The sequence below is a fragment of the Commensalibacter oyaizuii genome, assembly GCF_029953265.1.
Classification (GTDB): Bacteria; Pseudomonadota; Alphaproteobacteria; order Acetobacterales; family Acetobacteraceae; genus Commensalibacter; species Commensalibacter oyaizuii.
In genome coordinates this window covers 519,044-576,714 of record NZ_JASBAO010000001.1, presented here as the reverse complement: position 1 = coordinate 576,714, position 57,671 = coordinate 519,044, and the positions used below count along the sequence as shown (strand labels likewise).

The following is a 57,671-nucleotide window of genomic DNA, read 5'->3' as shown; positions in this document are numbered from 1 at the left end:
CGTTAATAATGTTATATCGGCATCAATTGGTGCAGCAAGCGAAGACAAAGGTTTAATTTGCCCACAAGCCCAAGGTGGGGAAGCATTATTGGGTGGGGACATCAGTATTCTGGCGCCACCAGATCTATTATCACTGATGCAGCATTTTTTAGGTAGACAGATTTTATCTCAACCTCAATTTACACCACTACCTACCCTGCAATCAGAACCTGACTTGAATGAAATCAAAGGGATGGAATCTGCAAAACGTGCGTTAGAGATCGCTGCGGCGGGGGGACATTCAATGTTAATGATTGGACCGCCTGGGGCTGGTAAATCCATGTTGGCGGCGCGCCTACCCAGTTTGTTACCTAATTTGACGTCTCAGCAATCTTTAGAAGTTACCCGTATTTATAGTTCGGCAGGTTTATTGTTAAATTCTGCCCCTGTTATAAGACCCCCTTTTCGCAGTCCGCATCATTCTGCTAGTCAGGTTGCGTTAACAGGTGGTGGGGCTAAGGTCAAACCTGGTGAAATTAGTTTGGCGCATCAAGGCGTATTATTTTTAGATGAGTTACCAGAATTTTCCAGACATGCGTTAGAAGCATTAAGGCAACCTCTTGAAACAGGGGATATTTCGATTGCTAGGGCCACCTCGCACGTGACCTACCCTGCCCGTTTTCAATTTATTGCGGCGATGAATCCGTGTCGTTGTGGGTATATGGGGGATACAGAACGTGAATGTCATCGTGTTCCAAAGTGTAAAGAAGAATACACACGCAAGATTTCTGGCCCTTTGTTAGATCGAATTGATTTAATTACAACAATTGAACAAATCAGTCCCAAAGAGATGGTTTCTATGGCAACTGGCGAAAGCAGCGAGAGTGTGGCGGAACGGGTTCAATTAGCACGTGAACGTCAGTTAACCAGACAAAATATGTTAAATAATGAGATTAGCAGCCACCATATCACTTTATCCACCGAAGTTGCAGACATGGTTGAAAAAGCATCGACTCAATTACGACTATCTGCACGAGGCATGACCCGATTATTACGTGTGGCCAGAACGATTGCTGATTTAGGACATAAAGAAGATATTGATATCATAAGCATTGCCGAAGCTTTAAATTTTCGACAACGCTAATAATTTATTTTAAACAAAACATATTGAAAATGCTTGTTCCAAGTCCTTAATCAAGTCTTCACTATTTTCAAGACCAATATGAAAACGACACGCTGGCCCAGTTAAAATCTTATTGGGGAAACTGCGCCTTATTTCGCTATCAGTAGGTAGAACTAAACTCTCATATCCTCCCCATGATGCACCAATAGAGAATAAGGACAGATTTTCAATCATATTAACAACTTGTTCAGGAGTAACATAATTTTTAAACACAACACCAAAAATACTGCTAGCCCCAAAAAAATCTCGCTTCCACAAATCATGTCCATAACAGCTGGGTAATGCGGGATGTAATACACGTTCTGTTTGGGGCTGTTGTGCAAACCATTGTGCGATCTTTAAACCAGATATCGATTGTTGTTCTAGACGTGCGCTAAGGGTTCTTAACCCTCTTAATGTCAGCCAACAAGCATCTGGTCCTGGAACCTCACCCAATGCAATGATTGTATTTCTTAGAATTTTCCAATCAGTTTCATTATTGACAGTAATTGCCCCTAAGACAAGGTCTGAATGGCCATTGGCGTATTTTGTCAATGCTTGGACAGATACATCAACACCATGATCAAAAGGTTTGAAAATTCCAATTCCCCATGTATTGTCTAAAATTAATTTTGCCTTGTATTCATGTGCCAACTCTGCCAAAGCACCAATATCTTGAATTTCGAATGTATGGCTGCCAGGACTCTCTGTAAAAATTACTTTTGTATTAGATTTTAAATAATTTCTAACCTGTTCGGTTGAAATATCGGCAGGATAATAGGAAACCTCTACCCCAAAGCGTTTCATAACAGTTTCAGCAAAACGTCGAGTGGGACCGTAAATACTATCAATAATTAGACAATGATCCCCAGCTGAAAGATAGGCTAACAAAGGAATAGTACATGCTGATAATCCTGAGGAAACAACATGACTGTGCATTCCCCCTTCAATTAATGCCATGACTTGTTCTAAATCATGTTGGTTTGGTGATCCCATAGCACCATATAATGTTACGTGATCATAAGTATATTGTCCAGCATCACGCATGGCTGACATAGAAGGATATACAACCGTAGAACCACGATGTAGAGGATTATTGACAAAGCTTCCATCAAGTGGCAACGGTTTTGCATGACGGGCGGCAGTAACCAACAAGGTTGATAATGCTTTCCATCCACGGGAAACTGCATGTTCTTGGGCAGATGATGTTGCCATGTGATATATCCTTATCGTTTTTAAATAATATTGCGGTCAGTATATCTGATTTCACCAGTCTTTATAGTTTTGATATAAATAATAAAAAAATTAAACAAGCACCTTTTTTCTCTCACTAAATCAATATATCTATAATGATCTAGGAGAAAGAAAATGGATAGACGCATCATCTTATATATTTTGCTTGCAGCAATTACGTATGGTTGTTGGTTAATTTTACGCCCTCTTTTTTCTTCTATTTTATGGGCTGGTATTATCAGTTTTGCCACATGGCCAATGTATGTTTTTTTACGCAAATACGTGGGAAAAGTTTTTGCCTCGTTGCTAATGACTATTTTTTGTTCATTATGCGTGGTCATGCCAATCATTATTTTAACTTCTGCCATTATTGATGATGCCCCTAAAGTTCTGAAAATGATTTCATCTGCGACAGCATCTATTAATTTTGTATCTCCACCTAATTGGGTTCAACATGTCCCTGTTATTAACAAATATTTAATTAAAACTTGGGAACAAGGGGCTGAACATCTGCTTAGTATCGGTGATAGTTTAAGACCATATCTATACGATATAACCCGAGCTTCTTTGTCCATGTTCTTGCAAACTGTTGGTGGATTTTTACAATTCGTTTTTGCTTTATTTATATCGTTTTTCTTTTGGTTAAGTGGTGATTATTTAGGAGAGGTTTTACTGGCAGTTGTTTATAAAGTTGCAGGTCCATCTTCAAAGAAATTGGTCGAGATGACGAATAAAACAATTTTGGGAACAGTTTATGGAATAATAGGAACTGCTTTGCTACAAGGAATATTAACGGGATGTGGTCTAGCGTTATTTTCCATACCCGAGCCAGTTTTGTTAGGTGGGATTGCTGCGTTTTTATCTTTATTCCCTATTGGTGCCCCTGTAGTATGGATTCCCGCGGTGATTTGGTTAATCGTAAATCATCATATTTTATCTGGTATTTTATTATTATTATATGGGATAGTTTTTATTTCTGGTGTCGAGCATATTATCAGGCCTATGTTTGTTTCATCAGGAAATAAGTTGCCGTACTTGTTGAGTGTCTTAGGGATCTTGGGTGGGGTATTGGCTTTTGGAGGGTTAGGCATTTTCCTTGGTCCCGTTTTATTAGGGTTAGGATATAGTTTGACAATGGAATTTTCCACTGCCAATGAGGTATCAAAATAAAATTAAACCTTGCTGTAAGGAATAGCTAATTGTTAATCTATACTATTTATTAGACAATTGATAGTAAACAGAATACATATTTAATGTTCTTATATTTTCTTGTTCTTTTAAACAGGTTTATAGTTTTGTCCCAGTCCAATTCTGATCTTTTAAATCCAAATCAACCTGACTTTAATCATTTCAAAGTAATCAGTTGGAATTTATTAAGAAAAGTAGGTGCAACACCTTACGATGTTGCCTATTTGGTAAATACACATCAACCTGATCTGTTATTAATGCAAGAGGCAACAGAGGAGATGAACATCATCCCCCAATTACTTGGTGGATACTATAGTCGTTTTCCTTTACCAGGCCGTATTCATGGGGTTGCGTGTTGGAGCCCCTATCCTTTTAATGCTCCACCCTCAACTTGTGTTTTGCCAAAAGGGGCGTTAATTCGACGGGTGGCCCAATTAATAGATTATGGAAAATTTTGGATTGCTAATGTCCATTTGTCGCATGGTCAGATTTTAAATCGCCGTCAATTACAAGTAATTTCAGATTTTTTGCCTGATCATGCTGCTGTTTTGGGGGATTATAATTTGGTTGGTCCCGTTTTATTATCAGGTTTTGAAGATGTTGGACCACGGGAACCAACTCATAAAATGATTAATTTATTTCCCATTCGATTGGATCGATGCCTGGTTCGTGGAATGGAATGTATTGATAAACAAGTTCTTTCTCGCTCATCTTCTGATCATTGTCCTATTATGGTAACCTTGCGTCCTCATGATTTATAAGTAAGGTAGTAATAGGCGTGTTGTTGAATCTCTGAATTTTTTAAACACTGATCGATGATGAAGGTCATCCAAAGTTAGTAATGTATGACGATGTGTACATATAAAGTCATCCAAATCTTCAGCAAATTCTTTATGATAAATTTCCATATTAACTTCGAAATTTAATCGTAAACTACGCATATCAACATTTGAACTTCCTACAAACGACCACATACGGTCAATGACCATCAATTTCGAATGATTAAATGGCGGTTTTGCCAACCATATGTTGCACCCATATTGTAAAGGTAGAATATTATTAATGTTTCTGGCCCAATCAACCAAACGTTGGTTACTTTTCTGAGGAATAATAATTTCAACGTTTACCCCCCTTACAGCAGCCAAACATAATAATGATAAAAAACGATCGTCAGGTAAAAAGTAAGGGGTCATGATTCTGATCGAGTTTCTAGCCAAACTGATCGCTTGCATCATCGTATATTTGATTTTTTCCATATCTGAATCAGGACCTGCTGTGATAATACGACAGATCATGTTGCCTTCAACGGTTGTTTTAGGAAAAAATTTTTTCTTATTTAAATCTTCAGTTGTGATGAAAAACCAGTCTTGTAAGAAAGCTTCAGTTAATTCGTGAACAATTGCCCCTTTTATCTGAAAATGTGTATCTGAAACAGGATGTTTGGGATTCGTAGAGAGCTTATTTTCATTAGCTATATTTAACCCGCCAATAAATCCCACCTTACCGTCAACAATCAGTATTTTTTTATGGGTGCGAAGATTAATAAAGGGCATTTTCCAAGGCCAAAAGGAATGCATAAATCGATCAATTAACACGCCGTTTTTTTTTAAATATTTTGCTATGGGACAATAAAAATATCCACTTCCTATTCCATCAACTAATACCCTTACGGTTGCCCCTCTTTGTTGCGCTGCTATCAACGCATCGGCAAATTCCCTGCCTGTTTCATCACTTTTTAAAATATATGTTGAGAGAAAAACGCAAACTTGAGCAGAATTTATAGCAGCCAGCATTGCGGGATATGCTTGATCCCCATTATAAAAAGTATCGACTTTGTTGCCAATTAATAATGGTCTTTGGGTGAACCCTTCTACAACTTTTGCTAGCGGATAAAAATGACCTTTAATATAGTATTTGGTCATATTATCGATTGAATGGTTATGCCAAGGTTGTGTGCTAACTAGTTTTTGGGCACGTCTAACAACACGGTTTACTCCAAACATTGTATAGAGGATAAAGCCTGTTATAGGCATAATCCAGGTAAAGCCAATCCACCCAATGGCTGATCTCGTATCTCTAACATGACGAAGAACATGAATTGTAACAACGATTAATAATACAAAACGTAAAACTGCTAAAAACCAGTCTTGTTCGAAATCTGTTAAGAAAAGATACGTATAGAACGCACTCATGAGGAAAACTTTCTATATGGAATATAAATTTAGTTACAATTATGATATATTTAATAGAATAGAAACAATATCTAATAAATCATAGAATATTTACATGATAAAAAATAATAAAAAAACAGGGCATGTTGCCTATATCAGGGGAAAATTAGCAGAAGAAATTGCTGAAATTTATTTAATCAAAAAAAACTGGCAAATTTTACAACGCCGTTTTCGTTGCCCATTAGGGGAAATTGATTTAATTGCTCGTAAAAACGACTGGTTATTATTTATCGAAGTTAAATCAAGAAAAAGTATGAAAGACGCACTGTTGGCACTAAGCGCCAAACAGCAAAGAAGGCTTGCAAATGCTGCATCTTACTATTTAGATTTTTTTATGGAAAGTAATTTCAATAATATTCGATTTGATCTTATTGCAATTGATGAACTAGAACAAATCGAACATATCAAAAATATAACTACGCTTTAAAATTAGCTGCGATGGCGACGTTTGGTTGATTTTTTATGTGCTGAAACGTTGTAAACTGCACTTTTGACAGAGACTTTACTTTTTGCTTTATGATTATATGAAACATTTCTTACCAGCTTAGAAGATTTTCTTTTAGAAGCTTTGTAAGACACGGTTCTAACATTTGAACGGGCTGAAGAAACATGTTTGACTCTGTGATAAACAACTGGTTTAGCAGTTAAAGATTCAAAAGTAAGTTTGGCAGCTTCATTTTCTGTAACTATATGTTGGGCTTTGCCAGAAGAAGGTGTTAAAGAAATAAGTGCAACGGCACCAAAAAGGACACAAACTGTTTTTTTGAGATGTCTAACCATTTTATTCTCTCTGAACGATAACTGCTTACAACTGAATATTTCAGCCAAGGTATCGTATAAACGTTCTCTTGAACATATCATACAAGGGAAAAAAATTAATAAATTTAAATTTTTCCCGTTGTGTTGTTTAAAAGTTACAAATTATTTGCAAGCAATATTATTTTTTTTCATTAATTCTGCTAATTCACCAGAGGCAAACATCTCTCTAACGATGTCACAACCACCAACAAGTTCACCTTTAACGTAAAGTTGGGGGAATGTAGGCCAGTTAGAAAATTCTTTTAACCCCTGACGCAAACCATCATCTTCCAAAATATTTACATCTTTAAAAGAAACACCAAGGTCAGAGAGAATGTGCACAACCTTAGCTGAAAATCCGCAACTTGGGAAATCAGCAGTGCCTTTCATGAATAAAACAACAGGATTGGAATTGATTTCTTGTTTTATAGTTTCAAAAGCTGGGTTACTCATTTTTTAAATCCTATACTATTATAATTAGGGGGTCGAAGGGGCAGAAGTCTGTAAGGCAAGCGCATGAAGATCTTGTTGAAGATAATCCCCAAGAGCTTTGTATATAAGTTGATGTTGTTGAACTTTGCTTAGCCCAATAAATTCTTTTGCGGATACTTTGCAATAAAAATGTCTGCCATCGTTTTTTAACGCACCAACATCAATATCAGCATCTGGAAATGCCTCTTTTAGTCGGTTTTCAATTTCTGATACGTTCATGATTATACTTTCATTAGATTTTCAAAGAAGCTTTTAGAAGCTGCCTTCATTCTAGCAATCGTAATGGTTGCACCAGAAGGCATGACAAGTGCATCACCTCCTGTACATCCAATTTCTCTAGCTGGGATTTTGTGTGTTTTGGCTGCTTTTATTAGTGCATCTTTGTCAGAGGTCATTATAACATATCGAGCTTGATCTTCACCAAACCAATAGGCTTCGGGACGAATACCACTTTGTGGGACATCTAATGTACATCCTACATTGCCAGACATCGCCATTTCAGCGATGGCAACTAATAATCCACCATCAGAAATATCATGACATGCTTGAACCAGACCGTCACGAATTGCTTGACGGACAAAGTCACCATTGTGACGTTCAGCTTGCAAATCAATAGCTGGGGGATGACCAGTTTCCTTGCCTAATATCTCCCTTAACCAAAGGCTTTGCCCCAATTCCCCTTTGGTTGTACCAATAACAACCAAATCAAAATCAGGCAATAATGCATGTCCAACGGCTTTGGAAATATCGTCTATAACCCCTAACCCGCCAATGGCAGGTGTTGGTAATACTGAAACATTCTCGCCCTCGGCGTTGCGGGTTTCATTATACAAAGAAACGTTACCACTGACGACGGGGAAATTCAGAGCATTACAGGCATCCTTCATTCCATCAATGGCTGAAACGATTTGTCCCATAACCTCTGGTTTTTCGGGATTGCCAAAATTCAAATTGTCCGTAACTGCTAGGGGTTTTGCACCTGTTGCTGTAATATTGCGCCATGCCTCAGCCACCGCTTGAGCTCCCCCCTGATATGCATCAGCAGCACAATAACGAGGGGTACAGTCTGTTGTTAAAGCCAATCCAAGTTGGGTGCCATCAACACGAATCAATGCAGCATCAGCTTGACCTGGGCGATACATCGTCTGTCCACCAATGGTGCTGTCATATTGATCCCAAATCCAAGAGCGAGAGGCAAGATCAGCACATCCCAGTAACTTGATAAGAGATTGTTCAATGCTGATATCAATATCTAACTGTCCCAAAGGTTGAGGTTTGGGATAAGGTGCAGTGGGACGATGGTACAAAGGGGCTTCATCTGCCAATGGTTTTAAAGGAATATCTGCTTCAGTAATTCCATTATGTTTAATAACGATATTACCCGTATCAGTGAGGTGACCGATAATTGCGAAATCCAATTCCCATTTGTTAAAGATTTCTTTGGCCAATTCAGTACGATCTGGACGTAAAACCATTAACATTCGTTCTTGGCTTTCTGACAACATCATTTCATAAGCCGTCATCTGTGTTTCACGTTGTGGGACGTGGTCCAGATTCAACTCAATACCAACGCCACCCTTGCCTGCCATTTCAACGGCAGAGGACGTTAAACCAGCCGCCCCCATATCCTGAATGGCAATAATGGCATCTGTCGCCATCAGCTCTAAACACGCTTCGATTAACAGTTTTTCAACAAATGGATCACCAACTTGTACTGTTGGTCTTTTGGAGGCCGCGTCTTCATCAAACTCTGCAGATGCCATCGTTGCGCCGTGAATACCATCACGACCCGTTTTTGAACCAACGTAAATAACAGGATTGCCGACCCCTGCTGCTGCGGACAAGAAAATACGATCCTGTCTTGCAATCCCCACAGTCATAGCATTAACCAAGGGATTGCCATTGTAACTTTCGTGAAAGTTTACTTCACCGCCAACAGTCGGAACACCGACGCAATTTCCGTATCCACCAATACCTTTTACAACACCGTCTACAATATGACGGGTGGCAGGATGACTTGGACTACCAAAACGAAGGGCATTTAAGTTGGCAACAGGTCGCGCACCCATTGTAAAAACGTCGCGTAAAATGCCCCCAACCCCTGTTGCTGCACCTTGATAAGGTTCAATAAAAGAAGGATGGTTGTGACTTTCCATTTTAAAGATAGCAGCCAGACCTTGTCCAATATCAACTACGCCTGCATTTTCACCTGGGCCATGAATAACCCATGGTGCTGTGGTTGGCAGATTGCGCAACCATGCGCGTGACGATTTATAAGAACAATGTTCAGACCACATAACAGAGAATATACCCAATTCTGTAAGGCTTGGTGTACGTCCCATGATAGTTAAAACTTTGGAATATTCATCTTTGGAAAGTCCAAATTCTTTCCCTAGTTCCTCATTTACCGTAAGCTGTTTTGCTTTACTCATCGAGTTAGTGTCTCCATTATTCCTTGGAAAAGAGGTTTTCCATCCTCACTACCCATTAAGGGATCAACCATATCTTCTGGATGGGGCATCATACCGCAGATACGCCCGGTTTCATTAATAATACCCGCTATGGCATTAATGCTTCCGTTGGGATTGGATTGGGTATCTACTGGGTTAATTTCACCTTGGGGGGAACTGTAACGAAAGACAACCTGCCCTTCGCTTTCAATACGTTTTAGGCTCTCGGCATCACAAAAATAATTGCCATCCCCGTGCGCGGTTGCTGTTTTAAAGACATCGCCTTGTTTCCACCCACAGGTAAAAGCAGTATCGTTTCTTTCAATTCGCAAGTGGCAATCTCTGGATAAAAACCTTAAGCTGGCGTTAGGCAACAAGGCTCCTGGTAATAATCCAGCCTCGGTTAAAATTTGAAATCCATTACAGACCCCAAGGATATATCCACCTTTTTGAGCAAAATGTTTGATTTCATTCATAATGGGTGAATGGGCAGCCATTGCACCACATCGTAAATAATCCCCATAACTAAACCCACCAGGCAGGACAACCATATCTAATTGAGGCAATGTCGTTTCGCGGTGCCAAATAACTGTCGGTGTTACCCCAGTTACCCGTTCAAAGGCGATAACCATATCTCGTTCGCGGTTGGTACCTGGAAAAACAACGATACCTATTTTCATTATTTTTTCTCACCTTTTGCAGAAGGTTGGCATGGATATGCATCATGTAGTGCTGTAAAAACAGCCCCACCTGCATTTTGAGAAAGCTTAGCAGGATTATTTGACATCCATGTAACAACTTTCTCTCTCATTTCCGCACCTTTGACAGAGGGTGCAATACAAAATCCGGCGGGTGCATTGGCGTCACCTTGATTTTTTGCGAACATCTTGGAATATGCAACAGAGTCCGCAATCCCACTGATATAAGCGTCACATGTTTTTAATGATTTAGGATTTTTACATAATTGCAAAAAGTTACTGGCTGGTAATGGGGTAATTCTTTGTGCAGATGCGTGCTGGGATAAAGAAAACGCTGCAACGGCAAAGCCAGACAACATACAAATTATCTTTTTATTCATGCCATTACCTCAATTTCGAAATCTTCAATAACGCCGTTTGCTAGTAACTGTTTTGCCATTTCGGCAGCTCTTGCTTTGGCTTGATCTGGTGATGTTTCTTGAACTTCCAAGTCAATAACACGACCAACACGAACCCCTTGGACTTCTTGGAAAGAAAGATTATGTAAAGCGTGATTAATTGCTTTGCCTTGGGGATCTAAAACCCCTTGCTTTAACATAATGATTAAACGAACTTTCATTTAGATATTCTCCGCGTCTTTGCCTTTTACGACTTCAAGATGAGTTTCAGGTATAATTTTTAAACGGCGTGCAACCTCTTGGTATGCTTCCTCCACTTTGCCCAGATCCCGGCGGAAGCGATCTTTATCCAGCTTCTCGCCACTTTCGATATCCCAAAAACGACAATTATCAGGAGAGATTTCATCAGCCAACACGATGTGGGATTCGTCGTCTTTCCAATATCGGCCAAATTCCAGTTTAAAGTCGATCAGTTTAATACCTACCCCTAATAATAATCCACTGAGAAAATCGTTAATACGCAACGTGTATCCAACAATTTCGTCCATTTCTTGAATAGTTGCCCAATTAAAGGCTGTAATGTAATCTTCCAATACTAGTGGATCATTTAAATCATCATTTTTTAAATAATATTCCACCAAAGGACGGGGTAATCGCATCCCCTCTTGCAATCCTAGGCGTTTAACGATACTGCCTGCGGCAACATTGCGTACCACAACTTCTAATGGAATAATTTCAACGGATTTGACCAATTGTTCACGCATATTTAGACGGCGAATAAAATGTGTTGGAATACCAATATCGCCAATTTGGGTCATTAAATATTCGCTGATACGATTATTTAAAACACCTTTGCCTGTAATAGTGCCTTTTTTAGCACCATTTCCTGCGGTTGCATCATCTTTAAAATATTGAACAATAGTTCCAGGTTCGGGACCCTCATAGAGGATCTTTGCCTTACCTTCATAAATTTGTCGACGGCGGGTCATACACGTCCTTTATTGTCGTAAATGGTTGAGTATTAACCATCAATTATAGATGTATTATAAATAATGGTTAATAACCTGTTATATAATATTGACAGAAATAGCCTGATTTACAAGCTATTGCATCAGAAAATTACGGGTTAGATTTTGGTCCGACTTCACCAAAAACATTTTGATAAATATAATCCAGATTTCGGACATGCATGCTGCCATCCATGGCGTTATCTAATACAGATGCATCAATATGCCCCATAATTTCTGGATCTTTTTCCAAGTTTTCTCTGAAGCTTTTTCCCTCTGGTTTACCTAATTTTGTCCATGTTTCCATTGCTGAACGTTGTACAATTCTATAAGCAGCCTCTCTGGACAATCCTGCACGGGCCAATGCCAATAAAACTTCACCAGAATGAACCACGCCACCTAAACTTTCCAAATTTGCCTGCATACGGTCAGGATATACGACCAGTTTTTCCATAACGCTGGCTAATCTGTTCAAAGCAAAATCAAGGGTAATAGTACCATCAGGGCAAATCATTCGTTCAACAGAAGAATGGCTAATATCTCTTTCATGCCAAAGGGCGACATTTTCAAGGGCTGGCACAACGTGGGAGCGAACAATACGGGCCAAACCTGTTAAATTTTCGGTCAATACAGGATTACGTTTGTGAGGCATCGCCGAAGACCCTTTTTGATCAGGGTGAAAATATTCTTCTGCTTCGCGGACCTCAGAACGTTGTAAATGTCTAATTTCAATGGCTAGTCGTTCGATAGAGCTGGCGATCACCCCCAAGGTTGCAAAGAAAGCTGCATGGCGATCACGGGGAATAACCTGAGTAGAAACAGGCTCCGCACTTAATCCTAATTTCTCAGCAACATATGCTTCTATTCTTGGGTCTATGTGAGCATAAGTTCCAACTGCACCTGAAATGGCACATGTAGCAATCTCTGCGCGGGCTTGTAATAAACGATTCTTGTTACGGTTAAATTCAGCATAATACCCAGCAAGCTTTAATCCAAAGGTCACTGGCTCTGCATGAATGGCGTGGCTGCGACCAATAGTCATGGTATATTTGTGTTCAAAGGCTTGTTTTTTAATCGCAGCTAAAACTTTGTCGATATCTTCTAATAAAATATCCGCAGCTTGAGTTAATTGAACAGCAAGGCAGGTATCTAACACGTCAGAAGATGTCATTCCTAAATGTACAAAACGGCTATCTTCACCGATGTTTTCCGCAAGCCAGGTTAAAAAAGCAATAACATCATGTCTGACTTTGGCTTCGATAGCATCAATCTTTTCAACATCGGAAGCACCAAATTTAGCCATGGCTTTATCCCCATTCTCGCGAATGGTTTTAGCTGCCTCTTTAGGAATAAAATCGTACTTGGCCATAGCTTCACAAGCCAAAGCTTCAATTTCAAACCAAATACGATAACGATTTTCTGGCGCCCAAATGGCAGTCATTACTGGGCGACTATAACGTGGTATCATCCCCCTCGTTCCTTTCTTTTCGATAGCTTAAAAAAAGGTTATATCATAGATTTTAACTTTTTCGTCTAGCCTTTATTATAAAAATACCAAAGTAAGTTTATTAAGTTAGGTATTTTAATCATTTCCAGATGGTTATAAGCTATTTACAAATATTATTTTAGGGAATGGTTTCATAAAATCGCTTCATTTTGTTGTGATACGTAAAAAAGCAAAAGGTTTTAATTCTATTTAAAATTTCAAAATACAATAATTGATTATCAGTATAGGTACAGGGCTGTTATATTATAGTTTCAAGCCTACCAAGATTATTTTCAGGATTAATTTTAAAAATGTATGCTAGATCTTTTTTCAGCTTTACTACGATTTTAACAACATTGGCAATTTCAACAGTTGGATGCAGTCAAAGTAATCCTGTACGATCTCAACCCGTTATTCAACATACCGATGTTTCCTCAGGATCAGGGGATGAAATCAATCAAAATGATTCTGATAATGTTGGATTAAGTGCAAATGCTTCTGTACAAGACAAAGTGAATTTGTATTTACAGCTTTTACGACCCAGTGGCGGAACGGCTGCAATTTATGCACAATTTTTAACTGAAAATCCTGATTGGCCCAACCGCTCTGTTTTTTTAAAACGCATGCAAGATGCATTAATCTTAGAGACGGATAAGAAAGTTATTACCAATATTTGTCAAACTCAACCTTTAACGTCAGCAGCTGCATTATCTTTTTGCGCCCAGCAAGATAAACAAGATTCCAACTTGGTGCAAAAGGCACGTAATGCTTGGATTAATACTGTCAGCAAACCTGCTGATGAACAAGAATTATTGAAAAGTTTTAGTGAATTTTTTACAAATGCTGATCAGTGGGAACGATTTAATCGGTTAGAGGCTTATGGTTTATTATCTGCTGCGTCTAGACAAGTTCAATACCTAACGGCTGCAGAACAACGACTTGCTTTGGCAATATTAGCGTTTCGTAAGAATGTTGCTTCTGCCGAAGATCAGTTATCAGGCTTGGATAAAAAGCAGTTAAAAGACCCTGGATTAGTGTATGCAAGATTGCGTTGGTTACGATTACAAAATCGCAATGATGAAGCGTTTAAATTATGGCAAACGACCGGTTTCCAAATAGAACGCAATTCAACACAAAAGCGTTTTTGGGTTGAAAGAGATCATTTAATTCGTTCGTTTTTAACAAATGGAGATAACAAATCTGCTTATGCTTTGGCAGCGACAAACGCTTGTAATACAAATATATGCGAATACGATTCTGCTTTTTTAGCAGGGTGGATAAATTTAAGAAAATTAAACAAACCTTCAGAAGCGATTGGTCATTTTCAGACTTTGACCCATGCCAGTTCTGTATTAACAACAAGTCGAGGGTACTATTGGTTAGGACGGGCGTACCAGGCTTTGAATAAACATTCCTATGCACAGCAGGCTTGGGAACAGGCTGCACAATTACCAACGACTTTTTATGGGCAACTGGCTATTGCTGAATTGCAAGGAATAAACAAGCAAAGTGTTATTTTAAATCCAAGTCTATTATCAGCTGCTATTCAACAATATTTGGCAAATGTCCAAGAACCTGTTTGGTCAAATTCTCAAATAAAGTTGTTTAAAGATAAAGAATTAGTTCAAGCCGCCCAGATATTGGTTCAACAAAGTGATTACAATCATGCTCGTCCTTTTTTACTGGCAGTAAATAAAAATGACAACGACAATACAACACAGGCCATCAATGCCCAAGTGTCAAATGAATTGGGGTTGCCAGATGATGCTGTTGCCATTGCCAGAAATGCAGGCAGCAAAGGAATCATTTTGTTAAAAAATGGTTGGCCTCGCCCTTATACACCCCCTGCTTCAAATCTACCTAAAGGACTAGCTCTTGGCATTATGCGTCAAGAGAGCAGTTTTAATCCGTTAATTGTTAGCCCGTCTAGAGCCTATGGATTAATGCAATTACTACCTTCCACTGCTAGAGAAGTTGCAGTGCAAATTGGATTACCAGCCAAGATGGGTAATCCTGGTAATTTGGTTGTGCCACAAAATAATATGAAATTAGGTACGGCCTATCTAGAAAAATTAATGGGTCGATTTAATAATACCATACCCTATGCCGTGGCAGGTTATAATGGTGGTCCCAATCGTGTTAAACAGTGGATTATTAATAATGACCCCACAGCCAACGCTGCAAGTCAAGATGAAATAATTGATTGGATTGAACAGATTCCTTACTCTGAAACCAGAAATTATGTTCAACGTGTTATTGAAAACACTGTTATATATCAAACAGATATTTATTAACAAATGTCATTGGATTGAATAAAAGAGAATGTTTAAAAAGGACAGTCTGTATGAATATTGATATCCTTAAAAATACTTTGCAATCCCTATGTTTAGAATTTTCAAAATTATGTAATGACCGTAAACTTAAGCTGGTTACTGCCGAAAGCTGTACCGCTGGATTGATCAGTGGTTATCTTACGGACTTACCGGGTTCTTCTGCCTATATTGAAGGAGGATTCGTAACCTACTCTAATCATATGAAAGCAAAAGTCTTAGGTGTTTCAGAATATAGTTTAAATGAATTTGGTGCTGTGAGTGAGCAAGTGGCACGCGAAATGGTGCAAGGTGCTTTAAACAATGCATTAATGGCGAATATTGGGGTGGCAGTAACCGGAATTGCTGGGCCCGAAGGAGGCAGTCATCATAAACCAGTGGGATGTGTTTGGATTGCGGTTCAACGAAACAATAAGCCAGCCATTGCTAAAAAATTCATGTTCTCAGGAAACAGAGAGGCCGTAAGATTACAGACAGTGATTGAAGCTGTTAAATTATTGCAATATATAGCACAGGATTAAAAAAATCTCTTTAGTTAATAAAACTAAAGAGACTTTGCTTAGATTATTATTTCATTAAAAAATAATTAGTACTGAACAGGAGGCATGTTATTAGGATTTACACTACCTGCAACTGGTGGAGGTGGTGGAACCATCGTATTACCTGTACCTGGTGCTACAGGTTGCACTGGTCTCATTGTATTGTCGTATCTGTTTACGTCTTGTAAGCTATCACGATTTAACGTAGAGGTAGTTTGGTTTCCAGTCAAAGGAACGCGTGCACTGGGTGGCAGTGCGTTTTCAGGATTTGGAACGATTTGTTGAACTGATCCCCCCTGACCATTATTGACAGATTGAATAACTTGTAAACTACGAGCATTTAAGTCAGCAGTTGTTTGATCACCTTGAGATTGATATGCACCTTGTGCATTTCTATTATGCTTGTGTGACACTTTTTTGCTGTGACGATGCCCTTTGTAATATTTATGAGCATTTGAATGTTGCGTAGTAGCAGGAGCAGCCATAACAACATTGGGAACAGCAAAAGCAAGTGCTGCAGCAAAAAGAGATAATTTGAAAGCTGAATTCATAATCTATCCTTTTCATTTAAAATAAAAGTCAATTTTATCAGTATAAAATCGTTGTTTCAAATGTAATTATAACATTAAAAAATACAAGAGATAAATCTTATTCATCAATAATATAAATATTTTGTATTTTTTTTTTAATTGTAACATTTATGCTTTAATTTGATCAGCTGAATAGCAAAAGTCAGCTCTCTTGACAAAGGCTGAAACCATTTTTTGTACAGCTTCGTTAAATACCAATCCCATCGCCTTTTGCATAATTTTAGATTTAAATTCGAAATCAACAAAAAAATCAATAACACATCCTTTTGGATCAGGTAAAAACTGCCATTGATTGCTTAAATATTTTAAAGGCCCGCGATCATAGGTCACAATGATTTTACTGGGTTTAAATAGCTCAACACGGCTACCGAAAACTTCCTTAAACGGTCCGAACCCTACTTTTAAGTCCGCCAATAATAATTCTTTATCTTTGTAACGAATATCAGCACCCGTACACCAAGGCAGGAATTCGGGATACTGGTCAACCGCGGCAACTAAATTAAACATCTGCTCTGGCGTATGGGCGATAAAGCGTTTTTCAGCATGGGTAGGCATAAGTTAATCTCCGAAAATTTTGGGAGTACATATTAATTTGTTACAGATAAAATGCGGCGTTTATTTTTAAGTATTTCAAAGTCTGCATCAGCATGATAAGAGGAACGGGTCATTGGGGATGCACTGACTTGTAAAAAGCCTTTGGCACGTGCGATACGGGCATATTCTTCGAATATATCTGGATGGATATATGCCTTAACTGCAGCATGTTTTGGCGTTGGTTGAAGATATTGTCCTATGGTTAAAAAATCAACTTGAGCACATCGTAAGTCGTCCATAACTTGCAAGACTTCTTCTTTATTTTCACCAAGTCCAACCATTAATCCTGATTTTGTAAATACGTCGGGTTGCAATAATTTAGCTTCGTAAAGTAATTTCATAGATTGGAAATATCGTGCCCCAGGGCGAATGGTCGGATACAAACGCGGGACAGTTTCCATATTGTGATTGAATACATCAGGTTTTGCTTTACTGATGATTGGTAAAGCCCCATCTTTTCTTAAAAAATCGGGGGTCAGAATTTCAATTGTTACTGTTGGTAAAGCTTTTCTGATTGCATGAATAACATTTGAAAAATGTTGTGCCCCACCATCAGGAAGATCATCCCTATCAACAGAAGTGATAACGACGTGACGTAAGCTTAGTTGTTGAACCATCTTGGCAACGCGTTCAGGCTCTTCGTGATCGATGGGGTTTGGGCGTCCCGTTGCGACATTGCAAAATGCACATGCTCTGGTGCAAATACTGCCAAGTATCATAACGGTTGCATGACGTTGCGACCAACATTCACCAATATTAGGGCATGCTGCTTCTGTACAAACCGTATTTAGTTTATGATTTTTAACCAGATTGCTGGTTTGTTCAAAAACAGAGGACTGGCGTATTCTGGTTTTAATCCAATCAGGTTTAGGTAACGCATTTACAATATGATCATGCGATTTGGTTGGGGCATGATGCACAACAATTCTTTTAATCGACATTTATATCATCCTTGTAAATCGTCTAATTAAACTGCTTACCTAATTAATATAAATATATTTTACTCTAATCCAAGTAAATTTCTGACTGCTGCCCCTGCATTTTGTTGTGATAATAGACTTTCGCCCACCAAAACAGCACTGGCACCTATAGATTGTACTTTGTGAATATCATCAAACGTCTTTAAACCACTTTCAGATACAATAATTCGATCAGGGGGAACCAATGGGGCCAGTGCTTGCGTTACGGCAATATCAGTTTTTAAAGTACGTAAATTCCGATTATTAATACCAATTAGAGAAACATCTAAGGCTAGCGCACGATTTAGTTCTTGCTCGTTATGAACTTCAACCAATACGTCTAATTCAAGACATGTTGCCAATTCAACCAATTCGGCTGCCTCCTGATCCTTGAGTGCCGCCATAATAATCAAAATACAGTCTGCATCAATGGCACGGCTTTCATAAACCTGCCAAGGTTCAAGGATAAAATCCTTACGTAAGACGGGTAATGAACAAGCCTCTTTGGCGACTTTCAAATCTTCGTTATTACCGTAAAAATATGCACTTTCCGTCAAAACAGATAAACAACTGGCCCCTGCGTTTTCATACTGAACGGCAATCATAGCAGGATCGTATTCTTGACGAATAATACCAGCAGAAGGAGAGGCCTTTTTACATTCAGCAATAAGTCCCATCTGCTTTTTTGCCATTTTTTCCTTAAGAACACGGGCAAATCCGCGGGTGGGTGTTTTCTTATTTTTTGCTTCTTCAGCAATTTCTTTTAAAGGTTTAACACTGGCTCTTTTTTGTGTTTCTGCTCTGGTTCGGGCGCATATTTGCTCCAACACATCTGACACTTCGTTTTCAGATTGTAAAATTGCGTCTAGGACTGGGTCTGTTGAGGATACTTCGTTCATGATAATAACTGGTAATATACTTTAAGAATTTCGTTGAATAGATTTTAATATTGTTATTGCTTTACCATTGTCAATGACTCTGGCAGCGTGAGAAATGAGTTGACTTAAAATAACAGGATCAATTTCACCACGGGAATTAATCAAGGAATGGTCTTGAACAATATGCATTGCAATCGCAGTGTTGATCAGTACTGTATCACGATATGGGCCTTTTTGACCATTAAATAATTCAAGCATAGCATTCGCATTATATTGTGGGGATCCGCCACGTATTTCGGATAATGGTGCTGGTGTTATCCCAGCTTTTTCGATATCTTGTAAGGACAAGCTGACTGGAATAATTTTATTATTTTCTAAAGCCATGATCTTAGAAGGGCCAGCTAAGGTAACTTCATCGACCCCCTGCTCGCCTTCCATGGAATTGACAGATCCATGTACGACCCATACACGCTGGGAACCTAAATTACGTAAAACATTAACAAAGGGTTCCAGCCATTTGGGATGATAGACACCTATCATTTGGTATTTAACATTTGCAGGATTGGACAAGGGGCCCAACAAATTAAAAATCGTCCTGATCCCAAGCTCTTTTCTGACAATGCTGATATCCTTTAAAGCAGGATGATGCACAAAAGCCGATAAAAAGGCAATTTTGTGTTGATGCAGCATATTTTGTAAAACGACAAAATCAGTTTGAGGGGGGATATTTAATGCTGACAACACATCCACCCCACCAGATTTAGAGGATTGCGCTCTATTCCCGTGTTTGGCTACTGATATTCCCAATGCGGCCAGAACAAAGCTTACTGCTGTTGAAACATTTAATGTACTGTGTCCATCCCCGCCTGTCCCACAAACATCTATAGTTTTAGGATCGTTGATTGGGAGGGCAAGCATACGATGACGCATTGCCCGTACAGCGCCTTCCAATTCTTCGATAGTTTCACCACGTATTCGCAAAGCTGCCAAAAAGGCGGCAATTTGTGAATGTGAAAGATGACCAGATAAAATAGCATTAAAAATTTCCGTTGATTCTTGCGAGGAAAAAATTTTTCTTTGTAATGCTTGTTCTAAAATATGAGTAAAAGAAAAAGACAAGTTTATTCCTTCATTCAAGGTTTTTGCTTATTCCATTGGGTAGCGATATCCATAAAGTTTTTTAACAAGTCATGCCCCTGCTCTGAAGCTATACTTTCTGGATGAAACTGTACACCATAAATAGGCAGCTCTTTGTGATGCAACGCCATCAAAATACGGTCTTCGGTAAACGCTGTTGGTAAAAAGCTGTTGGGTAACGTATCAACATCAACAATCAAAGAGTGATAACGGGTAACTTTCAAAGGGTTTGATAAACCTTTGAAAATTCCTTCCCCTGTATGAAATATGGGATACACCTTACCATGCGCTGGTTTTTCTTTAACGACTTTTGCACCAAAAGCTTGTCCAATGGCTTGATGACCTAAACATACTCCTAGGATTGGGATTTCATTGGCGGCTGTTGTGATTAAATCGCAGCATATTCCTGCTTCTGATGGGCTGCAGGGACCTGGTGATATCACGATGGCCTCTGGTTTTAAAGCCATAGCATCTTGAACGGTAATGGTATCGTTTCGATGAACAATACATTGATGACCCAAATCACCAAAATATTGAACAAGATTATAGGTGAAACTGTCGTAGTTATCGATAAGTAAAATCATTTATTCCTACACAATCAATAAAGCTGTATTCTTAATATATTATAAATTATTTATAGGTTTTAGGATATATATTTGATTAACTATCGTGATGATCAATATCTGGGACGAAAGACCATGCTTCTTCTGCAGCTCTAAATAGTGCTTTGGCTTTATGTTGCGTTTCTTCGAATTCGCTCTCTGGATCACTGTCTGCCACAACACCGCAGCCTGCCTGAACATACATGGTTTTATCTTTGATCAAAGCAGTCCTTAACCCGATGCATGTGTCCATACTGCCGTCGGCGCCAAAATAACCAATACATCCAGCATATGTTGCGCGTTGAGTATGTTCAATCTCGTCAAGGATTTCCATTGCCCTAATTTTAGGGGCACCTGTTAAAGTACCAGCGGGAAATCCTGCAATTAAGGCATCTAATGCATTTAAATTTTGTTTTAAACGACCCTCAACATTCGAAGAAATATGCATGACGTGGCTAAATCGTTCAATGACAAATTGTTCTGTCACCTTGACAGAACCAATATCACAAACACGACCAACATCGTTTCGTCCTAAATCAATCAGCATCAGATGTTCAGCCAGTTCTTTTTGATCAGCCAATAGATCTTTTTCTAATTGTAAATCTTCTTCAGGTGTTTTTCCTCTGGGACGTGTGCCTGCTAATGGCCGAACGGTGACTTTACCGTTGCGTAACCTGACTAAAATTTCAGGCGATGAACCAACCAACGCAAAATCATCAAGTTGTAGACAGAAAAGAAAAGGTGCAGGATTAATGCGTCTTAGTGAACGATATAATGCCACTGGTGGCAGTTCAAATGGAATAGAAAAACGTTGACTGGGCACAACTTGGAACGCATCCCCTGCAAAAATATATTCTTTGATGCGTTTTACTGCGTCTTTAAACTCATCCTTGGTAAAGGTAGAGGATGGTGTTGGAAATTGGTCTTTTTTAGTTTTATGAATTATCGTGCTGAGGGGGATGGGTGCATTTAATGCCCTTTGGACTTGACCAAGAAGCTTTTTGGCTTTTTCTTGTTCGGCTTGAGATTGATTTCTTAAGGGAACAGCCAAGGTTAATTCGTCTTTAACCGTATCAAAAATAGCAAATACCGAAGGTCTGATCATAATTCCTTCAGGTAAATCCAAATCATTTTTGGGGGGATTAGGCAAATGTTCCATTTGCCTGACCATATCATATCCCAAATATCCAAAGATCCCACCGACCATTGGTGGAATAGTATCTGGAATATCCAGTTGACTTTGATTTATGAAATCTTGCAGCGAAGTCAGAGGAGAAATGTCATGTTGTATAAACTGATCTGGGTTGTTTATTGGGTCTGTATTAATTGAAACAATTCCCTGCTGACATTTCCAAATGATATCGGGTAACAAACCAATAATTGAATAACGAGCACGAGATACTCCCCCTTGCACGCTTTCAAGTAAAAAAATATTTTTTGGATGATTCCCTGCAAGTACAGATAACTTTAAAAATGCAGATACAGGGGTAATAAGATCAGCAGATTCAACGGTATATAGTACAGTTTTTTGCTGACTTAATTGAAATGGGCCATTTGACACTTAAAATATATCCTTAATCTTATTAATTACTGTACTGCTTGATAACAGCATCAATAGCCTGCTGGTTACTTGATGATTTCTGTGTAGATTGAACGAAATTCTTATAGCTTAGTAAAATATCATTATTTTCAAGTTCTATAAGTTTGTTTTTCAAATTTTTATAAGCAGCAGAATCAGTTTGTATCGTAGGAGCTGAAATATGCGTTAACGTTGCGACATAAAATGCATCTGGGGTTTCAACCATGGTTGATTGACCGTTTTGCAATTGGAAACTGGCATTTTGTAAAGAAGCAGGAATATTTTCAATCAAATGATTTCTTGAAAAAGTAGCATTTTCACCTTTAATCGCACTTTTATTGCTTTGAACTTCTTTAAATAGAGCAGAAGCCGCTATGTTTGCTTGTTTTTGTATTGTTGCTTTCTGCCATGTTTTTAATACTTTTTCTTTCACATCTTCGAATTTTTCTTGATGAGATGGATCTATATTCTCCACAACAAAGGCATAGTAGATATTATTATCCCCTTGAATAAGAGAAGGCTGTCCATTTTTCGCAGCCGAAAAGATATTTGTTAACATGGCTTGTTTAGTTTTTGGATCCGATGGAATGGGTGCTGGCATACCTTCGGTTGTCAACCCTTGTTCGTTCAATGTACCTTCCACTGCAACGACACCCAATCCACCTAATTTTCCATCCAGTCCAGCCCCACCAGCCAAGACATCTTGTATTTCTTTGATATTATTTCCAAAGGTTTGTTTTGCTTTTGCTTGAGTTAACTCTTGCTTTAAGGTTTGTTTAACATCACTTAAAGGGATATCATGTGCAGGATTAAGAGCAATGACTTTAAAAACACTCCACCCCATTGGGGTTTGAACTGGGGATGAGATATCATTTACATTCACTTTATTAACGGCATTAGTTAGTTGAAGTGATGGTGAAGATGCTGCACTAAAATCAGGGATGTTGCTGACAAAACCATGTTCTTTGGCAGTTTGTTTTTGGATTTCGTCCCAAGATGTATTTTTCCAAGCTTTTGCTAGGTTCTCGGCAATCTCTTTATTTTTAACTGTAATCAGTTGAATTGCCTTGGTTGCTGGTTTTTTAAATAGATCTTTTCTTGTATTATAATAATTAAGAATATCTTGATCTGAAATTACAACATCTTTGGCAACAGTTTCGGGTGAGATAAAAATTAACTTAACACGTCTAAATTCTGGGGCGGTAAATTCCCACATATGATTGTCATAATATCTTTTTAAAACGGCTTCTGAAGGGGGTGGTTCAGGTTTAAAACTATCTAAAGGGAATTTTTTATAAGCAATCGTTCGGGTTTCATTTTGATAATCAAAGAAAGGTTTAATCATCGCGTTTGGAACAGTCGTTCCCGCAGTTAAAGGACGAATGATTGCATCAAAACTATATTGATCACGTACAATATTTAAGAAAGCATCTTGTGTAATATGACTTTGCTGTAAAAAGTTATCAAAGATTGCACGATCAAATTGTCCGTTTTTTTGAAATTGCGGCATCGCAAATACTGCATGACGTAATATATCATCTGGAACTGTTAATCCCAAGTTATGTGCGGCTTCAATAAATGAGGTTTGTGTCATTAGTTGTTGTAATGCTTGGTTTACAATCTTGGTTTTAGTATTATTTGGGATTTGCGAGATATCCGCAAACCCTTGTTCAGCGGCATATTCGCCTAGCTGCCCTTTAACCGCAGTATTTAGCTGTTGAACAGAAATCGTTTGATTTCCAATCCATGCGACAACATTTGCATTTTTTTGGCTTTGGCTGGTCCAAATATTTTCAAGTCCCCAACCTGCAAATACGATAAAAATAAGCCCGACAAGAATACGCCCAACCCATGAATCAATAAACAAATGTCGTAACGAAGACAGCATATGATGAAACCTACATATTGAATTTAATAGTGATGATCGTTTACATGATAATCATATATGAAGAAATAACCTATATATTTAAAAGCTGCAAAAAAAATGTTATTTGTTTTAAATCATACGCAATTATTTTATTTTATGATAAGATCACATACTCAATTATAAAACGAAGTTTATAACCTATCCATAATAATATCATAATTTTAGGAGTATTTAAAATGGCTGGACCGATTATTATCGGAAATTGGAAAATGAACGGGTTAACAAAAGACGCAGATCATATTATCTCTGCTTTGTTAACGTACTCCAATAACCATAAAAACTTTGCAAAAACGGTTGTTTGCCCACCTTTTACGCAGTTACAACACGTAAAGGAATTGATTAAAAATACTCCTTATGGTTTGGGTGCTCAGGATTGTCATGTTGCGTCCAAAGGTGCACATACTGGTGATATTGCTGCTGATATGATTAAAGATCTTGGTGCAGAATATGTTATCGTGGGCCATTCTGAACGCAGAAAAGATCATAGCGAAACAGATCAACTGATTCTTCAAAAGACGCAGGCCGCACAGTCATCAGGTCTGTTACCAGTTGTGTGCATAGGTGAAACCAAAGAAGAACGTGAATCTGGCCAATATAAGGAAGTCATTGCAACCCAAATCAAGGGGTCCCTTCCCTCAGAATTTAAAGGATTGGTTGCGTATGAACCAGTTTGGGCAATTGGCACAGGAATATCTGCAAAAAATGAAGATATTGCCGAAGTTATCGAATTTATTCGTGAAAAACTTATTGCTCAATACGGAGAAAATGGTAAAAAAACACCTATATTATACGGTGGATCTGTAAAACCAAATAATGTAAAAGACATTTTTGCTATTGCTGAACTTGGTGGTGTTTTGGTTGGTGGTGTCAGTTTAATTCCTGAAGACTTCCTTCAACTTGTTAATATTGCCCAAGATTTCATCTAATTAAAGATATCCCTGCCCTTGTTGTTGGTGAAAGTATACTAAACAAATGATGACTATTCTTCTTATTTTGCATTTAATAGTAACCCTTGCTTTGATTGGTGTTGTTCTTATTCAACGCAGTGAAGGTGGTGGCCTGGGTATTGGCAGCAGTCAAGGAATGGGATCATTTATGACAGGTCGGGGAACAACAAATTTACTAACCCGTACAACGTCTGTGTTGGCAGCGACTTTTATGATTTTATGTTTGGTTATGGCTGTTTTAAATAAGGGCGCTGCAACCAAAACAAATGATATTTTATCCCAACCTCAGTCCGTTGAAAAAACAGCACCACAAAAATAAGTTATTTTTATTTAGATTCTATAGCTTTTCAATATGGTCGGATCAGTATAAAAGAAAGCTCCATGACGCGATTTGTATTTGTTACTGGTGGTGTGGTTTCCTCGTTAGGAAAAGGCATTGCTTCGGCAGCGCTGGCAAGTTTATTGCAGGCGCGTGGTTACTCTGTTCGATTAAGAAAATTGGACCCCTATCTTAATGTTGATCCCGGGACAATGAGCCCTTATCAACATGGTGAGGTTTTCGTTACCGATGATGGTGCAGAAACTGATCTTGATTTGGGGCATTACGAACGATTTACAGGGGTTCATGCTTCACGAAATGATAATGCGACCACAGGTCGTATTTATTCAGATGTTATTATGCGTGAAAGACGTGGCGATTATTTGGGGGCCACGGTTCAAGTTATTCCCCATATTACCAATGCAATTAAATCTGTGGTTTTACAAGGTGCTGATGATGTTGATTTCATGCTGGTTGAAATCGGCGGTACCGTTGGCGATATTGAAAGCCTACCCTTTTTAGAAGCTATACGGCAGTTACGAAATGATTTAGGTGCTGATCAAACCCTGTTTATGCATTTGACATTAGTTCCTTGGATTGCTTCTGCTGGGGAATTAAAAACAAAACCAACCCAACATTCTGTCAAAGAATTACAAAATGTTGGTATACAACCCCAAATTTTATTGTGCCGTTGTGATCGTCCTATTCCAAAGCATGAACGTCAAAAGATTGCAAACTTTTGTAACGTCCGTCCTGAATCTGTTGTTCCAGCATTAGATGTCAAGACGATATATGAATGTCCTATTGCCTATCACAACGGAGGGTTGGATACAGAAGTTTTACGTTATTTTAAATTACCTTACGACAAAGAGCCAGATCTAAGTAAGTGGCACAATATTGTTGATGCGATAAGAAACCCTCAAGATCAGGTTACCGTTTCAATTGTTGGAAAATATACAGCTTTATTAGATAGTTATAAATCCCTAATTGAAGCATTATTACACGGCGGAATTGCCCATAAAACCAAAGTTAATATCGAGTGGATTGAATCAGAGCGCTTAGAAGAAAGTAATGATATTGGGTCCTTCTTTGAAAACAGCAATGCGATTTTGGTACCTGGTGGTTTTGGTGAACGAGGCAGTGAAGGTAAAATTCTAGCTATTCAGTATGCCAGAGAAAATCATATTCCTTTTCTAGGGATCTGTTTTGGTATGCAGATGGCCGTTATTGAGTGTGCTCGCCATTTAGCAGGATTACCCAAAGCTTCCTCTTCTGAATTTGGTCCAACTGATGAACCTTTGGTTGGCTTATTGACCGAATGGATTGATTCCGGTCAGGTAAAACGTCGTTATTCAGGGGATAAAATGGGGGGGACAATGCGTTTAGGTTCCTATACAGCGTCCTTAGTCCCTGGGTCAAAAGTCGCCAGTATTTATGGTAGTACAGAGGTTCAAGAACGTCATCGCCATCGTTACGAGGTAAATATTCATTACCAAGAGCAAATCGAAAAGGCTGGATTACAATTTTCAGGTCTGTCTCCTGATAAAGTACTACCCGAAGTGGTTGAATATCCAGACCACCCTTGGTTCATAGGGGTGCAATATCATCCAGAGTTACGCTCTAAACCTTTTGATCCACATCCTTTGTTTTCCAGTTTTATCAAAGCAGCAATAAATCAGGCTCACTCAAAATGACAATTTGTAAATCAGTTCATGTCGGTTCTTTAACCATTGCTAATGATCGTCCGTTTACTTTGATTGCTGGTCCTTGTCAGATTGAATCACTGGATCATGCCTTGGAAACAGCCGATCGACTAAAGGACATTTGTTCAAAGCATCATATTGGACTGATTTATAAAAGTTCCTTTGACAAAGCTAACCGTACTAGTATTCAAACACAACGCGGATTAGGAATTAAAAAAGGACTTGCCATATTAAATGAAGTCAAAACAAAATTAGGGTTACCTATATTGACAGACGTTCATTTACCTGAACAATGTTCTGAAGTGGCACAAGTGGTTGACGTTTTACAAATTCCAGCTTTTTTGTGTCGTCAAACTGATTTGTTGATCGCTGCTGCGCAAACTAATAAAGTTATTAATGTAAAAAAGGGACAATTTTTGGCCCCTTGGGATATGAAGAATGTTGCTCATAAAATTGCCTCGACAGGCAATGAGCAAATTCTACTATGTGATCGTGGAACATCATTTGGTTATAATACACTGGTTAGTGATATGCGTGGCCTACCCATCATGGCGCAGACTGGTTATCCCGTAGTATTTGATGCAACCCATTCCGTACAGCAACCTGGTGGAATGGGGAATACTTCGGGTGGTCAACGTGAATTTGTAAGTTATCTTGCCAAAGCTGCCATGGCGGTTGGTATTGCTGCTTTGTTTGTGGAAACACATGAAGATCCTGACAATGCCCCAAGTGATGGCCCTAACATGATTAAGCTGGATGATTTGCCTGCCCTTTTAGGCAAGTTGAAACAAATAGATCATATTACCAAGGAACCCTAAAAATAATTGCTCCGAATAGGCAGATTTGGATGATAAGGGTTGTTAGCCATCTAATGGCTCGATAGCCTGGTGGTTGTTCTGCTGGTAAATAAGCATTACGCTCTAAAAATAAAGTTGTGGCAAAACCTATCATTAATAATATTAGTGCCAGTATCCATTTTTGATTGGCTGTAAATATAATTGCCAGCTCGGCAAAAATACACGGAATGATGGCAGTAAATAAACGTGTTTTGTCAATGGTGCTAACATCGTTATCAAGGAGAATAACAGGTTTCTGCATTGTAAGAATCCAGTTGATACCACCGATAAACGCCAACATTATTCCCCCATACCCAACAAAAGAAGGTAATAATACAGGCAACGATGTTTGAGGTGAATAAAACATCATCATGAAAGCCATAAACACCAAAGGAATTGGTGACAAAACCCCTATTAAAAAAGATAAAAGAGGCATTCGCTTCATAAGAGTCTCCAAAAGTTATTATTATGGTTACAAATTAAATTATAGAATATCTAGTAATATAACAATTTCTTGATTATAATCACATGTATTTAACAAAGTTCCTTTGCTAATACACATCTTTAATGTTGTTAATCATATATTTATGGCAATATTTCAGGGGTGTGATTTTAATATCTAATCTTTTTTAAAACACTTACTTCGTTAGGATATAAAATGAGTGCAATTGTTGATATCGTAGCACGCGAAATTCTTGATAGTCGTGGTACCCCAACCGTTGAGGTTGACGTTGAATTAGAAACAGGTGTGATTGGCCGTGCGGCTGTTCCGTCTGGTGCATCAACAGGGGTTCATGAAGCTGTTGAACTGCGTGATGATGATAAAAACCGTTATTTTGGTAAAGGCGTTTTAAAAGCGGTTAATAACGTCAATAGCGAAATTTTAGAAGCTGTTGTCGGTTTAGAATCTCTTGATCAAATTTTAATTGATCAGACCATGATTGATCTTGACGGGACCCCTAATAAAGGACGTTTAGGGGCAAATGCTACATTGGCTGTATCTATGGCTGTTGCAAAGGCATCTGCAGAAGAATTGGATATCCCTTTATATCGTTATTTGGGTTCCCCTTATTCCCATGTCTTGCCTGTTCCAATGATGAATATTGTGAATGGTGGTAAACATGCTGATAACCCAATTGATATTCAAGAATTTATGATTGTCCCTCATGGTGCTTCTTCTCTTGCAGAAGCTGTAAGAATGGGGGCAGAAGTTTTCCATACATTAAAGAAAGACTTACACGCTGCTGGACTAAACACCAGCGTCGGGGACGAAGGTGGATTTGCGCCAAATCTTAAATCAGCTCATGAAGCGTTATCTTATATCATGAAAGCAATTGAAAAAGCTGGATATAAACCTGGTGAAGAAATTTCATTGGCACTGGATCTTGCTTCTTCTGAATTCTTTAAAGATGGCAAATACAATATGACTGGTGAAGGTAAAATCTTTACCTCAAGCCAGATGGTTGATTATATCGTTGGTTTATGTAATGACTTCCCTATTATTTCAGCAGAAGATGGATGTTCTGAAGATGATTGGGAAGGTTGGTTAGAACTAACCCAAAAATTAGGAAATAAAGTTCAATTGGTTGGTGATGATTTATTTGTGACCAATCCTGAAAGACTTGCAAGAGGTATCAAACAAAATATTGGTAACTCTTTGTTGGTTAAAGTTAACCAAATCGGTACTTTGACAGAAACCTTCAAAGCAATGGAACTGGCACATCGTCATGGTTATACAACCGTGGTCAGCCATCGTTCTGGTGAAACCGAAGATGCTACAATTGCTGATCTTGCTGTGGCTACAAATGCTGGTCAAATTAAAACAGGGTCTTTGTCTCGCTCTGATCGTATTGCAAAATACAATCAACTTATCAGAATTGAAGAAGATCTAGGCGCTAATGCAAGATACGCTGGTCGTAATGCATTTAAAGCTTTAGAAATTCTATAAGTTTAATTAAGTAAAATCGGGGTTAATATATTAACTCCGATTTTATTGTATTTAGGATGTAAGGGGTAAAAATGGGTTTTTTTCATGTAGTAAAGAAAGTAATTAAATCAGTTGTCCCTCCTGTATTTTTTTTAGGATTAACAGGGTATTTTCTTTGGAATACGCTTAATGGTGACCACGGACTAAAAAGTTATTATGTTCAGCAAAAATTGCTGGTAGAAGCGCAAAACGCGCAACAAGATGCTGTATCTGAACAGCAGGCTTGGGGCAGACGTGTTGTGGGTTTAAAAGAAGGTGCTTTGGACAAGGATTTGTTGGACGAACGCGCACGTGTTATGTTGAGCTTTGCTCAAGACAATGAAATTGTTATTCCTTATAAAGCAAATGATCACTTGTACTAGTTTACATTGGGTCATTCAGACATAAAAAAAGCTGGAACATTTTGCCCAGCCTTTCTTGATTTTATATTACTATAAAACTTATTTAATTTTTGCTTCACGAAACACAACGTGTTTACGAACAACTGGATCGTATTTTTTTAATTCCATTTTACCAGTGTGTGCTCTTGCATTTTTTCTGGTTACATAGAAAAAACCTGTTTCAGCGGTTGAAAGCAATTTGATTTGAATTGTGTTACTTTTAGCCATTACGTCCTCGTTTTGATTAGCTTTATCTTGATACAGCTTATATCATTTATTAAATGCTTGTAATTCGTATAAAGATCAAGTCTATTCTTTAATTTACTCTATTTTCATACAATTTTTTCATTATTTGTCAAATTATATTTAAAATATCATTACTGATAAGATCTTAAATTGTAATTTGATAGAAATAATATAAGAAATCAATAAATACTAGTTCCTTATACAATATGTTTGCTAAAAATTCTAATTGAATAACGACAGTTTTTTACAAAAATCCTTAATAGTTCGGGCATCAACCGTTTCTGCTTTTGGTATTTCGGCGATAACTCTTACTTTACCATGACGCTCAATAGCCTTTTTATTTGCAGGATTGGAACTGCCATTTAAAATAACTCCCGCGATAGGAATATGATGATGTCGTAAACATTCTATGGTTAACAAAGTATGGTTTAACGTACCCAAACTGGTTCGAGCCACAATAATAACAGGCAGGTTTATTTTCTTCATGCAGTCAATCATAAATTGATTTTCTGCAATTGGGACAAAAATTCCCCCTGCCCCTTCGACTATATATGTTTTTGATGGGTCGTTAAGGGTAAAGTTCATTTGATGAATATCTAACTTAATGTTTTCTATCTCTGCCGCTGCTTCAGGTGATAGCGGATGTTGTAATTCGATTAAGGGCGGAATGATTTGTTGATCTCGCAAACCTGTCAATTTGCAAATTGTATTTGTATCGCCTGGATCACAATTTAATCCTGTTTGAATGGGCTTCCAATATAATGCATTTAGTAATTTCACCAGACAGGCGGAAATAAAAGTTTTCCCAACATCCGTATCGGTTCCCGTGACGAAATACCCCTTTGCGGCAAAGCGTTGAAAAATTCCATACGCAATCTGATAAGTCGTGTAGCCATAATTTGTATCAAATTGATCAATAATTTTTCTCAGTCTTCCTGCGGATAAAGGGCGATGCATATTACGTGGTGTATGCGCACCGATAGAGCGTAGATCCTTGATGAACTGATAACCACTGATGGAACGATCGATAATTTTTTCCTCTTCCCAATAGCCATGTCCATGGTCAGATGGCCAGTAGGTTTGCAACCTATCGATAGATGGATATTGCTGAAAAGAGTTGGAATAACCATTACTTTCGTAAAGGTGCTTCCATTCGATAAAATTTCCTTCGCTTAACGTAGAACATACTAAATACCCATTTGGTGTCAGTAAATTACTCAGTTGTTGTAATGCCGTCGGCAGATTTTCGAACCATTGAAATGCAAGGCTTGAACAAATAAGATCGAAAGAATGATAATTTTTACTAGGATTTTCCCCGTCCATGACTTCAAAATGGATATTGCTTGTAGTATTTTTGTAGTTCTGTTTTAAATACTCAATCATATTCGAAGAAATATCTGTTATCGTAAACTGAGCTGTTGGAAATAATTTTAATAGCTCTTGAGTCAAAAACCCTGTTCCACATCCTACTTCAAGAATTGAAACAGGATGTGGTCGATATTGATAAAGTTTTTTAATTTTTGCAATTAATTGACGAACGACAATCTTTTGAACGTGTGCTGAGCGATTATAATCATGAGCTTTATCAAAAGCGTTGCGAATTTTGTTTTTATAGGTAGTCATTATAACATTGCATTTTGCTGAATAAGAGTTACACAAAGTTTAGGGTGGGTTATTGGTAATAAATGTGTATGACTGTCGACCCAATGAATATGCTGTGTCGGAAAAGAAGCTGTTGTCATTGCTTGGGGTATAACAGGATCGTTTGTTGATGAAATAACTGTTAATTTATCAGAAATCAATGGTATTATATGGCTGACATCTTCGGTCTTTAACCATTTTAATCCTAATTGCAATAATGGAATATTGATATCTTTGATTGACGATGAGGGTGTATAACCACATTGCTGGTAAAATTGTGACAAGGTTTCAGTTTTTGGTTGTTCTAATCCTTTGGACATGCGGTCTAATATTCGTGTGGGAATACCATGAATAAAATTTTCGGTTTTTGAAAAACGTGCAAAGCTATTAATCGCAATATAATGCTTAAATCGGTGAGGAAACTGCTTTAATAAATATAAGAACCCCAAGGAATGTCCAACTGCAACTATATGATCTTGATGCGATATGAAAGAATGTAGCTCTTGTTCCGATGTTGGTTGATTACTGATAAATCCAATATCAAGGAGATGTATTTTATAGTTGGAGCAATAAGGAAGGATTTTATTCCAAAATTCTTTTGAAAATCCCCATCCATGTACAAACAAAAGCTGAGGCTTTGATGTCATGATGCTTGCCATAATTCGGGATTAAAATGAAGAGATTGATAAATTGTTTCAAGCAGAAAATCAATTTCGTCAACTGTATGCCCAGCACTGATTGTCAGTCGCAGTCGGCTGCTATTTTGTGGAACGGTTGGTGGTCGTATTGGCATGATCCATAATCCCTTATTTTGTAGCTTTTGTGCCAGTTGAACAGAATAATTAGCAGATCCAATAATTAAGGGGATAATTTGCGATGTAGAGGTCCCTGTTTCTATTCCCCAAGAAGATAGTTTATTTTTAATACGGTGACATTGACGATACAGATATTCACGTTCATCAGACATATTAGGTATCAATTCCAGTGCGGCATGAATACTGCCTATGATTGAAGGAGGCAAAGCTGTCGTGTGTATAAATCCAGAACAATAATTGATTAACCAATCACACAATGCTTTTGATCCGGCAATATAAGCCCCAAAACTGCCCCAGGCTTTGCTGAATGTACCCATGGTAAGATCAGCGATTCTAGGGGCAAGTCCCTGCCCCTGATGGCCAAAAACTCCGCTAGCATGGGCATCATCTAAGTACAAAAAGGCATCATAATGATCTGCCAGCTGGCGAAGAGTTTGTAAATCAGCTTGATCTCCGTCCATACTGAAAATGGTCTCAGTAATAATAAGTTTTGTTCCTTTTTCATCAGCAATAAATTCTAAACGCTCCTTTAAATGTTGCATATCGTTGTGATGAAAACGAATTTGCTTTGTTTGGCCTGCTTTACATCCATAATGCAAGCTGGCATGGTTTAATTTATCGGTAATGACCCATACAGGTTTGGGCAGGTTTTCTAATAAACACGCAATAACTGCGACGTTGGCCTGCCATCCGGAGGCAAAGATGATGGCTGCCTCTGTTCCCAAAAACCGAGCAAGATTTCTTTCAAGATCATCTTGATGTTCGGTATGTCCCGTAATTAATCGTGATGCAGCTGATCCTACACCGTAATTTCTAATATATAACTGACTTAACTGTTTTAAATGATTATTAAAAGAAAACCCCAGATAGTCGTTACTGGAAAAATTAATATACGCAGTATTTTTATGATTGATATGTAATGAATCTGTATAGTTAATGGGTTTTAACTGCCTTTTAATGCCTCTTTCTTGTCTATATTGTAACGACTCTTGAAAAAAATGATCAAATTTACTCATAAAAAACAATCTATTTAAGGTAGGGATAAAACAGTATAAAGTTAAAATATTCTTATACAATTTTATATGCAATGGTAATGTCTCAATCAATTTTTAAAAATATTTGGCTTCCTTATACTCAAATGCAAACCTGTAATACACCCATTATTGTGGAGCAAACACAAGGTTCTCGTATTATCTTAAAAGACGGTACAGAGCTTATAGATGGTATTGCTTCGTGGTGGACTGCGTGTCATGGATATAATCATCCCTATATTGCAGATCAAGTTAAAAGCCAGCTTGAAAAAATGCCACATATTATGTTTGGCGGAATTGTTCATGAACCAGCGTTAATGTTGGCTGAAAAGCTGAGTAATTTACTACCAGGATCTTTAAATAAAGTTTTTTTTACTGAATCAGGATCAGTTTCGGTCGAAGTTGCCATGAAAATGGCCATTCAATTTTGGCTTAATCATAACCAACTAAATAAGACAAAAATTCTGTCTTTTTACGGGGGATATCATGGTGATACTTTGGCAACAATGGCTGTGTGCGACCCAGATGAGGGAATGCACAGCTTATTTAAAGAGGTTTTACCAAAACAATATATATCAGCTTTGCCATCTACTCTTGAATTACAGAAATATTTTGTCAATTTTCTAGAGCATCATCATCATGAAATCGCTGCAATACTAGTGGAACCTCTAGTTCAGGGTGCGGGTGGAATGTTATTTCATGAACCTGAAGTTTTATCTTTTTTACGTAAGCAAGCAGACCATTATGATATTTTGTTAATTTTCGACGAAATTTTTACAGGATTAGGACGAACTGGCAGTTTATTTGCTTGTAATCAGGCAGAAATTATTCCCGATATTATAACTTTATCGAAAGCATTAAGTGGTGGAACGATGCCATTGGCAGCAACCATTGCCCAAGATCATGTTTATAATGGTTTTTTATCAGATCAGGATACGCACGCATTAATGCATGGTCCAACCTTTATGGCTAATCCTTTGGCTTGTGCTTGTGGGAATGCTTCTTTGGACTTATTCAACAACTATGATTGGTTTGGTAACGTTCGATCTATTGAATCTCAATTACAACAAGAGCTTGCCCCCTGTCAGCAGCTGGATCAGGTTAAGAACGTGAGGGTGAAAGGAGCCATTGGGGTAGTAGAATTATACAAAATTACAAATATCAATCTATTAAAACAACAGTTTTTGGCTCAACATGTATGGATTAGGCCCTTTAGAAATATAATATATTTAACCCCTGCTTTTACAATTTCATCGTCCGAGTTGAGCCATCTAACTCAGACGATTTATAAAGTGTTAGCAGGTTGAAATATTATTTTTTATTTGCTTTTTCTGATTCAGAAGGTGTTGTTTTAGAAGGAGAAAGATTTTTTAAAGTTTTTACTCCTCCTTTGTGTTTTGCAATTTCTGAATCTTTCACAATGGTTACCGTTCCAGTAGAAGTAATCATTGTGCTGGTTCCATCACCATTTGGAATAACGATAGGTTGGCTGTTGGTATTCTTTTCAATATATTTGGGGGCATGATCTTCGATATGATCTGGTAAGACCCCACCACGACGCAGCGGTAGTGAATTCATCTTATTACCTGATGCACCATTTTTAATTAGGTTGCTTTCGCCTTCATTTAAATTGCCATCTTCGGGGAAATCAGAAGGTAGGGTACGGTCTGTCCCACGTTCTTTGGTAACCACATCCACATCAGCACCAGAAGCACGACTATAATCAGACAAAGAGAAACTGTCATCATTTGCAACGTCACTAAGTGTGGGTAATGCTGGGGGACGAGATGGCCAAATATTTTCACCTTGGGGAAGAATCGGAGTAGATGCTACCATCTCCCCTCTTACTCTCATCATATTTTCAGAATTCCCTTTTGGGGCTTCTGGATTGCTGCCAGGTAAACGTACGGTGTCATCTAAAAATCGATCAAATCCGGAGCAACCGCTTAACAGTAACACCGATGCTATAAGAGCAGCATAGCTCCGCATTCAAAGTCTCCAATTTATTATAAAACTAAAATCTGTTTGCAATTTGCCTTTAAAGCAAAAAAATCTCAAGAGAAAAACACAGAATAATTCTAAGTTTTTTCTGATTTGTTAATAAAATTTATCCCTTTATAAACATATCCCCAACCAGTTACGATGGTTAAGATACCTGAAATCCATAACAATACTGCACCAATTAAACTAATTGGTGCCCAACCGATCCCTAACATTTCTGCACTACTGTCACCAGCCAGCAAAAAACCAATAGCAATCATTTGAAAAGTTGTTTTCCATTTTGATAATTTTGTCACAGGTAAACTTACTTGTGAGGATGCCAAGAACTCTCTTAAACCACTGACTAAAATCTCGCGAGAGAGAATCACCATAGCAGGAATTAAACCACCATAAGGTAGTCGATCATAACTGGCCATAACGATGAGTAAAATTCCAACTAATAATTTATCAGCAATAGGATCCAACATTCTGCCCAATTCAGAAAGTTGTTGCCAAGCCCTCGCTAGTTTCCCATCCAAATAATCGGTAACCCCCGCCAAGATGAATAATAAACATGCAATAAAATCGGTGATTGGCTGATTAATCATTACAAGAATAGCCAATAAAGGAATAATGATAATACGCGATAAAGTTAGACAATTGGGAAGATTATTAAACATAACTTTTTCAGATAATGGCTATTTGCAATAAATCAGAACTAATAGTCTTATAAGGTATTTATCATAAGAAAAATATATTAATAATGAAAGAATTACAAAAAATCTTTATTTGTTATTTTTATGCCATCCTGGTCGAAAATGCCCGTAGATTGTTTCTGCCAATGCTTCATTAATACCAGGTATTGCTGAGAAATCGGATAAACTGGCTTCTTTTACGCCCTTAGCTGATCCAAAGTGATTTAATAATAGCTTTTTACGACGCATACCTATTCCTGGAATATCATCAAGCTCAGAACGTTCAATGGCTCTTGATCTGCCACTTCGATGGGTTGTAATCGCAAATCGATGGGCCTCGTCACGTAATCTTTGTAAATAGTATAAAACGGGATCGTTTATTGGTAATTGAAACGGCTCTTGATCCTTGGTGAAAAACCATTCACGACCAGCATTGCGGTCTTTGCCTTTGGCGATACCGACCAAAGCAACCCCTGTAACATTCAATTCTGATAAAATAGATTCAACTGCTGAAAATTGCCCTGCCCCCCCGTCAATTAACAACATATCAGGCCAGCTACTTTTATCATTTTGGTTTTGTTTACTAAAGCGTCTTGATAAAACCTCACGCATCATCCCAAAGTCATCTCCTGGAGTAATATCAGATTTAATACTGAATTTACGATATGCAGATTTGATAAAGCCTTCAGGTCCTGCAACGATCATACATCCATAGGCAAAACTGCCCATAATGTGACTGTTATCGTAAACTTCGATGCGATTGGGAATATCTGGCAACAAGAATAATTCTTTAACCTTTTCAAGCAGTATTTTTTGAGATTCTGTTTCAGCTAATTTACGTTCAAGTGCACCTTTAGCATTTTCAACGGCGTGATCTATAACCGCTTTTTTTTCGCCTTTTTGAGGAATACTAATCGTTACTTTATGATTTGCTTTAAGGCTTAATGCTTCCCGAATAACTTTTTCTTCGGATAAAGCAATATTTAACAATAATTGTGGTGGTGGGGTCTTATTTTCATAAAATTGACCTATAAAAGCTGTAACGATATCCTCATCTGATTGGTCTTCTGTATGGTCAGGAAAGAAGGCTCTATTACCGTTATTGCGACTTCCTCTAATAAAGAAAACCTGAATACAACAGGTGTTTCCCGCCTGGTAAAAGGCAATAATATCAGCATTAGTGATTGATGATGGGTTAACAACACCTGTACTACGAACGTAGGTAAAGGCACGAATACGATCTCGTAAAGCTGCAGCACGCTCGTAATCTAAATTTGCCGCAGCCTTTTCCATTTCTTGGGCCAGTTGCTGTTGAAGGGTAATGGTTTGACCCGACAGGAATTCTCTAGCTTGTTGTATAAGTTGTTGGTATTCAGTTGCTGTTATCCGATTATCGCAGGGGCCAGAGCATCGTTTAATTTGATATAATAAGCAAGGCCTTGTTCTAGACTGAAATTCACTATCAGAGCAAGTTCTTAGCAAAAAGATCTTTTGCAATAATTCCAATGTTTGATTAACTGCCCAAACCGAGGCAAACGGTCCCCAAAACTCATTTGTCTTGGAAACTTTCCCACGATGCTTGTCAATTCTTGGCCATTCATCTTTTGTTATAACAAGCCAAGGGTAAGTTTTATCATCCCGTAATAAAATATTAAAACGTGGTTTAAAACTTTTAATGAGGTTTGCTTCAAGTAAGAGTGCTTCAGCTTCGGTGTAGGTAGTGATGATTTCCATAGACGCGGTTTGGGAAACCATACGTCGAATACGATCAGATAATTGGGTTAAATGAGTATAAGATGTTACTCTTTTCTTTAAATTTTTAGCTTTCCCTACGTACAGAACCTCGCCATCTTTATTAATCATTCTGTAAACCCCTGCCTCAGAAGGCATGGTTTTAAGCATTTTTCTTATGACATTCACACCTTGGTGCGAATCAGGTGATGTTGATATCGATTGATTCATAAAGGTATCTTACGTTGTGAAATTTTATAAAATTCTATTCTGCCTTGATTTTCAAGGTTTATTTTAGTTCTCCACCGTTTCTGTGGATAAGTCTATGGATGATTATTTAATATATGGGTCTGGTGGGCAGTTTATCAAGCTCTATCATGTATTGCCTAAAAATTAATCATGTTTTATAACACATTGATATTAAAGTATTTTTTAAAAGAACAAAATTAAATTATATTTCAAATTTTTAATAATTTTTAAAAAAACTAGATGTCAATAGGAGTAGTGGACAAAATTTAAAAAACTTTAAATTTTTAAGCTTATATTAATAATTTTTATATATTATTTAGACTATATATTTTAAAATCCTTCTATTTCGAAAAGTAGAACAGTAGAGAATGCGTATTATTAGTTGGAATATTAATTCCCTTCGGCTAAGGCTGCCCTTATTAGGGGATCTTGTTACACTTGCTCAACCAGAAATAATTTGCTTGCAAGAAACCAAAGTCCCCGACCATTTGTTCCCAGAAGCAGAGATCAAGGCATTAGGGTATAATTATATCGCTTATAAAGGAATGAAAAGTTATAACGGTGTTTGCATTTTGTCGAAACATCCATTTAAACTTAGCCCCTTAACCAAAGATTGGTGTGGTAAAGAGGATTGCAGACATTTAGCTGTTCAATTCGAATTTTTAAATCATCCAGTAACCTTGCATAATTTTTATGTTCCAGCGGGTGGTGATGAACCAGACCCAGCAATCAATCCCAAATTTCAACACAAATTAGATTTTATAAAAGAAGCAAGCCAGTGGTTCAAACATAATTTAGATTCATATACCATTATGGTTGGTGATTTAAATATCGCTCCTTTAGAACACGATGTGTGGAACCATAAACAGCTTTTAAAAATTGTTAGCCATACTCCAATTGAGACTCAGAATTTAAATCAATGGTTAGAAACTGGATTTATAGATGCGATGCGCGAAATAATACCAGAGCAGGAAAAATTATATACTTGGTGGTCATATCGTAACAAAGATTGGGAAAAATCAAACAGAGGTCGAAGGCTAGACCATTTATGGATAACTCCCAATTTACGCCCTGCTTTGAAAACAATTAAAGTTTATAAAGAGGTTCGAAACTGGCCAAAGCCATCCGATCACGTTCCAATTTTAATTGAATTCAATAAAACTCCACATACTTAAATATCTAATACATGGAGCAATATTATCTTACGATTAGGTATCGCTCTTTGTAGTATCAGTAGCTGAGCTTAGGCGATATCCCCCAGCCTCGGTAATTAATAAAGAAACATTGGTTGGATCGGGTTCGATTTTTTGGCGCAAACGATAAATGTGTGTTTCCAAAGTGTGTGTTGTAACAGCAGAGTTGTATCCCCACACTTCATTTAACAAAACCTGCCTTGGTACTGGTCTTGTACCTGAACGATATAAAAATTTAAGAATTGCCGCTTCTTTTTCGGTCAGACGAATACGTTTATTGGTTTCGTTTTCTTGCAATAATTTGGCAGAAGGGCGAAATACGTATGGACCAATCGCAAAAACAGCGTCTTCACTGTTGGCAAAAATACGCATTTGTGCGCGTAAACGCGCTAATAGTTCGGCAATTCGGAATGGTTTTGATACATAATCATTTCCACCCGCATCAAGACCGCGAACGACATCGGCTTCGTCATCTGAGCCCGTCAACATTATAATAGGTGTTCTGCATCCTTCCTTACGCAGATACGCACATAAATCACACCCATCACCATCAGGTAACATGACATCTAAAATAATGGCATCATAATGTTTTTCTGATTTTAATATGTTCGTTTTTGCTTCTTCAACGGTATAAACACCGTGAACTTCGAACTCTCCATCAAACTGTAATTGTTCTGACAAAGTTTCAATTAACTTTGGATCATCATCAACTACTAAAATTGGGTGTAATCCAGCCATCAAACGCCATCCCTTTATGATAAAATAAAAATAGTCGTCAATCCACTTAAGGAATTATAATAGTATAAATTAATATATTTTTAATACTATATTTGTTATTTGAACACAGCATCAAAAAAAAGTTATTATCACTCAATATTTATACCAAATTAACGTATAATACAAAAAATTATGTAAATTTATAAGAAGATTTTGAAAATGGACCTGTTGACGCTAATATCCTTGTTATTTTTATTAACGGCAATTGCTGGGGCAATAAATCATAAATTTCTACATCTTCCCATTACAATTGGGATTATGATTATGGCCTTTGTTTTCTCATTAGTTTTGTTCATTAGTGATTATTCTATTTCTTTTTTCTCTGGATATTCATTTGCTCAAAATATTTTATCTGGACTAAACTTCCCAACCCTTTTACTGAATGGTGTGTTGGCCTTTCTTTTATTTGCAGGCAGTTTACACATACATTTAGATGAATTATGGAAAGCTAAATATAACGTTGCTTCGTTGGCGATTTTAGGGACGTTAATTTGTATTTTTACTTTGGGCATTGTATTTTGGGGATTATTTTCCCTTTTCTCCCTTCCAATATCATTTATCTGGTGCCTGGTCTTAGGATCTATTTTGGCCCCTACTGATCCTGTGGCTATTATTAACATGCTGGGACGTTTGGGATTACCATTTCGCATGCAAGCTATCTTTGCTGGGGAAAGCTTGTTCAACGATGGTATTGCTCTCATGGCTTTCACAACGCTAATTGCCATCGCCACCAGTAACCATACGCCTAATGCCGGAGGATTATTACTTGTTTTTATACAAGAAGTATTTGGTAGTGGAATATTAGGGGCTGTTACTGCCTATATTGTTATATCGATTATTAAACGTATGAACCATGACGAAGTCATTATTCTATTTTCATTAGCCTTGGCTGCAGGTACTTTTTCAATGGCCAATCATTTCCATATGTCTGGCCCTATCGCCGTAGTCGTCAGCGGATTGTTAATGGGTAATTACTTACAAAAACGCCCAACCAAAAAGGACCATGATACGATTACAGGGTTTTGGCATGTTATTGATGAATTGTTAAACACCTTGTTATTTTTGTTAATTGGTTTGGAAATCATGGTTATACCTTTCCATTACAAGACCTTAATTATCAGCCTGCTATGTATCCCATTCCTAATTCTATGCCGATTTATTGCTATTGGTATCAGTGGTTCAGTACTTCTATACAAAGATTCTAATCCTAAGGGATTAATTTCAATTTTGACTTGGGGTGGACTACGCGGGGGTATTTCATTGGCTATAGCCTTATCCCTGCCTGATATTTTTCCTAAGAATGAGATTTTGGTTATCACGTACGTTTGTGTGATCTTTACGGTAGTCGTCCAAGGATTAACCATGGAACGACTTATTAATCATTTTTATAAACTAAGATAACTCGACTTTTGATACTTTCCGTTCTAACACAGCACAAAAGAAACCGTCTGTTTTATATTGTGCTGGTGTTAACTGAAACGTAGGATGTTGAGTGAATTCTTTAGGTAATAAACCTTCTGCAGTATCGGGGGGAACCAGATGAAAGTCTGGATGATTTTCTAAAAACTGTTCAATCTGATACTGATTTTCTTGTTGTAACAATGAACAGGTGGCATAAATTAAACGCCCCCCTTCTTTCACCATAGTCGCTGCAGAGCGCAAAATATCAGCCTGTTTTGCAATCAGCTCTGCCAAATCAATTTGCCTGAATTTTAAACGCGCATCTGGGTTTCGTCTCCACGTTCCAGTACCACTGCATGGTGCGTCAACTAACACACGATCAAAACTTTTAATACGCCTCTTGATCCATTTAGCACCTTCAACGAATTGATGGGTTTCGACGTTAAATGCCCCCGCCCGCCGTAAACGCCGCTGCGCTGCGCCCAGTCGAACCTCGGATACATCTGAAGCAATAATGTGTCCTTTATTTTGCATCATCATAGCCATGGCCATGGTTTTACCACCCGCACCTGCACAGAAATCCAATACGCGCATTTGCGAAGTAGCGCCTGTCATTAAAGCAATTAATTGGCTACCTTCATCTTGGATTTCGATATCCCCCTCTTTGAACAAATTGGTAGAGGTAATTGATTGACGACCTTCAACCCGTAATCCCCAAGGAGAAAATTGCATTTCTGTTGAAATGATTCCTTCAAGTTTAAGTTTCTCTTTGATGGTTGAACGATCGTCACCTTTTAATGTATTTACTCTTAGATCCAAATGTGCTGGTTCTAATAATGCGGTTAACTCTGTTTCAATAGAATCAGCATATTGTTCTTCAAGTAATGGATATAACCAATCGGGAACTTCAAATTTTACAGCATTTGGCATTTCTTTGGAAAAGAAAGATTTCCCTTCTAAAGATAGCAAATAAAGTTCTTCGTTTTGTTTCAAAGGTAAAGGAGCATATTTCTCACCAGAAAATAATTTGCTGACTTCCTTTACTGACTGACCCGATAATACAAGAAAGGTTGACACCATCATCCTGGGATTAATTGGGCTGCCAACCCGTTTTAGCCACCATTGCAATTTCCGATAATGTCTAAGAATTTCCCATATTTGTGCTGAAACATAACGACGATCCCCCCCACCAATATATCTGCGTTGTCTAAAAAATCGATTAGCAGTTGCATCCGCAGGGGCATGTCGTTGATTTTGGATATTGAGCAACAGTTCAATTACTGCTGATACTTGCGCAGAAGGAGTCATAGTTATGTACTTATTTTCTTAATTAATTGTGACGATAATTTGGAGCTTCACGAGTAATTACCACGTCATGTACATGGCTTTCTCTTAATCCTGCCCCTGTAATTTTACGGAACTGAACATTTTGCTTCATGGTTTCAATTGTTGGGTTTCCCGTATAACCCATTCCAGCTTTTAATCCACCAACCAATTGATGGACAACCGCTTCGGCAGAACCTTTATAAGGAACTTGACCTTCAATACCTTCAGGAACCAATTTATGGCTGTCTTTGATATCTTGTTGGAAATAACGATCTGCTGATCCGCGAGCCATTGCCCCAAGACTGCCCATACCACGGTATGATTTATAGGAACGTCCTTGATACAAGAAAACTTCACCAGGGGATTCATCTGTTCCCGCCAGCAAGGAACCCACCATGACGACATCAGCCCCAGCACCAATAGCCTTAACAATATCCCCAGAGGTACGAATACCACCATCAGCAATTAAAGGAATATTTTCACGATGACAAATTTCAGCCACTTCCATAACAGCAGAAAATTGTGGCACACCAACGCCAGCAACAACGCGAGTAGTACAAATTGACCCTGGACCAATCCCAACCTTAACCGCATCAGCACCGGCATCGATTAATGCTTTTGCTCCTTCGGGTGTGGCAATATTTCCAGCAATTAATTGTAAATCTGTTTTTTCTTTTTTCAGACGTTCAATCGATTTTAGTACACCAGATGAATGACCATGGGCGGTATCTACAACCAATACATCTACCCCAGCATCGATTAATGCAATTGCGCGTTGATATCCATCCTCGCCAACCCCAGTTGCAGCAGCACATCGCAAGCGACCAAATTGATCCTTATTAGCCAAAGGATATACAACTGACTTTTCCATATCTTTAACAGTAATAATACCAACACATCTATTTTGATCATCAACAACCAGTAATTTTTCAATACGATGTTGGTGTAATAGACGCTTAACTTCTTCTGGTTTTACGCCTTCTCTAACCGTAATTAAATTATCCTTTGTCATGAGTTCAGCAACAGATTGATTGGGATTTGTAGCAAAACGCACGTCTCTATGGGTTAAAATCCCTACCAAACGATTAGTATTACGTTCGATAACGGGCAGACCACTGATGCTATTGCGTTTCATAATATCAATAGTTTCTTGCAGCGTATTTTCAGGATACACAGTTACAGGGTCGACCACCATTCCTGATTCAAAACGTTTAACCTGTCTAACTTGATTGGCTTGTTCTTCAATAGAAAGATTTTTATGAATTACCCCTATCCCTCCATTTTGTGCCATTGCAATGGCCATGGCATATTCGGTCACTGTATCCATTGCTGAAGAAATTAAGGGGATATTTAATGGGATTGTTCGGGTTAATTGTGTTTTTACATCAGTTTGACTGGGTAAAACATCAGATTGTGCCGGGATAATTAATACATCATCGAATGCTAGTGCTTCACGAATCTGTTTAGTCTGGAAAGAAGAATTTGCCATCTTGATGCCCTTTGGAAAAGTAAAAATAAAATATAGAAAAGGGATAACCCAATAATTTATGGGTTCCAATCATTTGGCAATTCTTCATACTCTTAAAAGATGTTCTCGACAAGAGAAAAAAATATTTATCTAGGAAACAGAATATTTTTACACAATTGATTACGAAAATTAACTTTCCAACATTAGTCAGTTTTCAGTGTTTTTAAAACCCATAGCAATAACATATAACTCTCTAGATTCTTTTCGACTAGCTGGCGGTTTGGCGTGCTTAACTGTTTTAAACATGCGTTTTAGAGTATTTAGCATATCCTTTTCTGTACCACCTTGGAAAACTTTAGCTATAAAGACCCCTTCTGGGTTTAAAATTTGGATTGCGAAATCCAATGCTTCTGCTGTTAGATTCATAATACGGATATGATCTGTCATGGCATGGCCAGTTGTATTAGGTGCCATGTCAGACATGACTAGATCAGCCTTACCCCCCAATTTTTCGATTAAAATATCCATATTCTGTGGGTCCGTGAAATCTCCTTGCACGATTTCAGCCCCAGGAATGGGATCGACAGCTAACAAATCAATACCAACCACTGTGGTCGCCTTGCGATAAACTGCAACTTGTGACCATCCCCCAGGCGCAGCCCCTAGATCCACAACTTTTAAACCAGGCCTTAAGAAATGAAATTTTTCATCCAATTCTATCAATTTGAACGCTGCTCTGGAACGCCACCCTTGTTGTTGAGCAGCACGCACGTATGGATCATTTAATTGACGGGTTAACCATCTTTGTTGAGAGGTTGAACGACCTCTACTTTTTTTTAGTTTAACTGTTAGTCCGTCTGTTGCAAAACGAGAGGTCTTTTTTTTTCTAGCCCCCTCGTTTGTGTTTTGTTTATCCATCATTAAGAACTTTTATATATTTCAGATATTAATTTTTTACAAAAAAACGAGAAGAGTGGAAATGATTTTTTCCAGTATTGTGTGATTTGTTGGCCTCTAACATTTTGGCAATGATGCCGTCACGTATACCTCTGTCCGCAACAACAATGTCTTCTACAGGCCATACTGTATGAATGGCCTCAAAAATTGCGCAACCAGGTAGTAAATAATGTAAACGACTTTGATTGACCGTGGAATAATCATAAATCTTGTTAAATTTACTGACCAATATATGTCGAACCATATCTTTAACTTGTGATGTTTCCAACAATAGCCCATCAATAGCAGAACGACTATATTTAGGTTGTTTTAAAATCATGCTCGCCAAAGCAGTGATTGTGCCACTGACACCGACAAACTGTACTTGTTCGCGTAAGATTTCGGCCCTGATTTGATGTATGCGTTCAAATGCATTGATTTTATTTAAAACATAATCAACCATATGATAATATTCATTTAAAGTCAGGCGTCTAAATTGCTCTCTTAATGTAATAACACCAACGGGGATACTGCAACAACCGATCAAAGTTTGCTTTTTTCTGATGGGGTCAATCCTTACCCAAGCAATTTCAGTTGATCCACCACCAATATCAAAAAGCAAAGTTTTTGTTCGATTACGTCTCAAAAGCTTATCATGAAGAAAGGCACTGCACCCAGCGACTGCAAGTTCTGCCTCCTCTCTTGGGGATATAATATTAATATTTAGCCCTGTTTCGTTGTGTACACGTTTTAAAAACGTGCTTGCGTTGCTGGCCCGACGACAAGCTTCAGTTGCAACAGCATACAATTTAAAGGATTTTCGACGTTCAATTCTAGCGGCACAGTGACGTAAAGCAAATAAAGTACGTTCCATAGCGGCTTCACTCAAAACACCACTTTCATATAACCCTTCTCCTAATCGAACTACGCGGTTATAGTTATCTATAACTTTTATACCTCGTCGTCCTGAAGATACGATTAGGAGTCGGCAATTATTTGTACCTAAATCTAATGCCGCGAACATCTCTTAACCCTCAGATCACTTTATAAAACAATAAAGCTCCTTTAAATTGATTAATCTTTTAAAGTTATATATGTATCGGATATGATAAATACATCCCTTTGTTAATTCTTTATACACTAAAATTTCCTTGTTATATATATAAATTAATGATATCAAAGCCTAAATTATCGTTGGGAGATAGTTTAGCGGTAGAACTACCGGCTCTGACCCGGTCAGCCCTGGTTCGAATCCAGGTCTCCCAGCCAAATCCCTAAAATTTTATAAAGCAGATCATAAAATGCAGTGGGAAACCTTTGCTTTAGAACCATCACTAAAAGTTCGCAGCATTTCAAATCCATATATATACCCATCATTGCTAGAGGCTGAGGTCAATAGACTTTGGGAAAACAAGAAAAAACAATTTCCAAAGCTGTTTAATGGTAGAATATTCAACGTTACAACGATTACGTCAAATAATATTACTGGATATTGGACTGAATATAAATATGTCTTAGCACAAACAGTAAAACCTGAACTATATACACAGCTATTAATACGCTCTCTTGCCGTTATTGGATTAATTCAGTGTTCACAAGGGATTATATTGGGGAAAAGATCAACAAATGCTGTCTATTTGCCAGGATATTGGCAATCTCCGCCCGCAGGCACCGTGGAATCCAGACAAAACACTGATGATGTTAATTTGCTTGATCAACTCTATGCGGAGGCTCAAGAAGAGTTAGGTCTACAACAAAATGATTTTTTCAATCCGACAATACTTTCTGCAACCGAGCATAGTGATACGCATATTATTGATATCGGTATTAAATTAGAAACGCAATTATCTTACCAAGTAATACTACAAAAATGGAAGGAGAATGCCAATCCTGAATACCAAGCATTAATCTGTATCAATAATCAATTGGATATTCCGGATCGAACTCTGCCAACTACTTTATATTTATTGAAAAGTATGGGCGAGTAATTTTGAAAATAGAACGGTTTATTGATCTTCTCCATTGATGATGTTTATTGATCATTTACCCTTTAACTAAACTTAGATAAGGCGCCTAAAGTATCCTTATCATAAAGACGAAGATTAATTTTCTACAAGAGTTGAGCACATGCTTTATCCATAGGATCACTGATACTATTTACAAACCGCATACAATTAGCCAGCATCATTGAAAAGCGTTAAAATTGTTAGTTTCTTAATTTGCTGACTTTTACAAGATTTATACGCTATTAGTTAACGCTTATCAGAAGATAAAGCCACACCGATTTGTTTAATATCATGAAAGGACAATTCTTTATTTGCATCGATAGTGCGTTGCATCATAAAATCCGAGGTTGACAAGAATACTGGATCTCCGTCAATATCATCAGCAATTGCACTGCGATTTGAATTTATAAATCGTTCGATCATATTTCTGTCGCCTTGCACCCAACGTGCCTGAGTAAAGGAAATACCATCGAAAGTTATTTCCACACCATATTCGTGCTTTAATCTTGTTTGCAAAACATCCAGCTGTAGTACTCCGACAACCCCTACAATCGGGGCCGAACCATCTTGAGGTTTAAATAACTGAACAACGCCCTCTTCTGCTAATTCTGTTAAAGCTTGCTTTAACTTTTTAGCCTTCATTGCATCTTTTAAATTAACGCGTCGTAAAATTTCTGGGGCAAAATATGGAACACCTGTAAATTGTAAGTCTTCACCCTCAGTTAATGTATCGCCAATCCTTAATGTACCATGGTTTGGAATTCCCACAACGTCACCAGCAAAAGCTTCTTCTGCAAGTTGGCGGTCTCTGGCAAAGAAAAATTGTGGGGTATGCAATGCAAATGTTTTTCCAGTACGTGTATGCTTTAACTTCATCCCCCGTTCCAATCGACCAGAACAAATACGGGCAAAGGCAATACGGTCGCGATGATTGGGATCCATATTTGCTTGAATTTTAAAAACCAAAGCAGTCATGGATGGTTCGTTTGCGGAAACCTGACGGTCATTGCTGGCTTGGTTTCTAGGACTGGGTCCAAAATCAGCCAAAGCATCCAATAAATCAATAACCCCCAATTCTTTAATGGCACTTCCGAAAAAAACAGGCGTTAAAAATCCAGCATTAAAATCATCAATATTAAATTCGGGTAATGCTGCTTTGGCTAGTTCTATTTCTTCATTCAACAGTATTATGCGGTCATCAGTGTCAGCAATTTCCTCTTTTAACCGCATAGATTGTGTGCGTAAATCATAGGTTCCCAAAAATTTGGCAGCACGTCCAACAGGCCATGTTAAAGGAGTGGTTTCTAGTGCCAACGTAGAAGCAACCTCGTCAAGTAATTCAAACGGATCTTGAGATTCTCTGTCCATTTTATTAATAAAGGTTATAATGGGAATGTCACGTAGGCGACAAATTTCAAATAACTTACGAGTTCTAGCCTCAATCCCTTTGGCTGCATCAATAACCATGACGGCAGCATCGACAGCGGTAAGCGTTCTATATGTATCCTCGGAAAAATCCTCGTGGCCTGGGGTATCAAGTAAATTAAAAATACAACCACCATATTCAAAAGTCATAACAGAAGTTACGACCGAAATACCACGATCTTTTTCAATATTCATCCAATCAGATCGGGTGCGCCGTTGTTCGCGTTTTGCACGAACATTACCAGCCATTTGAATGGCACCCCCAGCATGTAAAATCCGTTCTGTTAATGTCGTTTTACCCGCGTCAGGATGGGAAATAATCGCAAATGTACGACGACGAGAAATTTCATTTTCCAAATTGTGAACGGAGTTTGACATAAAAAAAGCTCAGATAAATATAAGGATTTAAACACACAAAAGCCGAGCGGATAGATATCGCTCGGCAAATTTTGCAAAGTGGCAAAAAAAATTAACGAGAATAGAACTCGATAACCAAATTTGGTTCCATGGTAACAGGATATGGAACATCGTTTAATTTAGGGGTGCGAACAAACGATCCCTTCATTTGACGATGATCTACTTGTAAATATTCAGGAATGTCACGTTCTTTGCTTTGAACTGCATCTAACACAATAGAAAGTTGTTTTGATTTTTCTTTAACTTCAACAACATCGTTATCTTTTAAAGAGTAAGAAGGAATATTAACTTTCTTACCGTTAACTAAAATATGACCGTGATTGATAAATTGACGAGCAGCAAAAGGTGTTGCTGCAAATTTCAGGCGGTAAACAACCGCATCCAAACGACGTTCTAGTAGGTCAATCAGATTTTCAGAAGTATCCCCTTTACGGCGTGATGCTTCTGCATAGTAACGGCGGAATTGTTTTTCACTGATGTTACCATAGTAACCTTTCAGTTTTTGCTTTGCCATTAACTGAACACTATAGTCAGATGGTTTTGAACGGCGACGTTGACCGTGCTGACCTGGACCATATTCACGTTTATTAACGGGGGACTTTGCGCGACCCCACAAATTAACACCTAAACGGCGGTTAATTTTGTACTTGCTTTGTAAGCGTTTACTCATAACAGTTAAAAACTTTCTTATATCTATAATATTGCAGAGGCAACAATACTAATTGTTTATTGTACTGGTAGTTCCATATTCTGTAAGGACGGGTCTATATTTCTTACCAATGTAACCTCTAACTATTTTGGTAAAAACAATAAACCACTTTCCCAGCAATAAATGCTGTATACGAAGATTATTTTAAAAAGTCAAATAGTTAATCAAAATAGCCGAATTGCGTTATTTATAAATCAAAACAATTTCATTATAATATACCAACAAATTAACAAATAAATATTAATTATTAATAAATAATTAATTTTATTAACAAATAAAAACTTATTTTTTGCAAATAATATAAAAAAAATCAAAGAAAAAAATATTACAAATATTGTAATTACACTTTGCTGTCACTAGATGGGTGATATAGGCAATATTAGCGTTAATATCAATAGGAACAATACGATGGCATCGACAAGTAATGTTAGCAGTGGCATAATCAATGACAAAATTGTTTCAAAAAATGATACTTTAAATGTTTATGATGAAGGCGTTGCTTCTAATACAACTATTAATGTTAATGGCAACGTAAACGTCTATAATAATGGTAAGATTTATAGTACCACTGTAAATAATAACGGTGGGGTGGTCATTACTAGTGGCGGTAGTGCGTATAACACAAATATAAATGCTGGCCATATATACGCTTCAAATGGATCAACAAACTATATTGAAAATACAACAGCAACTTTTGCAACAATTTCTGTAAATGATGGTAAAATTGTAAGTACAACCCTTAATAGAGGCGGTACCCTATTTGTTGAAGATAACGGAATAGCCAGCAATACGACAGTTAATAATAATGTAGATCTTGGCATAGGCGTTTATAACAACGGCTCTGCCTATGCAACGACCATCAATAGTGGCGGAACCATGGAAGTGGCTTCCGCTGGATATGCTTATGACACGCTTGTAAAAGGCGGAACCATGAGCGTATTTGACAATGGTATCGCCACAAGTATCACAAACAGAGCTAATGGTGTTGTCAGCATATATAATGGCGGTGTCGCAAGTGATACCAGAATATATGAAAGTACAAAGGTCAGTGTCTTCAATAATGGTAGTGCTTACAACACCAGTATGAACACAGGTTCCTTATACGTTACTGGTGGTGGTTCTATCTTTGACACAAACGTAGCAGTGGGTAACATATACGTTAATAATGGTGGTGTTACATCCAATACAAGTTTTGTGAATGGTAACTTATACGTCAGTAATAATGGTGTTGCATCCAATACGAACTTTGTGTCAGGCAGAGTATACCTCACCAGTGGTGGCAGCGCATATAATACAAATTTTCAAGCTGGCACGCTGTTTGCTTCAAGTGGATCAACAAACTATATTGAAAACACAACGGCAACCTCTGCATCAATTTATATTTCTGATGGTAAAATTGTCAGCACAACCCTAAATGCTCAGGGGACTTTATTTGTTCAAGACAACGGAATAGCTAGCAACACCATTATTAATAATACTATAGACCTCGGCATAGGCGTTTCCAATAACGGTTCTGTTTATGCAACCACTATCAATAATGGCGGCACTATGGAAGTGACTTCCGCTGGATATGCTTATGATACGCTTGTAAGTGGCGGAACCATGAGCGTATTTGACAATGGTAGTGCCACTAGCATCACAAACAGAGCAAACGGTGTCGTCAGCATATATAATGGCGGTGTCGCAAGTGGTACTAGAATATATGAAGGTACAAAAGTCAGTGTCTTCAATAATGGTAGTGCTTATAACACCAGTATGAATACAGGCTCCTTATACGTTACCAATGGTGCTATCTTTGACACAAACGTAGCATTAGGTACTATATATGTCGACAATGGTGGTATTGCATCCAATACAAGTTTTGTTTATGGAAAAGTGTACGTTACCAGTGGCGGCAGTGTATATAATACGAATTTCGAATCAGGTAGGCTATACGCCTCAAGCGGATCAACAAACTATATTGAAAACACAACGGCAACCTCTGCATCAATTTATATTTCTGATGGTAAAATTGTCAGCACAACCCTAAATGCTCAGGGGACTTTATTTGTTCAAGACAACGGAATAGCTAGCAACACCATTATTAATAATACTATAGACCTCGGCATAGGCGTTTCTAATAACGGTTCTGTTTATGCAACCACTATCAATAATGGCGGCACTATGGAAGTGACTTCCGCTGGATATGCTTATGATACAACTATTAGCAGTGGCGGCACAATGAACGTGTCCTCGTCGGGTCACGCTTATAGTACGACCATTAGTACTGGTGGTGTCATGAACGTATCTTCATTTGGATATGCCCAAGATACTACAGTTAGAGCCAAAGCTTCTTTAAATGTTGAAGGTGGTGTTGTTAGCAATACAACTACTCTTGGTTATTCATTACTGACAATTACAAGCAATGGCAGTGCCTATGACAATACCGTCAGTGGTGGCACCATTCTTATTTCCAATGGTTCAAATAACTATCTAGAAAATACAACTGCATATATTGCCACGATTTCTATTACTGATGGACAAATGGTCGGCACCACCCTGAACGATTACGCGACTATATTCGTTGCAGGTAACGGGATTGTCAGCAACACTATTATTAACAATGCCTCTGATTTGGGTATCGGTGTTTCTAATAATGGTAAGGCTTATGGCACTACTATTAATAGCGGTGCAGTAATGAGTGTATCTACAGATGGGTATGCTTATGATACAACAGTTAACCAAGGGGGTAAATTATTTGTTTATAATGTGGGTGCCATTATCTCAAAAACAATTATCGAAAATAATGGTGTTTTACAAGTATACAGCAACGGTCAAGCTTTTGATACAACAATCAATGAAGGTGGTCTTTTATCAGTCTATAGTGCTGGCATTTCCCATGATGTAACTGTCAATAAAGGTGGTTCTTTAGTAATAGATGCAGGATCGTTCTTGGATGGAACTGCTGATATTTACAATGGTGGTTCTGCTGTTATTTGGGGCAGCGCTGGTGGTAATGTCAATTTACTAGGTGATAATAATACACAACTTGTTCTGACTGGTTTGAATGATGGTGGGAACGCTACAATCGTCATTAATAATTTTGCAGGTCAAGAACCAGGTAACTCTGACTCTATTATATTAGAGGGTGTTAATCCAAATGACGTTGTCAGTGTGGCTTATGAAGATGCTAATGGGAATGCAAGCCCAAATCATGTGACATTGACCCTAAAAAATGGTTCAAAAATTACCATGAATATCGTGGGTGCAGAAAATGCAGGATATAATTTATCATCTAGTAACGGTCAGCTTGTATACGAAGTTTGTTTCCTAACAGGGTCAATGATAAAAACTGTTAATGGTGAAATAGAAGTTGAAAACTTGCGTGCTGGGGATAAAATCGTAACCTATGACTGGAAAAATAATCAGGAAGTTATACAAAATGTCAAATGGGTCGGATATAAAAATGCCACAGTTAATCCAGATCAACCTGATGATATGGCGGGGTATCCTGTACGTATCTTAAAAGACGCAATTGCAGAAAACGTCCCTTATAAAGATTTACTGATAACCCCTGAACATTGTCTTTTCTTTGGGAATATGTTTGTGCCAGTACGTATGTTAGTAAACGGAGTAAGTATTTTTTACGATTATTCCATTAAGAATTATACCTATTATCATGTTGAAACAGATACGCATTCAGTCATATGGGCTGATGGAATGTTAACGGAAAGTTATTTGGATACAGGTAATCGTTATACATTTAATCAACATAATAATATTGTTTTATTCCCACAGCGACGCACTGCGAAAAGTTGGGGAGAAGATGGATGTGCTGCCTTAATAACAGATAGAAATAATGTTGAACCTTTGTTCAATCGACTATTAGCAAGGGCAAAAGAAATTGGATTGCAAGAACCTTTAAATAATTTTGTCATTGACGATAATCCTGATCTTTGCGTACAAACAAACGATGGAAAGATAATTTATCCTCATGCTCGAAATCAAGATCGTTTTATCTTTACGCTTCCATCAAATACACAGACTATTCATATACTTTCGCAAAGCAGCCGTCCTTGTGACGCAATAGGCCCTTTTGTAGACGATCGAAGAGAATTAGGGGTTTTGATTGGTGACGTTACCTTGCTAAGTCGGAATGAAACAATTAAAATTGATACGCATTTGCTACAGAATGATCTGGAAGGATGGCATGGAATTGAAAGTCATTTATATCGTTGGACGAATGGTCATGCCTCTTTGCCTTTACGTAATCATAAAACTAAGTACTCAGAAAATCAGTCCTACGATATATTAATTGTGCATGTGATCGCTGGAGGGCCTTATTTATCTTTAACCAAAGAAATTAAAAAAATAGCATAAAAAACAAAAATATATACAACCTAACTTTACAAGTAGGGTTGTATCTTTCTTGCTGTTTTAACTTGATCACAAAGCTTGATAAATTATACACTATTAATAATTATTTTATTTTTACTATCAATCACTGTAATATTATCAAGGAATTTCAATGGAACAGTTACTTGCCCAAAAATGGAAATGGTTTGTAGGACTAGGAAGCGTCATCTTAGTCTTAGGTTTTTTTGCGTTACTGGATACGGCTGTAACAACAATTGCTAGTGTAATTATCTTAGGAATTGTTTTGGTTTTTGCTGGTTTATCACAAATTATTCATGCTTGTTATTTAAATGCATGGAAAAGTTTTTTATTATCTGCCCTTGCAGGAATAGTATATTTAGCCAGTGGTATTATATTAATCTGCGCACCCGTTGCCGGTTCATTGATATTAACAGCTTTTATTGCCGTTTGTTTTTGTATCGGCGGTGTTATGCGTATTATGATTGCCATCAATCACAAAGGTTCTGGGGGTTGGGGATTTTTGTGTTTCAGTGGCGCGCTAAGTGTTATTCTTGGACTGTTTCTTCTTGCTGAACCACTTAGTGGATTATGGTTTATTGGTTTTATGATTGCATTTGATCTTATGTTTATTGGTGCAGCTTGGATACAACTAGGCTTAACCTTTAAACAAAAGATCAAATAATTTTGACTTTTATGTTGGAGGCTTTGGCCCTCTGACCAATTCCGCGACAATCCCATGTAGTGTTCGTAACTCTTGTTCGGTTACTTCCCCTCTTTGGAAAAAGTGATGAATATTACGAACCATACCTGGGCGTTTTTGTTCGTTACGTAAAAATCCACAATGATCGAGTTCCCGAACCAAGTGAGACATAAAATTTTCAAGCTCGGCTTTTGTTGCTATATGCGTACCGTTCGTCTGCAATTGACGTTGGGGTGTCTGTTCGGTTGCCATCCACCATTCATAAGCCATAATCATCACCGCTTGTGATAAATTTAACGACATAAAACGTGGATCCAAGGGATAACGAACCCAATAATCCGTATGAATAAAATCATCATTTTCTAATCCCGTGCGTTCGGGACCAAATAAAATCCCAACTTTTAAATCACGGTTGGTCATTTCACGCATTTCCAAAGCACCACCCCTTGCTGTTAATAAGGGTTTAATAATATGACGGGGTCTGGGACAAGTTGCAAAAACATGATGCAAATCTGAAACTGCTTCTGCAACTGTGTCAAATACTTGTGCATTTTCTAATAAACGATCTGCACCAGAGGCTGCCCTCCAAGCAATTTGTTGAGGCCACCCATCCCGAGGGGAAACCAACCTGAGATGAAATAATCCACCATTTGCCATGGCCCTGGCGACAGTACCGATATTTTCAGCTAATTGAGGTCTAACCAAAATAACAATGGGTGTATTTCCAATAGGTGTTAAATCGGCACCGCCATCTTTGCCGGTCATATTTGTCTCCATGTTGTACCGTTGGGGCTATCTTCTAATATAATACCTTGTTCTTTTAATTGATTACGGATTTGATCAGCTAAGGCATAATCTTTTGCTTTTTTTGCAGCATCACGTTGGTCGATTAATGTTTTAATCTCTTGAGCTTTGTCTGTATTTTGAAACCATTGTGTTGGTGAAACATTAAATAGACCCAATTGTTGGCCAGCAGATCTAAGTTGTAAAGCAGCCTCTTTATTCCCTTTCAATGCATAATCTGCCAATTGATGCATAACTGTCAGGGCTTTGGGCGTGTTTAAATCATCCAGCATTGCTTCCAAAAACGTTTGTGGTAAATCAACATTTTGATTTAAATCTTGTTCAAATGCTAGTAATGCACGATAAAACCGATCCATAATTTGCTTGGCCTCTTTCAATCCCGATTGAGAGAAATTAAGAACAGAACGATAATGTGCTTGTAATAACGCAAAACGAATAGCTTCAGGATTATGTTGTTCTAGAATTTCACGTATAGTAAAAAAATTACCTAAGGATTTAGACATTTTTTCACCATCGACCAGTAACATTGCATTGTGAACCCAAATATTAGCGAATTTGCTGTTAGGAAAACAGCATATGCTTTGAGCACATTCATTTTCGTGATGAGGAAACAGTAGATCATGCCCCCCACCATGAATATCAAAATTTTCACCAAGATAGCGATAAGACATAGCGGAACATTCAATATGCCACCCTGGACGCCCCCGCCCCCAAGGACTATCCCAACCAGGTTCTTGATCAGTTGAAGGTTTCCATAAAACGAAATCTCCTGGATCTTTTTTATATGTCGCGACCTCTACCCGTGCGCCAGCTAATAATTCATCTGGATTACGTCCAGATAAACTGCCATAATGACGATAAGAAGATACAGAAAATAAAACATGTCCTTGTGCTTCATAGGCGTGTTTTTTTTCAATTAATTGCGATATCATTTGAATAATATCTGCAATATGTTCTGTTGCCCTGGGTTCAACATCAGGGGGTAAAATATACATAGATTGCATATCTTGATGAAAGTCAGCTGTTGTTCTTTGGGTTAGGGATTGAATCGATTCATTATTTAATTTTGCCCTGGCATTGATTTTATCATCCACATCTGTGATATTACGCACATATGTCACTGTGGGATACAATAGTCTTAACAATCTTACCAAAATATCGGCGGTCAACATTGCCCTTAAATTACCGATATGTAAAAAATCATAAACTGTAGGACCACAAAAATAGAGACGAACATGGTACGGATCCAAGGCAACAAAAGGAATAATTTGATGTTGACGGCTGTCGTATAATGATAGTGTAACTTTGTGCATTTGTCTCTTCTTTGCTGTCTTTA

54 protein-coding genes and 1 tRNA gene (1 of these 55 cut by a window edge) are annotated in these 57,671 nt (G+C 37.8%); 19 read left to right on the top strand and 36 right to left on the bottom strand.

Going from position 1 to position 57,671, the window contains the following annotated elements:
• Positions 1-1,123, top strand: partial view of a YifB family Mg chelatase-like AAA ATPase gene (locus tag QJV27_RS02515; RefSeq protein WP_281447414.1) — the 3' portion only. The gene continues 353 nt to the left of window position 1, outside the view; 1,123 of the gene's 1,476 nt are visible here — the last part of the coding sequence; its start codon lies beyond the left edge, outside the window; the stop codon is at positions 1,121-1,123.
• A gap of 9 nt (positions 1,124-1,132) precedes the next feature.
• On the opposite strand, the gene metC is transcribed toward QJV27_RS02515, so the two are convergent.
• Complete coding sequence (gene metC / locus QJV27_RS02510; RefSeq protein WP_281447413.1) at positions 1,133-2,356, bottom strand: cystathionine beta-lyase; 1,224 nt, start codon at positions 2,354-2,356, stop codon at positions 1,133-1,135.
• Between the two features lie 153 nt (positions 2,357-2,509).
• Here metC and QJV27_RS02505 point away from each other — a divergent pair, with 153 nt between their 5' ends.
• Together QJV27_RS02505 and QJV27_RS02500 are read left to right on the top strand one after the other, a co-directional pair.
• Entirely contained in the window at positions 2,510-3,544 is a 1,035-nt protein-coding gene (locus QJV27_RS02505; protein WP_281447412.1) for an AI-2E family transporter, read from the top strand.
• Positions 3,545-3,669: 125 nt separating this feature from the next.
• Positions 3,670-4,323 (top strand): endonuclease/exonuclease/phosphatase family protein, encoded by a 654-nt coding sequence (locus QJV27_RS02500; protein WP_281447411.1) that lies wholly within the window; start codon positions 3,670-3,672, stop codon positions 4,321-4,323.
• Here QJV27_RS02500 and cls read toward each other — a convergent pair.
• Positions 4,318-5,754: a cardiolipin synthase gene (gene cls / locus QJV27_RS02495; protein ID WP_281447410.1), complete on the bottom strand. Its 1,437-nt coding sequence runs from the start codon at positions 5,752-5,754 to the stop codon at positions 4,318-4,320. The two genes, QJV27_RS02500 and cls, sit on opposite strands and share 6 nt — an antisense overlap.
• Positions 5,755-5,848: 94 nt before the next feature.
• Between cls and QJV27_RS02490 the strand changes: the two genes are divergently transcribed.
• On the top strand, positions 5,849-6,220 hold the full coding sequence (locus tag QJV27_RS02490) for a YraN family protein (RefSeq protein WP_281447409.1): 372 nt from the start codon (positions 5,849-5,851) through the stop codon (positions 6,218-6,220).
• 2 nt (positions 6,221-6,222) lie between these two features.
• On the opposite strand, the gene QJV27_RS02485 is transcribed toward QJV27_RS02490, so the two are convergent.
• From QJV27_RS02485 to purB, 9 genes are all read right to left on the bottom strand, one after another.
• On the bottom strand, positions 6,223-6,573 hold the full coding sequence (locus QJV27_RS02485) for a hypothetical protein (protein ID WP_281447408.1): 351 nt from the start codon (positions 6,571-6,573) through the stop codon (positions 6,223-6,225).
• Positions 6,574-6,714: 141 nt separating this feature from the next.
• Positions 6,715-7,044 carry a Grx4 family monothiol glutaredoxin gene (gene grxD / locus QJV27_RS02480; protein ID WP_281447407.1) on the bottom strand — a complete coding sequence of 110 codons (330 nt, stop codon included), beginning with the start codon at positions 7,042-7,044 and terminating at the stop codon, positions 6,715-6,717.
• 24 nt (positions 7,045-7,068) lie between these two features.
• Positions 7,069-7,302, bottom strand: a complete 234-nt coding sequence (locus QJV27_RS02475; protein WP_281447406.1) for a BolA/IbaG family iron-sulfur metabolism protein — start codon at positions 7,300-7,302, stop codon at positions 7,069-7,071.
• 2 nt (positions 7,303-7,304) lie between these two features.
• The gene (purL, locus tag QJV27_RS02470; RefSeq protein ID WP_281447405.1) at positions 7,305-9,515 is read right to left on the bottom strand and encodes a phosphoribosylformylglycinamidine synthase subunit PurL; all 2,211 of its coding nucleotides are present in this window, start codon (positions 9,513-9,515) and stop codon (positions 7,305-7,307) included.
• Entirely contained in the window at positions 9,512-10,213 is a 702-nt protein-coding gene (gene purQ, locus QJV27_RS02465) for a phosphoribosylformylglycinamidine synthase subunit PurQ (protein ID WP_281447404.1), read from the bottom strand. Before purQ ends, purL begins: the two co-directional genes overlap by 4 nt.
• Positions 10,213-10,611, bottom strand: a complete 399-nt coding sequence (locus QJV27_RS02460) for a Rap1a/Tai family immunity protein (protein WP_281447403.1) — start codon at positions 10,609-10,611, stop codon at positions 10,213-10,215. The genes purQ and QJV27_RS02460 overlap by 1 nt, the downstream gene beginning before the upstream one ends.
• On the bottom strand, positions 10,608-10,850 hold the full coding sequence (purS, locus tag QJV27_RS02455) for a phosphoribosylformylglycinamidine synthase subunit PurS (RefSeq protein WP_281447402.1): 243 nt from the start codon (positions 10,848-10,850) through the stop codon (positions 10,608-10,610). The genes QJV27_RS02460 and purS overlap by 4 nt, the downstream gene beginning before the upstream one ends.
• Positions 10,851-11,618 carry a phosphoribosylaminoimidazolesuccinocarboxamide synthase gene (gene purC / locus QJV27_RS02450; protein ID WP_281447401.1) on the bottom strand — a complete coding sequence of 256 codons (768 nt, stop codon included), beginning with the start codon at positions 11,616-11,618 and terminating at the stop codon, positions 10,851-10,853.
• A gap of 130 nt (positions 11,619-11,748) precedes the next feature.
• Positions 11,749-13,104: an adenylosuccinate lyase gene (gene purB, locus QJV27_RS02445; protein WP_281447400.1), complete on the bottom strand. Its 1,356-nt coding sequence runs from the start codon at positions 13,102-13,104 to the stop codon at positions 11,749-11,751.
• Between the two features lie 329 nt (positions 13,105-13,433).
• On the opposite strand from purB, the gene QJV27_RS02440 reads away from it, so the two are divergent.
• Together QJV27_RS02440 and QJV27_RS02435 are read left to right on the top strand one after the other, a co-directional pair.
• Positions 13,434-15,416 carry a lytic transglycosylase domain-containing protein gene (locus QJV27_RS02440; RefSeq protein WP_281447399.1) on the top strand — a complete coding sequence of 661 codons (1,983 nt, stop codon included), beginning with the start codon at positions 13,434-13,436 and terminating at the stop codon, positions 15,414-15,416.
• Between the two features lie 50 nt (positions 15,417-15,466).
• A complete protein-coding gene (locus tag QJV27_RS02435) occupies positions 15,467-15,973 on the top strand; it encodes a CinA family protein (RefSeq protein ID WP_281447398.1) in 507 nt (168 codons plus the stop codon).
• A 65-nt stretch (positions 15,974-16,038) separates the two neighbouring features.
• On the opposite strand, the gene QJV27_RS02430 is transcribed toward QJV27_RS02435, so the two are convergent.
• The 8 genes from QJV27_RS02430 to QJV27_RS02395 all read right to left on the bottom strand — a co-directional run bounded on the left by QJV27_RS02430 (position 16,039) and on the right by QJV27_RS02395 (position 24,218).
• A complete protein-coding gene (locus tag QJV27_RS02430; RefSeq protein ID WP_281447397.1) occupies positions 16,039-16,542 on the bottom strand; it encodes a hypothetical protein in 504 nt (167 codons plus the stop codon).
• A 147-nt stretch (positions 16,543-16,689) separates the two neighbouring features.
• Entirely contained in the window at positions 16,690-17,136 is a 447-nt protein-coding gene (locus QJV27_RS02425) for a type II toxin-antitoxin system RatA family toxin (RefSeq protein WP_281447396.1), read from the bottom strand.
• A gap of 32 nt (positions 17,137-17,168) precedes the next feature.
• On the bottom strand, positions 17,169-18,116 hold the full coding sequence (gene lipA, locus QJV27_RS02420) for a lipoyl synthase (protein ID WP_281447395.1): 948 nt from the start codon (positions 18,114-18,116) through the stop codon (positions 17,169-17,171).
• Between the two features lie 59 nt (positions 18,117-18,175).
• Positions 18,176-19,033 carry an indole-3-glycerol phosphate synthase TrpC gene (trpC, locus tag QJV27_RS02415; protein WP_281447394.1) on the bottom strand — a complete coding sequence of 286 codons (858 nt, stop codon included), beginning with the start codon at positions 19,031-19,033 and terminating at the stop codon, positions 18,176-18,178.
• A 21-nt stretch (positions 19,034-19,054) separates the two neighbouring features.
• Positions 19,055-20,131, bottom strand: coding sequence for an anthranilate phosphoribosyltransferase (gene trpD, locus QJV27_RS02410; protein WP_281447393.1), 1,077 nt, complete (start codon positions 20,129-20,131; stop codon positions 19,055-19,057).
• 14 nt (positions 20,132-20,145) lie between these two features.
• Entirely contained in the window at positions 20,146-20,733 is a 588-nt protein-coding gene (locus tag QJV27_RS02405) for an anthranilate synthase component II (RefSeq protein WP_281447392.1), read from the bottom strand.
• 76 nt (positions 20,734-20,809) lie between these two features.
• Positions 20,810-22,312 (bottom strand): anthranilate synthase component I, encoded by a 1,503-nt coding sequence (trpE, locus tag QJV27_RS02400; protein ID WP_281447391.1) that lies wholly within the window; start codon positions 22,310-22,312, stop codon positions 20,810-20,812.
• Positions 22,313-22,334: 22 nt separating this feature from the next.
• On the bottom strand, positions 22,335-24,218 hold the full coding sequence (locus QJV27_RS02395; protein ID WP_281447390.1) for a peptidylprolyl isomerase: 1,884 nt from the start codon (positions 24,216-24,218) through the stop codon (positions 22,335-22,337).
• A 215-nt stretch (positions 24,219-24,433) separates the two neighbouring features.
• Here QJV27_RS02395 and tpiA point away from each other — a divergent pair, with 215 nt between their 5' ends.
• The 4 genes from tpiA (at position 24,434) to kdsA (ending at position 28,044) form a co-directional block, all read left to right on the top strand.
• Positions 24,434-25,183: a triose-phosphate isomerase gene (gene tpiA, locus QJV27_RS02390; RefSeq protein ID WP_281447389.1), complete on the top strand. Its 750-nt coding sequence runs from the start codon at positions 24,434-24,436 to the stop codon at positions 25,181-25,183.
• A 46-nt stretch (positions 25,184-25,229) separates the two neighbouring features.
• Complete coding sequence (gene secG / locus QJV27_RS02385) at positions 25,230-25,523, top strand: preprotein translocase subunit SecG (RefSeq protein WP_281447388.1); 294 nt, start codon at positions 25,230-25,232, stop codon at positions 25,521-25,523.
• Positions 25,524-25,585: 62 nt separating this feature from the next.
• On the top strand, positions 25,586-27,217 hold the full coding sequence (locus tag QJV27_RS02380; protein ID WP_281447387.1) for a CTP synthase: 1,632 nt from the start codon (positions 25,586-25,588) through the stop codon (positions 27,215-27,217).
• Positions 27,214-28,044: a 3-deoxy-8-phosphooctulonate synthase gene (kdsA, locus tag QJV27_RS02375; RefSeq protein ID WP_281447386.1), complete on the top strand. Its 831-nt coding sequence runs from the start codon at positions 27,214-27,216 to the stop codon at positions 28,042-28,044. Before QJV27_RS02380 ends, kdsA begins: the two co-directional genes overlap by 4 nt.
• Here the strand turns inward: kdsA and QJV27_RS02370 are convergent.
• On the bottom strand, positions 28,028-28,507 hold the full coding sequence (locus tag QJV27_RS02370) for a DUF3429 domain-containing protein (RefSeq protein ID WP_281447385.1): 480 nt from the start codon (positions 28,505-28,507) through the stop codon (positions 28,028-28,030). The genes kdsA and QJV27_RS02370 overlap by 17 nt on opposite strands.
• Before the next feature lie 213 nt (positions 28,508-28,720).
• Between QJV27_RS02370 and eno the strand changes: the two genes are divergently transcribed.
• Together eno and QJV27_RS02360 are read left to right on the top strand one after the other, a co-directional pair.
• Complete coding sequence (eno, locus tag QJV27_RS02365; protein ID WP_281447384.1) at positions 28,721-30,010, top strand: phosphopyruvate hydratase; 1,290 nt, start codon at positions 28,721-28,723, stop codon at positions 30,008-30,010.
• Between the two features lie 71 nt (positions 30,011-30,081).
• Positions 30,082-30,411, top strand: coding sequence for an FtsB family cell division protein (locus QJV27_RS02360; RefSeq protein WP_281447383.1), 330 nt, complete (start codon positions 30,082-30,084; stop codon positions 30,409-30,411).
• Positions 30,412-30,489: 78 nt separating this feature from the next.
• On the opposite strand, the gene rpmG is transcribed toward QJV27_RS02360, so the two are convergent.
• From rpmG to QJV27_RS02340, 4 genes are all read right to left on the bottom strand, one after another.
• Entirely contained in the window at positions 30,490-30,657 is a 168-nt protein-coding gene (gene rpmG, locus QJV27_RS02355; protein ID WP_008853818.1) for a 50S ribosomal protein L33, read from the bottom strand.
• A gap of 240 nt (positions 30,658-30,897) precedes the next feature.
• Positions 30,898-32,298 (bottom strand): dethiobiotin synthase, encoded by a 1,401-nt coding sequence (bioD, locus tag QJV27_RS02350; RefSeq protein WP_281447382.1) that lies wholly within the window; start codon positions 32,296-32,298, stop codon positions 30,898-30,900.
• Complete coding sequence (locus tag QJV27_RS02345) at positions 32,298-32,963, bottom strand: alpha/beta fold hydrolase (RefSeq protein ID WP_281447381.1); 666 nt, start codon at positions 32,961-32,963, stop codon at positions 32,298-32,300. Before QJV27_RS02345 ends, bioD begins: the two co-directional genes overlap by 1 nt.
• Positions 32,960-34,147, bottom strand: a complete 1,188-nt coding sequence (locus tag QJV27_RS02340; protein ID WP_281447380.1) for an aminotransferase class I/II-fold pyridoxal phosphate-dependent enzyme — start codon at positions 34,145-34,147, stop codon at positions 32,960-32,962. Before QJV27_RS02340 ends, QJV27_RS02345 begins: the two co-directional genes overlap by 4 nt.
• Before the next feature lie 77 nt (positions 34,148-34,224).
• On the opposite strand from QJV27_RS02340, the gene QJV27_RS02335 reads away from it, so the two are divergent.
• A complete protein-coding gene (locus QJV27_RS02335; protein ID WP_281447379.1) occupies positions 34,225-35,469 on the top strand; it encodes an adenosylmethionine--8-amino-7-oxononanoate transaminase in 1,245 nt (414 codons plus the stop codon).
• Positions 35,470-35,473: 4 nt separating this feature from the next.
• On the opposite strand, the gene QJV27_RS02330 is transcribed toward QJV27_RS02335, so the two are convergent.
• From QJV27_RS02330 to uvrC, 3 genes are all read right to left on the bottom strand, one after another.
• Positions 35,474-36,151: a hypothetical protein gene (locus QJV27_RS02330; RefSeq protein ID WP_281447378.1), complete on the bottom strand. Its 678-nt coding sequence runs from the start codon at positions 36,149-36,151 to the stop codon at positions 35,474-35,476.
• A gap of 89 nt (positions 36,152-36,240) precedes the next feature.
• Positions 36,241-36,822, bottom strand: a complete 582-nt coding sequence (gene pgsA, locus QJV27_RS02325; protein WP_281447377.1) for a CDP-diacylglycerol--glycerol-3-phosphate 3-phosphatidyltransferase — start codon at positions 36,820-36,822, stop codon at positions 36,241-36,243.
• Positions 36,823-36,927: 105 nt separating this feature from the next.
• Positions 36,928-38,799, bottom strand: a complete 1,872-nt coding sequence (gene uvrC / locus QJV27_RS02320; protein ID WP_281447376.1) for an excinuclease ABC subunit UvrC — start codon at positions 38,797-38,799, stop codon at positions 36,928-36,930.
• 386 nt (positions 38,800-39,185) lie between these two features.
• On the opposite strand from uvrC, the gene xth reads away from it, so the two are divergent.
• Complete coding sequence (gene xth, locus QJV27_RS02315; protein ID WP_281447375.1) at positions 39,186-39,992, top strand: exodeoxyribonuclease III; 807 nt, start codon at positions 39,186-39,188, stop codon at positions 39,990-39,992.
• 33 nt (positions 39,993-40,025) lie between these two features.
• Here xth and QJV27_RS02310 read toward each other — a convergent pair whose 3' ends face one another.
• Entirely contained in the window at positions 40,026-40,748 is a 723-nt protein-coding gene (locus QJV27_RS02310; RefSeq protein ID WP_281447374.1) for a response regulator transcription factor, read from the bottom strand.
• A 198-nt stretch (positions 40,749-40,946) separates the two neighbouring features.
• On the opposite strand from QJV27_RS02310, the gene QJV27_RS02305 reads away from it, so the two are divergent.
• Positions 40,947-42,188: a cation:proton antiporter gene (locus tag QJV27_RS02305; protein ID WP_281447373.1), complete on the top strand. Its 1,242-nt coding sequence runs from the start codon at positions 40,947-40,949 to the stop codon at positions 42,186-42,188.
• Here the strand turns inward: QJV27_RS02305 and QJV27_RS02300 are convergent.
• The 4 genes from QJV27_RS02300 to QJV27_RS02285 all read right to left on the bottom strand — a co-directional run bounded on the left by QJV27_RS02300 (position 42,180) and on the right by QJV27_RS02285 (position 46,942).
• The gene (locus tag QJV27_RS02300) at positions 42,180-43,496 is read right to left on the bottom strand and encodes an RsmB/NOP family class I SAM-dependent RNA methyltransferase (protein ID WP_281447372.1); all 1,317 of its coding nucleotides are present in this window, start codon (positions 43,494-43,496) and stop codon (positions 42,180-42,182) included. The two genes, QJV27_RS02305 and QJV27_RS02300, sit on opposite strands and share 9 nt — an antisense overlap.
• Positions 43,497-43,518: 22 nt before the next feature.
• Positions 43,519-45,003 (bottom strand): IMP dehydrogenase, encoded by a 1,485-nt coding sequence (gene guaB / locus QJV27_RS02295; protein WP_281447371.1) that lies wholly within the window; start codon positions 45,001-45,003, stop codon positions 43,519-43,521.
• A 186-nt stretch (positions 45,004-45,189) separates the two neighbouring features.
• Positions 45,190-45,903 carry an RlmE family RNA methyltransferase gene (locus QJV27_RS02290; protein WP_408869610.1) on the bottom strand — a complete coding sequence of 238 codons (714 nt, stop codon included), beginning with the start codon at positions 45,901-45,903 and terminating at the stop codon, positions 45,190-45,192.
• Positions 45,904-45,928: 25 nt separating this feature from the next.
• Positions 45,929-46,942, bottom strand: coding sequence for a Ppx/GppA phosphatase family protein (locus tag QJV27_RS02285; protein WP_281447370.1), 1,014 nt, complete (start codon positions 46,940-46,942; stop codon positions 45,929-45,931).
• Between the two features lie 171 nt (positions 46,943-47,113).
• Here QJV27_RS02285 and QJV27_RS02280 point away from each other — a divergent pair.
• Both QJV27_RS02280 and QJV27_RS02275 read left to right on the top strand, forming a co-directional pair.
• A tRNA-Gln gene (locus QJV27_RS02280) sits at positions 47,114-47,187 on the top strand.
• Positions 47,188-47,219: 32 nt separating this feature from the next.
• Positions 47,220-47,906, top strand: a complete 687-nt coding sequence (locus QJV27_RS02275; protein ID WP_281447369.1) for an NUDIX hydrolase — start codon at positions 47,220-47,222, stop codon at positions 47,904-47,906.
• Positions 47,907-48,170: 264 nt separating this feature from the next.
• On the opposite strand, the gene QJV27_RS02270 is transcribed toward QJV27_RS02275, so the two are convergent.
• Both QJV27_RS02270 and rpsD read right to left on the bottom strand, forming a co-directional pair.
• The gene (locus QJV27_RS02270) at positions 48,171-49,727 is read right to left on the bottom strand and encodes a peptide chain release factor 3 (RefSeq protein ID WP_281447368.1); all 1,557 of its coding nucleotides are present in this window, start codon (positions 49,725-49,727) and stop codon (positions 48,171-48,173) included.
• Between the two features lie 91 nt (positions 49,728-49,818).
• Positions 49,819-50,436, bottom strand: coding sequence for a 30S ribosomal protein S4 (gene rpsD / locus QJV27_RS02265; protein ID WP_281447367.1), 618 nt, complete (start codon positions 50,434-50,436; stop codon positions 49,819-49,821).
• A 447-nt stretch (positions 50,437-50,883) separates the two neighbouring features.
• On the opposite strand from rpsD, the gene QJV27_RS02260 reads away from it, so the two are divergent.
• Both QJV27_RS02260 and QJV27_RS02255 read left to right on the top strand, forming a co-directional pair.
• The gene (locus tag QJV27_RS02260; RefSeq protein ID WP_281447366.1) at positions 50,884-54,834 is read left to right on the top strand and encodes an AIDA repeat-containing protein; all 3,951 of its coding nucleotides are present in this window, start codon (positions 50,884-50,886) and stop codon (positions 54,832-54,834) included.
• 148 nt (positions 54,835-54,982) lie between these two features.
• Complete coding sequence (locus tag QJV27_RS02255; protein ID WP_281447365.1) at positions 54,983-55,513, top strand: HdeD family acid-resistance protein; 531 nt, start codon at positions 54,983-54,985, stop codon at positions 55,511-55,513.
• A gap of 9 nt (positions 55,514-55,522) precedes the next feature.
• Here QJV27_RS02255 and QJV27_RS02250 read toward each other — a convergent pair whose 3' ends face one another.
• Both QJV27_RS02250 and cysS read right to left on the bottom strand, forming a co-directional pair.
• Positions 55,523-56,296: an RNA methyltransferase gene (locus QJV27_RS02250; RefSeq protein WP_281447364.1), complete on the bottom strand. Its 774-nt coding sequence runs from the start codon at positions 56,294-56,296 to the stop codon at positions 55,523-55,525.
• Positions 56,293-57,648 carry a cysteine--tRNA ligase gene (cysS, locus tag QJV27_RS02245; RefSeq protein WP_281447363.1) on the bottom strand — a complete coding sequence of 452 codons (1,356 nt, stop codon included), beginning with the start codon at positions 57,646-57,648 and terminating at the stop codon, positions 56,293-56,295. Before cysS ends, QJV27_RS02250 begins: the two co-directional genes overlap by 4 nt.
• Positions 57,649-57,671 lie beyond the last annotated feature (23 nt).

What these genes read in the sequence shown, in the direction of transcription:
- metC (WP_281447413.1), bottom strand. Translation starts at nt 2,356, where the DNA reads ATGGCAACATCATCTGCCCAAGAACATGCAGTTTCCCGTGGATGGAAA.
- QJV27_RS02505 (WP_281447412.1), top strand. Translation starts at nt 2,510, where the DNA reads ATGGATAGACGCATCATCTTATATATTTTGCTTGCAGCAATTACGTAT.
- cls (WP_281447410.1), bottom strand. Translation starts at nt 5,754, where the DNA reads ATGAGTGCGTTCTATACGTATCTTTTCTTAACAGATTTCGAACAAGAC.
- QJV27_RS02490 (WP_281447409.1), top strand. Translation starts at nt 5,849, where the DNA reads ATGATAAAAAATAATAAAAAAACAGGGCATGTTGCCTATATCAGGGGA.
- QJV27_RS02485 (WP_281447408.1), bottom strand. Translation starts at nt 6,573, where the DNA reads ATGGTTAGACATCTCAAAAAAACAGTTTGTGTCCTTTTTGGTGCCGTT.
- grxD (WP_281447407.1), bottom strand. Translation starts at nt 7,044, where the DNA reads ATGAGTAACCCAGCTTTTGAAACTATAAAACAAGAAATCAATTCCAAT.
- QJV27_RS02475 (WP_281447406.1), bottom strand. Translation starts at nt 7,302, where the DNA reads ATGAACGTATCAGAAATTGAAAACCGACTAAAAGAGGCATTTCCAGAT.
- purL (WP_281447405.1), bottom strand. Translation starts at nt 9,515, where the DNA reads ATGAGTAAAGCAAAACAGCTTACGGTAAATGAGGAACTAGGGAAAGAA.
- purQ (WP_281447404.1), bottom strand. Translation starts at nt 10,213, where the DNA reads ATGAAAATAGGTATCGTTGTTTTTCCAGGTACCAACCGCGAACGAGAT.
- QJV27_RS02460 (WP_281447403.1), bottom strand. Translation starts at nt 10,611, where the DNA reads ATGAATAAAAAGATAATTTGTATGTTGTCTGGCTTTGCCGTTGCAGCG.
- purS (WP_281447402.1), bottom strand. Translation starts at nt 10,850, where the DNA reads ATGAAAGTTCGTTTAATCATTATGTTAAAGCAAGGGGTTTTAGATCCC.
- purC (WP_281447401.1), bottom strand. Translation starts at nt 11,618, where the DNA reads ATGACCCGCCGTCGACAAATTTATGAAGGTAAGGCAAAGATCCTCTAT.
- purB (WP_281447400.1), bottom strand. Translation starts at nt 13,104, where the DNA reads ATGATACCACGTTATAGTCGCCCAGTAATGACTGCCATTTGGGCGCCA.
- QJV27_RS02440 (WP_281447399.1), top strand. Translation starts at nt 13,434, where the DNA reads ATGTATGCTAGATCTTTTTTCAGCTTTACTACGATTTTAACAACATTG.
- QJV27_RS02435 (WP_281447398.1), top strand. Translation starts at nt 15,467, where the DNA reads ATGAATATTGATATCCTTAAAAATACTTTGCAATCCCTATGTTTAGAA.
- QJV27_RS02430 (WP_281447397.1), bottom strand. Translation starts at nt 16,542, where the DNA reads ATGAATTCAGCTTTCAAATTATCTCTTTTTGCTGCAGCACTTGCTTTT.
- QJV27_RS02425 (WP_281447396.1), bottom strand. Translation starts at nt 17,136, where the DNA reads ATGCCTACCCATGCTGAAAAACGCTTTATCGCCCATACGCCAGAGCAG.
- lipA (WP_281447395.1), bottom strand. Translation starts at nt 18,116, where the DNA reads ATGTCGATTAAAAGAATTGTTGTGCATCATGCCCCAACCAAATCGCAT.
- trpC (WP_281447394.1), bottom strand. Translation starts at nt 19,033, where the DNA reads ATGAACGAAGTATCCTCAACAGACCCAGTCCTAGACGCAATTTTACAA.
- QJV27_RS02405 (WP_281447392.1), bottom strand. Translation starts at nt 20,733, where the DNA reads ATGATTTTACTTATCGATAACTACGACAGTTTCACCTATAATCTTGTT.
- QJV27_RS02395 (WP_281447390.1), bottom strand. Translation starts at nt 24,218, where the DNA reads ATGCTGTCTTCGTTACGACATTTGTTTATTGATTCATGGGTTGGGCGT.
- tpiA (WP_281447389.1), top strand. Translation starts at nt 24,434, where the DNA reads ATGGCTGGACCGATTATTATCGGAAATTGGAAAATGAACGGGTTAACA.
- secG (WP_281447388.1), top strand. Translation starts at nt 25,230, where the DNA reads ATGATGACTATTCTTCTTATTTTGCATTTAATAGTAACCCTTGCTTTG.
- QJV27_RS02380 (WP_281447387.1), top strand. Translation starts at nt 25,586, where the DNA reads ATGACGCGATTTGTATTTGTTACTGGTGGTGTGGTTTCCTCGTTAGGA.
- kdsA (WP_281447386.1), top strand. Translation starts at nt 27,214, where the DNA reads ATGACAATTTGTAAATCAGTTCATGTCGGTTCTTTAACCATTGCTAAT.
- QJV27_RS02370 (WP_281447385.1), bottom strand. Translation starts at nt 28,507, where the DNA reads ATGAAGCGAATGCCTCTTTTATCTTTTTTAATAGGGGTTTTGTCACCA.
- eno (WP_281447384.1), top strand. Translation starts at nt 28,721, where the DNA reads ATGAGTGCAATTGTTGATATCGTAGCACGCGAAATTCTTGATAGTCGT.
- QJV27_RS02360 (WP_281447383.1), top strand. Translation starts at nt 30,082, where the DNA reads ATGGGTTTTTTTCATGTAGTAAAGAAAGTAATTAAATCAGTTGTCCCT.
- rpmG (WP_008853818.1), bottom strand. Translation starts at nt 30,657, where the DNA reads ATGGCTAAAAGTAACACAATTCAAATCAAATTGCTTTCAACCGCTGAA.
- bioD (WP_281447382.1), bottom strand. Translation starts at nt 32,298, where the DNA reads ATGACTACCTATAAAAACAAAATTCGCAACGCTTTTGATAAAGCTCAT.
- QJV27_RS02345 (WP_281447381.1), bottom strand. Translation starts at nt 32,963, where the DNA reads ATGACATCAAAGCCTCAGCTTTTGTTTGTACATGGATGGGGATTTTCA.
- QJV27_RS02340 (WP_281447380.1), bottom strand. Translation starts at nt 34,147, where the DNA reads ATGAGTAAATTTGATCATTTTTTTCAAGAGTCGTTACAATATAGACAA.
- QJV27_RS02335 (WP_281447379.1), top strand. Translation starts at nt 34,225, where the DNA reads ATGTCTCAATCAATTTTTAAAAATATTTGGCTTCCTTATACTCAAATG.
- QJV27_RS02330 (WP_281447378.1), bottom strand. Translation starts at nt 36,151, where the DNA reads ATGCGGAGCTATGCTGCTCTTATAGCATCGGTGTTACTGTTAAGCGGT.
- pgsA (WP_281447377.1), bottom strand. Translation starts at nt 36,822, where the DNA reads ATGTTTAATAATCTTCCCAATTGTCTAACTTTATCGCGTATTATCATT.
- uvrC (WP_281447376.1), bottom strand. Translation starts at nt 38,799, where the DNA reads ATGAATCAATCGATATCAACATCACCTGATTCGCACCAAGGTGTGAAT.
- xth (WP_281447375.1), top strand. Translation starts at nt 39,186, where the DNA reads ATGCGTATTATTAGTTGGAATATTAATTCCCTTCGGCTAAGGCTGCCC.
- QJV27_RS02310 (WP_281447374.1), bottom strand. Translation starts at nt 40,748, where the DNA reads ATGGCTGGATTACACCCAATTTTAGTAGTTGATGATGATCCAAAGTTA.
- QJV27_RS02305 (WP_281447373.1), top strand. Translation starts at nt 40,947, where the DNA reads ATGGACCTGTTGACGCTAATATCCTTGTTATTTTTATTAACGGCAATT.
- QJV27_RS02300 (WP_281447372.1), bottom strand. Translation starts at nt 43,496, where the DNA reads ATGACTCCTTCTGCGCAAGTATCAGCAGTAATTGAACTGTTGCTCAAT.
- guaB (WP_281447371.1), bottom strand. Translation starts at nt 45,003, where the DNA reads ATGGCAAATTCTTCTTTCCAGACTAAACAGATTCGTGAAGCACTAGCA.
- QJV27_RS02290 (WP_408869610.1), bottom strand. Translation starts at nt 45,903, where the DNA reads ATGATGGATAAACAAAACACAAACGAGGGGGCTAGAAAAAAAAAGACC.
- QJV27_RS02285 (WP_281447370.1), bottom strand. Translation starts at nt 46,942, where the DNA reads ATGTTCGCGGCATTAGATTTAGGTACAAATAATTGCCGACTCCTAATC.
- QJV27_RS02275 (WP_281447369.1), top strand. Translation starts at nt 47,220, where the DNA reads ATGCAGTGGGAAACCTTTGCTTTAGAACCATCACTAAAAGTTCGCAGC.
- QJV27_RS02270 (WP_281447368.1), bottom strand. Translation starts at nt 49,727, where the DNA reads ATGTCAAACTCCGTTCACAATTTGGAAAATGAAATTTCTCGTCGTCGT.
- rpsD (WP_281447367.1), bottom strand. Translation starts at nt 50,436, where the DNA reads ATGAGTAAACGCTTACAAAGCAAGTACAAAATTAACCGCCGTTTAGGT.
- QJV27_RS02260 (WP_281447366.1), top strand. Translation starts at nt 50,884, where the DNA reads ATGGCATCGACAAGTAATGTTAGCAGTGGCATAATCAATGACAAAATT.
- QJV27_RS02255 (WP_281447365.1), top strand. Translation starts at nt 54,983, where the DNA reads ATGGAACAGTTACTTGCCCAAAAATGGAAATGGTTTGTAGGACTAGGA.
- QJV27_RS02250 (WP_281447364.1), bottom strand. Translation starts at nt 56,296, where the DNA reads ATGACCGGCAAAGATGGCGGTGCCGATTTAACACCTATTGGAAATACA.
- cysS (WP_281447363.1), bottom strand. Translation starts at nt 57,648, where the DNA reads ATGCACAAAGTTACACTATCATTATACGACAGCCGTCAACATCAAATT.